The organism is Saccharopolyspora sp. NPDC050389 (assembly GCF_040655595.1).
Classification (GTDB): Bacteria; Actinomycetota; Actinomycetes; order Mycobacteriales; family Pseudonocardiaceae; genus Saccharopolyspora.
The window spans coordinates 1-44,726 of the sequence record NZ_JBFAKG010000084.1 but is presented as its reverse complement, the minus strand read 5'-3'; the positions used below and the strand labels follow the sequence as shown (position 1 = coordinate 44,726).

The 44,726-nt window shown below is 69.6% G+C and carries 39 protein-coding genes; 23 read left to right on the top strand and 16 right to left on the bottom strand.

The window, feature by feature from the left end:
* Positions 1-310: 310 nt before the first annotated feature.
* Positions 311-1,063, top strand: a complete 753-nt coding sequence (locus tag AB0I53_RS38200; protein ID WP_358613921.1) for an SDR family oxidoreductase — start codon at positions 311-313, stop codon at positions 1,061-1,063.
* A 56-nt stretch (positions 1,064-1,119) separates the two neighbouring features.
* Here AB0I53_RS38200 and AB0I53_RS38195 read toward each other — a convergent pair whose 3' ends face one another.
* Together AB0I53_RS38195 and AB0I53_RS38190 are read right to left on the bottom strand one after the other, a co-directional pair.
* Positions 1,120-2,196, bottom strand: a complete 1,077-nt coding sequence (locus AB0I53_RS38195; protein WP_358613920.1) for a MerR family transcriptional regulator — start codon at positions 2,194-2,196, stop codon at positions 1,120-1,122.
* Positions 2,197-2,287: 91 nt separating this feature from the next.
* Positions 2,288-2,752: an NUDIX domain-containing protein gene (locus tag AB0I53_RS38190; RefSeq protein ID WP_358613919.1), complete on the bottom strand. Its 465-nt coding sequence runs from the start codon at positions 2,750-2,752 to the stop codon at positions 2,288-2,290.
* Positions 2,753-3,139: 387 nt separating this feature from the next.
* On the opposite strand from AB0I53_RS38190, the gene AB0I53_RS38185 reads away from it, so the two are divergent.
* Positions 3,140-4,138: a DUF418 domain-containing protein gene (locus AB0I53_RS38185; RefSeq protein ID WP_358613918.1), complete on the top strand. Its 999-nt coding sequence runs from the start codon at positions 3,140-3,142 to the stop codon at positions 4,136-4,138.
* Between the two features lie 205 nt (positions 4,139-4,343).
* On the opposite strand, the gene AB0I53_RS38180 is transcribed toward AB0I53_RS38185, so the two are convergent.
* Positions 4,344-5,573: a phosphodiester glycosidase family protein gene (locus AB0I53_RS38180; RefSeq protein WP_358613917.1), complete on the bottom strand. Its 1,230-nt coding sequence runs from the start codon at positions 5,571-5,573 to the stop codon at positions 4,344-4,346.
* Between the two features lie 349 nt (positions 5,574-5,922).
* On the opposite strand from AB0I53_RS38180, the gene AB0I53_RS38175 reads away from it, so the two are divergent.
* The 6 genes from AB0I53_RS38175 to AB0I53_RS38150 all read left to right on the top strand — a co-directional run bounded on the left by AB0I53_RS38175 (position 5,923) and on the right by AB0I53_RS38150 (position 11,630).
* The gene (locus AB0I53_RS38175) at positions 5,923-6,771 is read left to right on the top strand and encodes a TIGR04222 domain-containing membrane protein (RefSeq protein WP_358613916.1); all 849 of its coding nucleotides are present in this window, start codon (positions 5,923-5,925) and stop codon (positions 6,769-6,771) included.
* 309 nt (positions 6,772-7,080) lie between these two features.
* A complete protein-coding gene (locus AB0I53_RS38170) occupies positions 7,081-7,863 on the top strand; it encodes an MHYT domain-containing protein (RefSeq protein ID WP_358613915.1) in 783 nt (260 codons plus the stop codon).
* 94 nt (positions 7,864-7,957) lie between these two features.
* A complete protein-coding gene (locus AB0I53_RS38165; RefSeq protein WP_358613914.1) occupies positions 7,958-10,222 on the top strand; it encodes a nitrate- and nitrite sensing domain-containing protein in 2,265 nt (754 codons plus the stop codon).
* A gap of 14 nt (positions 10,223-10,236) precedes the next feature.
* Entirely contained in the window at positions 10,237-10,659 is a 423-nt protein-coding gene (locus AB0I53_RS38160) for a roadblock/LC7 domain-containing protein (RefSeq protein ID WP_358613913.1), read from the top strand.
* A gap of 28 nt (positions 10,660-10,687) precedes the next feature.
* Entirely contained in the window at positions 10,688-11,062 is a 375-nt protein-coding gene (locus tag AB0I53_RS38155; protein ID WP_358613912.1) for a DUF742 domain-containing protein, read from the top strand.
* The gene (locus tag AB0I53_RS38150; RefSeq protein ID WP_358613911.1) at positions 11,043-11,630 is read left to right on the top strand and encodes an ATP/GTP-binding protein; all 588 of its coding nucleotides are present in this window, start codon (positions 11,043-11,045) and stop codon (positions 11,628-11,630) included. Before AB0I53_RS38155 ends, AB0I53_RS38150 begins: the two co-directional genes overlap by 20 nt.
* 52 nt (positions 11,631-11,682) lie before the next feature.
* Here the strand turns inward: AB0I53_RS38150 and AB0I53_RS38145 are convergent, their stop codons facing one another.
* Entirely contained in the window at positions 11,683-12,288 is a 606-nt protein-coding gene (locus tag AB0I53_RS38145; protein WP_358613910.1) for a helix-turn-helix domain-containing protein, read from the bottom strand.
* 295 nt (positions 12,289-12,583) lie between these two features.
* On the opposite strand from AB0I53_RS38145, the gene AB0I53_RS38140 reads away from it, so the two are divergent.
* Together AB0I53_RS38140 and AB0I53_RS38135 are read left to right on the top strand one after the other, a co-directional pair.
* Positions 12,584-13,633 carry a TauD/TfdA family dioxygenase gene (locus tag AB0I53_RS38140; protein ID WP_358613909.1) on the top strand — a complete coding sequence of 350 codons (1,050 nt, stop codon included), beginning with the start codon at positions 12,584-12,586 and terminating at the stop codon, positions 13,631-13,633.
* Between the two features lie 152 nt (positions 13,634-13,785).
* Positions 13,786-15,210 carry an MFS transporter gene (locus AB0I53_RS38135; RefSeq protein ID WP_358613908.1) on the top strand — a complete coding sequence of 475 codons (1,425 nt, stop codon included), beginning with the start codon at positions 13,786-13,788 and terminating at the stop codon, positions 15,208-15,210.
* An 87-nt stretch (positions 15,211-15,297) separates the two neighbouring features.
* On the opposite strand, the gene AB0I53_RS38130 is transcribed toward AB0I53_RS38135, so the two are convergent.
* The 6 genes from AB0I53_RS38130 to tnpA form a co-directional block, all read right to left on the bottom strand.
* A complete protein-coding gene (locus AB0I53_RS38130) occupies positions 15,298-16,248 on the bottom strand; it encodes an asparaginase (protein ID WP_358613907.1) in 951 nt (316 codons plus the stop codon).
* Positions 16,245-17,681, bottom strand: coding sequence for an amino acid permease (locus AB0I53_RS38125; RefSeq protein ID WP_358613906.1), 1,437 nt, complete (start codon positions 17,679-17,681; stop codon positions 16,245-16,247). Before AB0I53_RS38125 ends, AB0I53_RS38130 begins: the two co-directional genes overlap by 4 nt.
* 4 nt (positions 17,682-17,685) lie before the next feature.
* On the bottom strand, positions 17,686-18,360 hold the full coding sequence (locus tag AB0I53_RS38120) for a FadR/GntR family transcriptional regulator (protein WP_358613923.1): 675 nt from the start codon (positions 18,358-18,360) through the stop codon (positions 17,686-17,688).
* A 324-nt stretch (positions 18,361-18,684) separates the two neighbouring features.
* Positions 18,685-18,972 carry a hypothetical protein gene (locus AB0I53_RS38115; RefSeq protein WP_358613905.1) on the bottom strand — a complete coding sequence of 96 codons (288 nt, stop codon included), beginning with the start codon at positions 18,970-18,972 and terminating at the stop codon, positions 18,685-18,687.
* Positions 18,951-19,082, bottom strand: a complete 132-nt coding sequence (locus AB0I53_RS38110; protein WP_358613904.1) for a hypothetical protein — start codon at positions 19,080-19,082, stop codon at positions 18,951-18,953. The genes AB0I53_RS38115 and AB0I53_RS38110 overlap by 22 nt, the downstream gene beginning before the upstream one ends.
* 76 nt (positions 19,083-19,158) lie before the next feature.
* A complete protein-coding gene (gene tnpA / locus AB0I53_RS38105) occupies positions 19,159-19,578 on the bottom strand; it encodes an IS200/IS605 family transposase (RefSeq protein WP_358613903.1) in 420 nt (139 codons plus the stop codon).
* A 24-nt stretch (positions 19,579-19,602) separates the two neighbouring features.
* On the opposite strand from tnpA, the gene AB0I53_RS38100 reads away from it, so the two are divergent.
* The 3 genes from AB0I53_RS38100 (at position 19,603) to AB0I53_RS38090 (ending at position 23,619) form a co-directional block, all read left to right on the top strand.
* Complete coding sequence (locus AB0I53_RS38100; protein ID WP_358613902.1) at positions 19,603-20,805, top strand: transposase; 1,203 nt, start codon at positions 19,603-19,605, stop codon at positions 20,803-20,805.
* A gap of 533 nt (positions 20,806-21,338) precedes the next feature.
* Entirely contained in the window at positions 21,339-21,800 is a 462-nt protein-coding gene (locus tag AB0I53_RS38095; protein WP_358613922.1) for a YcxB family protein, read from the top strand.
* A gap of 103 nt (positions 21,801-21,903) precedes the next feature.
* Positions 21,904-23,619, top strand: a complete 1,716-nt coding sequence (locus AB0I53_RS38090; protein ID WP_358613901.1) for an NB-ARC domain-containing protein — start codon at positions 21,904-21,906, stop codon at positions 23,617-23,619.
* 2 nt (positions 23,620-23,621) lie between these two features.
* On the opposite strand, the gene AB0I53_RS38085 is transcribed toward AB0I53_RS38090, so the two are convergent.
* Positions 23,622-27,143, bottom strand: coding sequence for an NACHT domain-containing protein (locus tag AB0I53_RS38085; RefSeq protein ID WP_358613900.1), 3,522 nt, complete (start codon positions 27,141-27,143; stop codon positions 23,622-23,624).
* Positions 27,144-27,347: 204 nt separating this feature from the next.
* Between AB0I53_RS38085 and AB0I53_RS38080 the strand changes: the two genes are divergently transcribed.
* The 3 genes from AB0I53_RS38080 (at position 27,348) to AB0I53_RS38070 (ending at position 31,759) form a co-directional block, all read left to right on the top strand.
* On the top strand, positions 27,348-28,337 hold the full coding sequence (locus AB0I53_RS38080) for an aldo/keto reductase (protein ID WP_358613899.1): 990 nt from the start codon (positions 27,348-27,350) through the stop codon (positions 28,335-28,337).
* Positions 28,338-28,431: 94 nt separating this feature from the next.
* Entirely contained in the window at positions 28,432-31,089 is a 2,658-nt protein-coding gene (locus tag AB0I53_RS38075; protein WP_358613898.1) for a sugar-binding protein, read from the top strand.
* Positions 31,090-31,171: 82 nt separating this feature from the next.
* Positions 31,172-31,759: a hypothetical protein gene (locus AB0I53_RS38070; RefSeq protein ID WP_358613897.1), complete on the top strand. Its 588-nt coding sequence runs from the start codon at positions 31,172-31,174 to the stop codon at positions 31,757-31,759.
* A gap of 44 nt (positions 31,760-31,803) precedes the next feature.
* Here the strand turns inward: AB0I53_RS38070 and AB0I53_RS38065 are convergent, their stop codons facing one another.
* Positions 31,804-32,751: a hypothetical protein gene (locus AB0I53_RS38065; RefSeq protein WP_358613896.1), complete on the bottom strand. Its 948-nt coding sequence runs from the start codon at positions 32,749-32,751 to the stop codon at positions 31,804-31,806.
* A gap of 192 nt (positions 32,752-32,943) precedes the next feature.
* Between AB0I53_RS38065 and AB0I53_RS38060 the strand changes: the two genes are divergently transcribed.
* Entirely contained in the window at positions 32,944-34,119 is a 1,176-nt protein-coding gene (locus AB0I53_RS38060; protein WP_358613895.1) for a damage-control phosphatase ARMT1 family protein, read from the top strand.
* A 338-nt stretch (positions 34,120-34,457) separates the two neighbouring features.
* Here AB0I53_RS38060 and AB0I53_RS38055 read toward each other — a convergent pair whose 3' ends face one another.
* Together AB0I53_RS38055 and lhgO are read right to left on the bottom strand one after the other, a co-directional pair.
* Positions 34,458-35,774: an MFS transporter gene (locus tag AB0I53_RS38055; protein ID WP_358613894.1), complete on the bottom strand. Its 1,317-nt coding sequence runs from the start codon at positions 35,772-35,774 to the stop codon at positions 34,458-34,460.
* Positions 35,775-35,852: 78 nt separating this feature from the next.
* A complete protein-coding gene (gene lhgO / locus AB0I53_RS38050) occupies positions 35,853-37,100 on the bottom strand; it encodes an L-2-hydroxyglutarate oxidase (RefSeq protein WP_358613893.1) in 1,248 nt (415 codons plus the stop codon).
* Between the two features lie 78 nt (positions 37,101-37,178).
* Between lhgO and AB0I53_RS38045 the strand changes: the two genes are divergently transcribed.
* Together AB0I53_RS38045 and AB0I53_RS38040 are read left to right on the top strand one after the other, a co-directional pair.
* Complete coding sequence (locus AB0I53_RS38045) at positions 37,179-37,829, top strand: GntR family transcriptional regulator (RefSeq protein ID WP_358613892.1); 651 nt, start codon at positions 37,179-37,181, stop codon at positions 37,827-37,829.
* 150 nt (positions 37,830-37,979) lie between these two features.
* Positions 37,980-39,137: a helix-turn-helix domain-containing protein gene (locus AB0I53_RS38040; RefSeq protein WP_358613891.1), complete on the top strand. Its 1,158-nt coding sequence runs from the start codon at positions 37,980-37,982 to the stop codon at positions 39,135-39,137.
* An 87-nt stretch (positions 39,138-39,224) separates the two neighbouring features.
* On the opposite strand, the gene AB0I53_RS38035 is transcribed toward AB0I53_RS38040, so the two are convergent.
* Both AB0I53_RS38035 and AB0I53_RS38030 read right to left on the bottom strand, forming a co-directional pair.
* Entirely contained in the window at positions 39,225-40,427 is a 1,203-nt protein-coding gene (locus AB0I53_RS38035; protein ID WP_358613890.1) for an amidohydrolase family protein, read from the bottom strand.
* On the bottom strand, positions 40,424-41,410 hold the full coding sequence (locus AB0I53_RS38030; RefSeq protein WP_358613889.1) for an adenosine deaminase: 987 nt from the start codon (positions 41,408-41,410) through the stop codon (positions 40,424-40,426). Before AB0I53_RS38030 ends, AB0I53_RS38035 begins: the two co-directional genes overlap by 4 nt.
* Before the next feature lie 204 nt (positions 41,411-41,614).
* On the opposite strand from AB0I53_RS38030, the gene AB0I53_RS38025 reads away from it, so the two are divergent.
* From AB0I53_RS38025 to AB0I53_RS38010, 4 genes are all read left to right on the top strand, one after another.
* Positions 41,615-42,670: an ABC transporter substrate-binding protein gene (locus AB0I53_RS38025; RefSeq protein ID WP_358613888.1), complete on the top strand. Its 1,056-nt coding sequence runs from the start codon at positions 41,615-41,617 to the stop codon at positions 42,668-42,670.
* Complete coding sequence (locus AB0I53_RS38020; protein ID WP_358613887.1) at positions 42,667-43,437, top strand: ABC transporter ATP-binding protein; 771 nt, start codon at positions 42,667-42,669, stop codon at positions 43,435-43,437. Before AB0I53_RS38025 ends, AB0I53_RS38020 begins: the two co-directional genes overlap by 4 nt.
* Positions 43,434-44,186, top strand: a complete 753-nt coding sequence (locus AB0I53_RS38015; RefSeq protein ID WP_358613886.1) for an ABC transporter permease subunit — start codon at positions 43,434-43,436, stop codon at positions 44,184-44,186. Before AB0I53_RS38020 ends, AB0I53_RS38015 begins: the two co-directional genes overlap by 4 nt.
* The coding region (locus tag AB0I53_RS38010) for an ABC transporter permease subunit (protein ID WP_358613885.1) at positions 44,183-44,726 on the top strand (544 nt) is incomplete at its 3' end. The genes AB0I53_RS38015 and AB0I53_RS38010, both read left to right, overlap by 4 nt.

Below are 44,726 nucleotides of genomic sequence, written 5' to 3'. Positions count from 1 at the left end.
GTGAGTCTTTTGGGTTGCCATAGCAGCCCAAAAGACTCACGGCCCCGGATGCGGTCTGGTGCGATCGGTGCTTCTTGCTGGGATCTGACGTTGCCCAGATGATCGCGCGAACTTCGGCGCGCCGCGTCTGCGGATGGTTGCGGCGGCTGCATGGCCGAACTATGGTCCGAAGATCATACGAAGTCAACCGGATTCCGGGCCCTGCGAATGCCGTCCGCGCGCATCGGTGTCCGATGTGGACGCGTCGGCGGCGCCGGGATTCCCGCCGGGCTAGATGATCATCGCCTCAGCCACGTCCCGGGAGGGGAACTTGAGCGATCTCTTCGCACTCAACGGCAGGAACGCGATCGTCACCGGCGGCGCCCAGGGCATCGGCGAGGCCATCGTGCTCGGCCTGCGCGATGCCGGAGCCCGGGTGTTCATCTGCGACATCAACCCCGAGGTCGGCAACGCCACCGCCGAGCGGCACGGCGTCGAGTTCGTGGCCGCGGACGTCACCGACTCCGCCAGCGTGGAGGCCGCGTTCGAGCACGTGCTGACCACGGCCGGGTCGCTCGACGTTGCGGTCAACAACGCCGGGATCGTGCACAACCATCCCAGCGAAGACCTCTCGGACGAGGACTGGCGCCGGGTGCTGTCGGTGAACCTCGACGGTGTCTTCTACAGCTGCCGAGCGGCAGGGAAGCGAATGCTTGAGCAGGGTTCGGGAAGCATCATCAACACCGGCAGCATGAGCGGCCACATCTCCAACCACCCGCAGCCGCAATCCGCCTACAACACCGCGAAAGCCGGCGTCATCCACCTCACGAAATCGCTGGCCGGTGAATGGGCCGACCGCGGTGTGCGGGTCAACTCCGTCTCGCCCGGCTACGTCGGCACCGAGATGACCAAACGCGGGATGAGCAACGAGGAGTGGCGCCGGGTCTGGATCGGCGACACCCCGATGAAGCGGGTCGCCGAGCCCCGGGAGATCGCCCCGGCGGTCGTGTTCCTCGCGTCCGACGCCAGCAGCTACTGCACCGGCACGGACCTCGTCGTCGACGGCGGCTACACCGTCTGGTGACATTGCCTGCGGACGGCCCGTTCCCGACCGGTTGGCGGGGACGGACCGTCAGTTGGCTACGCGCGTGCGAACGCGTCGATGACTACGAAGGCGAAGTTGTCCGGTGCACCTGTGTCGCAGATGAGTCCGGTGAAGCGATCCACCGCTTCCTCGGGATCGCCTGCCGCATTCAAGGTGTCGAGTAGTTGCTGTTCGGGCACTACGGCGTGGAGCCCGTCGGAGCAGAGCAGATAACGGTCGCCGCTGTGCGCTTCGCGCAAGTGGAGGTCCGGTTCCACGGTCCCGCCGCGTTGCAGGGCGCGGAGCAGCCTTGCCCGGTTCGGGTGCGTCGCCGCCTCCTCCGGGGTCAACTTGCCCTCGTCGACCAGCGACTGCACGAAGGTGTGGTCGTGGGTGATCTGGGTGAGCTCCCCGTCGCGCAGGAGGTACGCCCTGGTGTCCCCGACGTGCGCCAAGGCGAACTGGGCGCCCGACCACAGCATCGCGGTCAGCGTCGTACCGACGTTCTCGTGTGCCGGGTGGGCTGCGAAGTCGTGGACGGCCTGCCGCGCGCCGTTCGCGGCCTCGCCGAGAGTCTTCAGCAGGTTCCCGGCGGGCACCTCGGCGTCGAGAGGCCCGAGCGCGTCGACCGCCGCGACGCTTGCCGTGCGGTCCATGCCCTGCGCGCCGAATCCGTCGGCGACGGCGAACAGGTTCCTGCCCTCGTACACCGCGTCTTGATTCTCATCCCGTTCGAACCCGCGGTCATCTCGAGCAGCAGAGCGCAGTTCCCATTCCGCTGGCACATCAACCATTTCGGTTTTCCTCCTCGACAGGTGGTCGACGAGGAAAGCTGCCAACTCCCTCCGGGCCGCGGTGTCGGCCTCGACCTGGCGCCAGTACGAGCCGACCTCGGCTGCCGCGGCGAGCGGGGGAAGGTCGCAGACCACCCTGATGCGGGTCAACGGCATGCCGAGCCCGCGCAACCACGCGACCAGCCGGGCGTGTTCGAGCTGGGACCGGTCGTAGGAGCGGTAACCCGAATGCGGATCGACGCCGGCCGGTGGCAGCAGCCCCAGCTCGTCGTAGAGCCGCAACGCCTTCGGAGTCAGCCCCGTTGCCTGCGCGAACTCGCCGATGCTCAGCCTGGACATGGCTCCCTCCTCGTCCCGGGCGCCTCGCCCGGTGACCCGACCCTGCGGGTTGCCCCTGGGTGAAGGTCAAACTCCCGTCGAGGGCGGGCGGTCAGAAGCCGAAGGTCGTGACCTGGGGGAGGGTGCCGGCGCGCAGGTGCCGGAGGATGTACTGCTCGTGGGGCACGGCCGGACTCGGCGGCGTGTCCAGTGGAAACCACTGCAGGTCGGCGGTCTTCTCGGGCTCGGCCCGCCTGGGCTGACCGGTCCAGTGGCGGCATTCGAAGAAGAAGTCCACCCGTTCGTTGATCGCCCGGTGGTCGCCCTGCGTTCGGTGCATGACCGACAGCGGCACGAGGTCTTCGGCGGAGATGTCGATGCCGAGTTCTTCGGCGGCTTCCCGGCGCGCGGCGTCGATGACGGATTCACCGGATTCGACGTGGCCCGCTGCGGCCATCGCCCAATGCCCGTCCATGTACCCGGTGTTGCGGCGCAGCTGCAGCAGCACCTCCTCCTGGGCGTCCGACCTGCGAAGCGCGATGTAGACGGAAGGAACGACCTGAAACCGATCAACCATGGAACCGACCCTAGCCCCAGGATTTCCCGGGCTGGTGGGAGATGCCGGCCTCCCCTGGAACAGGCGGGATCGGAGACGGTCGTCGCGCAGGCGTTCCCCGGTCTTCCCGGCCGAATGGCTTGTTTTTTGTTGGCCGATCGGCTGACCGGTGTGGGCCGGACTCGGCCTTGCGGATGATCCGCGATGTCGGTAGCCGCGGCGATCCTGTTAGCGATCACACCCGGCGATGGGCCCGGGTGGGTTGCGATGTCAGGAGGAACTCGTGTCAAGTTCAGCGGCCGGTGCTGGGGCAACGAAGCCCTGGCCGGTGACCGTGGTTCTGCTGCGCCGGCAAGTGGTTCGGTGCGCGGACGGGCTCGCGTCGTGCGGATCGCGGGGGTGTGGTCGATGACGACTGCCGTGGCGGCACAACCGGTGCGGCGGCGCATCGGTGATCTCGACTCGCTGCGCGGGTTCGCGCTGTGCGGGATCCTGTTCGTCAACATCCCGGACATCGTGCACATGGGCTGGGGGCCTGCGATCGGGGTGGCCGATCCGGTCCGCTCGGCGCTGAACATGTTCGTGCAGCAGCGGTTCCACCCGATCTTCGCGTTCCTGTTCGGCGTGGGTTTCGCGCTGTTCCTGGACCGCGCGACCGGGCGAGCGGCCCGGCCCCGGGTGCTGTTGCTGCGGAGGTTGCTGGCGCTGCTGGCCATCGGGATCGGGCACCAGTTCCTGCTGCCGGGCGAGCCGCTGCTGATCTACGCGGTCGTCGGTCTGATCGTGCTGCTGCCGACGTCGGTGCTGCCGCGGTGGGTCGCGCTCTGGGGCGGTGTCGGGCTGCTCGCGGTGGGGTTGTTCGGGCTGAGCGGCGGAGTCAGCCTGGTACCTGGCCTTTTCTTGCTCGGCGCGGCCACCGTCCGGTACGACGTGATCAACACGCTCGACCGCCGGACGGGGCAGCTCGCGATCATCTTCGGGCTCTCCGCCGTGCTGGCCGGTTTCGGTCTCTGGTTGCAGGTCAACAGCAAGAGTTCGTCGTGGTTCTTCGCGATCTGGGCGGCGGCGGGGCTGCTCGGTGGGCTCGCCTATGCGTCGGGTTTCCTGCTGCTGTGCAGGACCCGCGCCGGTGGCGCGCTTTCCGCGGCGTTCACGCCGCTGGGGCGGATGGCGCTGACGAACTTCATCACGGCCACCCTGCTGACCTTGGTGGTCGCACCGGTGATCGGCCTGGAGCAGGACTCCATCCGGTACGACCTGATGCTGCTGCTGGCCGTCGGGATTCTGTTGGTGCAGTGGGTTTTCTCGCGCTGGTGGCTGAGCAGATTCGCATACGGGCCGTTGGAGTGGGCCTGGCGCTGTGTGACGTGGTGGAACCGGATTCCGCTGCGCGGACAGGTCGTCTGAAGCCGGCGCCACCCGGGATTGTTCCATCGGCTTTCAGCCTGGCACGGCTAGGAATTCCTTGCGCGACGCCGAAGTGCTCCCAGAGCGTCAGGTTGGGCATCAAAGGGCGGAGGCGTTGAGCGGTGACCAGCTGAGCAGGTGTCTGTGCCGTGCCGGGACGCGCCGGTCGCCGACTCACCGGCGGTCCCGGAATCCAACAGGTTCGTCAGCTGGCGGCGGAGAAGACGCCGATCCCGTTCGCCACTGCGCGGGGAACGCCGTCGGAGGGAACGTTCTTCACCACGGCCAGGGGTTGACCGGGATCGCGCACGGCCATCGTCGACGAGCCGCCGCCGTCGAGGTTGACGGCATCGGCGGCCCCGAACGACCGGATCAGATCGGCCAGCTCGCGGACGCTCAGCCCGGTGCTGGCGGCGGTGCGCCCGTCCACGGCCAGCAGGTACACGGTCCGCCCGTCCGAGCTGACGCCCGCAGCGGTGCGCGGTGCCAACGTCCCGGTCTCCAGGCCGGGCAACGGCTTTCCGGCGCGGAGGATCGGGAATCCGCCGACGGCGAACTCCAGCGGCGGCGCGTCGGCAGCCACCAGCCGGGACTCGACCACGACCCGGTCGCCGGGGTTGAGCTTCTCCAGCTCTGCGGCGCCTTCCTCTCGCCCGACGAGGACGACGGTGTCACCGGGGATGGCGCCGGCGCCGGGCTCGTCGTGCTCGTCGTTGACAACGCCGTTGCGGACGATCACTTCCTCGGTGTCGGTGGTGCACGGTGCGGAGCGATCCGTGTCGGTTCCGCACACCGCCCGCGCCCTGGAAACCTCGCCCCATGCCGAGGTGTAGAGCCCGATGCCGTTGACCGGCACCGCGTACTGGTTCAGCCCCGTGAGGTCGGCGGTCGTCTCGCTGCTGCGCACCACGCCGGTCAACGCCACGCTGGAGATCCGCGCGCGCCGGTCGGTGCCCAGGCCGAACACGTCCTTGGTGGAGGTGCCCTCCGGCAATCCGGGCCCGAAGCGCTGCCCGTTGGGAACCGCGGCTTTCAGGTCCACGCCGTCGGCGATCTCCGGCCCGACCGAGGAACCGGTCGCCGCGACGCCCTCGTGCGTCTCGCTCAGGTGGAAGAAGTCGCCGTTGACGCCCGCGACCGCCCGCTGCGCGTTGGTCATGTCGTCGATCTCGTCCCGGGCCGTCACCGCGGGCGGGTGCAGCAGATCCAGCTCGACTTCGGGCTCGCGCAGGTCCGCGGTGAGCAGGTACCCGACGACCGGCCCGTGCTCGGTGGAAAGCTCGAAGGACCGGTAGGCCACGCCCGGTGCGACCTCCGCCACGGCCGCGCGGGTCGGCTGACCGGCCGACGCGGGCACCGCCGGTGGCAGCAGTGCGCCGAGGACGATGGCGGCACCGAGCGCAGCCAACCGACGTGGGAATGCCGCAGAAGTCATCGCCGTCCGCCTCTCCGCAAGATCGAACCGGCGGCAGCGTAGCGCCGGGGCGGCGGCCTGGAGATTCTCTGGCGATGAATTGCCGGTGAGGCGCGGGCGAATTCCTCGCTCCCGGGGCGGGGGGGAACAACGCCAAAAACAGCCGGCTTTCGAGGGATTCGGGTTCGCCGGGCGGCCGTACGGGTAGGCTCGACGCTCCTGTTCCAGCACCGATTGACATTCGGTTCAGAGGGGGATTCCCCTCTGGCGAACGCATCTGCCGCACGCGAAACCCGTCGGTGGCAGAGCCAGAGTCAACCTCGGCGGGTGTGAGGCGTCTACCGGGGAGCGGATCGATGGAGGAGGGCACGTGGACGTCGCCTGGGGGATGACCAACTCCGAGTTCGGCTTCCTGCTCTTCTTCCTGGCGATCTTGTTGCGCGGCGGCATCGCCCTGTTCAACCTGCTGGCCTGGGCCGGGCGGCGGGCCGGTTACTTTGAGCCTGACCAGTACCAGCTCGCCTACCTCAGCGGCGGCGTCGACAGGGTGACCGACAGCGTCGTGGCCGAGCTCGTCGCGGCCGGGGCGCTGCGCATCGACGCCGGCGGAAAGCTGTGCGCCACCGCCATTCGCGTGCACCACGAGTACCAGCAGCGGGTGCTGGAATGGGCCGGCGGCGGCATCACGATGGCGGAGCTGCGGCGCACCTTCCGCCGGTCCGGGATCACTCGCGCGCTGCTGGCGTGGCTGCGCGCTCGCGGCCTGATCAGCGGGTCCGGCCGGGTGCGGACCCTGCGCGTGCTGGTCGGGCTGCTCGGCGCCGTCGCAGCGGTCGGGCTGATTCGGATCGTCGATTCGGCGGTCCGCGGCTACTTCTCGCCGGAGTGCCTCGTCGTGCCGCTCGTCGTGGTCATTTGGGTGGGAACGATCCAACTCGGGTGGGAACCGCATCGCACGTTCAACGGCACCCGAGTGGTGCACCGGGCCAGGGCGACCTCGGAGGTGCCGGCCGGGGCGTGGCACGCTCCCCGGGCTTTCAGCAATCCGGTGGAGGTGGCCACGGCGGTGGCGATTCACGGGATGGAGCAGTACCCGGACGAGCGGGTGGTCGCGCACCTGAACATCCCGTTGCCGTGGTGGAAGCGGGCTCTCCTCGGCGGCCGCAGCGGCGGCGGCGATGGGGGAGACGGAGATGGCGGCGACGGTGGCGGGGAGTGACGCGGCGGTCCGTCGTTCCGGCGGTTACAGAAGATGATCATCCTATTCGGACTTCCTCGGCCCCGGCTCGCGCGCGGTCGTCGCGGCGCGGGAGCCGTTACTTAAGGGGGAATTAACTGCGTCGTATGGGGCCGAGAATCACGCACCGCGCATAGTCCGTCACTCGAAAATCTACTGTGGAGAGTGGTTGTGATCGGCGCGTGATCTGAGTATGGTCATTCGACGTGACCGGCCAGTCGGGGCAATGAGGGTCGCTTCTTGACAGGTGCCGCCTACACGCTTTAGGGAATAATGGGTCAGATAGGCTCGATGACGGAGTTCGGTTTCGGCTGGCTGACACCGGTCCTGTCGTACGTGATGGCTTGCGTCGGTGCGGCGCTCGGCTTGCGCTGCATGGTGCGCGCGCTCGCGACGACCGGCCGCGCTCGGCGCAATTGGTTGATCAACGGTGCCGTCGCGATCGGCACCGGCATCTGGACGATGCACTTCATCGCGATGCTCGGCTTCCACGTCACAGGCAGCGACGTGCGCTACGACGTTCCGCTGACCGTGCTGAGCCTGGTGGTCGCCATCGTGGTGGTCGGCATCGGCGTCTTCGCGGTCGGCTACAGCCGTTCCAAGGTGCTGGCGGTGCTCGTCGGCGGCCTGGTCGCGGGCGTCGGCGTGGCCGCCATGCACTACGTCGGGATGGCGGCGATGCGGCTTTCCGGCATGGTCAGCTACGCCCCGGAGATCGTCGCGTTGTCGGTGCTCATCGCCGTGGTCGCGGCGACCGCCGCGCTGTGGGCCACGCTGAACATTCGCGGCCCGTTGGCCGCGTTCGGCGCCTCGCTGGTGATGGGCGTGGCGGTCAGCGCGATGCACTACACGGGCATGGCCGCCGTGAGCGTCCACCTGCACGAGATGGATGCGCCCGTGGTCGGCGCCTCCCCGATGCAGTTCATCTTCCCGCTCACCGTCCTGCTGGGGTCGTACCTGTTCCTCACCTCGGCGTTCGTCGCGATTTCGCCGAGCGCGCCGCGGAAGTCCGATTCGGCCGATGCCGGGGGAGCGTCGGAGAATCCCGCGGAGCCGGCGGCCGGAAGAATTTGATCAACGGAATTTCCGTCGCGGAAATCGCGTGAATTAATCGGTCGCCCGGCGCGTCCGCAACAGTCGTTTCTCGAAAATCCGGGATGGATGGTTCATGCCCGAAAGAAGCCGGAATTCCGGCATTGGATTCCCTCGCCTGCAGCCGAAATCGGTGCGCGCGAAGACCGTTGCGCTGCTCGCGGTTCCGGTGGTTTCGCTCATGGCGCTGTGGTCGATGGCCACGGTTTCGGCGGTGCAGAACGCGTGGACGCTGCACCAGGTCGAGCAGCTCAACGAGAAGCTGGCCGGTCCGGTCCGGAACCTGGTCGGCAGCCTGCAGGACGAACGGGCTGCTGCCGTGCGGTACCTCGCCGCGCCGCAGGCAGCGGCGGAGCAGGCCTTCGCCGCCGAGCGAGCGCGCACCGCGCAGGCCACCGCCGCGCTGCTCGACGGTGTGACCGTGGCCAGGGCCGACATCGCGAGCCTCACCCCGGACGTGAACCAGCGCGTCAACGCGCTCGTCCAGGACCTCGACCGGTTCCAGAACGCTCGGCCGGCGGACTGGACCGGCGCCTACGACGAGTATTCCGCCGCGATCGAGCATGCGTTCGCGGTGGAGGAAGTGCTGACGACGGTGCAGGACGGGCAGCCCGCCGCGGCCGCGCGGGTCGTCCTCCAGCACAGTCGCGTGGCCGAGATGATCGCCCGGCAGGACGCGATCGCGACCTCGGCGCCGGCGGGCGGGCGGATGACGCCCGAGCAGCACCGGGCGTTCGCCGCCGCGCTCGGCGGTCAGGACGTGCTGGCCGGCGGCTTGCTGCCCGAACTCCCGGCGGCCGACCAGGATGCGTACCGGCGGCTCGTGGACAGCGATGCCTACCGCTTCCTGCGTGCGATGCAGAACGACATGCTCGACGCGGGCACCGCCGCGTTCGCCCCGGATCAGTGGCGCGGCGCGGTGCAGGTCCTGACGCAGGCGGTGGACACCAGCCAGGCCAATGCGCGTGCCGCGGGCGCTGCGCAGGCGGAATCGGCGAGCCGCTCGGTGACGACCGAGGCGGCGCTGACGGTGCTCCTCGGCCTGCTCGCCGTGCTGCTCGCGCTGGCGGTCTCCGTCCGGATCGGCCGCGGCATGGTGATCGAACTGGTCGGCCTGCGCGATTCGGCGCTGGAACTGGCGAACCGGCGGCTCCCGCAGGCGATGCGCAGGCTGCGGGCCGGAGAGAAGATCGACATCGATGCGGACGTCCCGGTGGTCGCGCCCGGCGAAGGCGAGATCGGCCAGGTCGGCGATGCGCTCAACGCGGTGCAGCGCTCGGCGCTGCAGGCCGCGGCCGAACGAGCCGAACTGCTCACGGGAGTTTCCGGGGTGTTCGTCAACCTCGCCCGGCGCAGCCAGTCCCTGGTGCACCGCCAGCTCGGCATCCTGGACGGCATGGAACGCCGGACGGAAGACCTGGCCGCGCTGGAAGACTTGTTCCGGGTCGACCACCTGGCGACGCGGATGCGCCGACACGCCGAGGGGCTGATCATCATGTCCGGTGCCGCACCCGGCCGAGCCTGGCGCCAGCCGGTGCCGCTGATGGACCTGGTCCGCTCGGCGGTTTCCGAGGTCGAGGATTACGCGCGCGTCGAGATCCGCCGGATGCCCGGGCTGTCCGTGCTCGGCTCGTCGGTTTCCGACGTCACGCACCTGTTCGCCGAACTCGTGGAGAACGCCACGACGTTCTCGCCGCCCGACAGCACCGTGCTGGTGCACGGCGAGCCGGTGGGCACCGGATTCGTGGTGGAGATCGAGGACCGCGGCCTGGGCATGAGCGCGGAGCGGCTGGACGAGGCCAACCGGCTGATCACCGAGGCCCACCGGCTGGAGCTGTTCGAGAGCGACCGGCTGGGGCTGTACCTGGTGAGCCGCCTGGCGAACCGGCAGGGCATCACCGTGTCGCTGCGCCGTTCTCCCTACGGCGGTACCACGGCCGTGGTGCTGTTGCCGATGTCGATCCTCGCGTCGGAACCGGCCGCGGAACCGCGCGATCGGCCGTCCGAACCGGACGAACCCGTGCGGCCGCCGAAGAAGGCGATCGCGACGCGGTTGCCGGTCCGGACCCCGGTGCCGGCGCGGCAGCAGGTCTGGGTGGAGCCGGTGACGGTCGACGAGCCCGCGCCGGAACCGGACACCGAACCGGACACCGGGGGTCTGCCGCGCCGGACCCGGCAGGCGAGCCTCGCCGCCGGACTGCAAGCGGACACCCGCAGCAAGCGAGCCGACGCGGCCGCGGCCCCGGTGTCGCCGGAGCAGGCGCGAAGCATGATGTCCGCGCTCCAGCAGGGATTCGCCCGCGGGCGCGGCGCGCCGACCGACGACTCCGCCGACGCCTGAGACGAGGAGCATCCATGTTTGGCACGACCGAACAATCCGGGGAGCTGAGCTGGCTCCTGGACGAGCTGGTCCACAACGTGCCGCGAGTCAGGCTCGCGCTGCTGCTGTCCAACGACGGCCTGGCCATGGCCGTCTCGTCGGGAGTCCGCGACGAGGACGGCGAACACCTCGCCGCGGTCGCGTCGGCGCTGCACAGCCTCGCGAAAGGCACCGGCCGGCACTTCGACGCAGGCTCCGTCCGGCAGACGATGATCGAGCTGGACGGCGGTTTCCTGTTCGTCGTGGCCGCCGGCGGCGGCACCTGCCTCACGGTGTTCGCCGACGCGGGCGCCGACATCGGTTTCGTCGCCTACGAAATGGCTCGCCTGATCAACCAGGTCGGCGAGCACATGTACGCCGCGGACCGCTCGCTCGGCGAAGCCGGTGGTGACCGATGACGGACCGGGGCGCGCCGGGGGGCGGGTCGTGAGCGGGTCCCGCCAGAACTGGTACGACGACGATGCGGGCCCGATGGTGCGGCTGTACGCGATGACCGGGGGCCGCGCCCAGCCGGGCCGCGGCACGCTGGACATCATCACGCTCGTGGTGGCCGCCACCGCTCCCGAGTACGACCTGACGCTCACCCCGGAACAGGCCGGAATCCTCCGGCTCTGCCGGGGCAGGCGGGTGTCGGTGGCGGAGATCGCGGCCCGCTCGGACCTGCCGCTGAGCGTCGTCCGGGTGCTGCTCGCCGATCTGCTCGACGCCGGTCACGTCCGCATCGAACGCCCCACACCGCCGCGCGAACTGCCGAGCGAAGACGTACTGAGGGAAGTGATCAATGGCCTCCGCGCGCTCTGACAACCGGATCGGCGGGCCCGTCACCGCGCTGAAGATCCTGATCGCCGGCGGGTTCGGCGTCGGCAAGACGACGATGGTGGGCGCGGTCAGCGAGATCCGGCCGCTGCACACCGAGGAGCGTCTCACCGAGGCCGGCCGCGGCGTGGATTCCACAGCTGGGGTGGAGCAGAAGACCACCACAACTGTGGCGATGGACTTCGGCCGCATCACGTTGCGCGACGAGTTCGCGCTGTACCTGTTCGGCACGCCTGGGCAGGACCGCTTCTGGTTCTTCTGGGACGACATCGCGCAAGGCGCGCTCGGCGCGGTCGTGCTCGCGGACACCCGCCGCCTGCCGGACTGCTTCGCGTCGGTGGACTACTTCGAGCGCCGCGACATCCCGTTCATCGTGGCGGTCAACCACTTCACGGGATCGCGGCACTTCGGCGAGGAGGAGGTCGCCGCGGCGCTCGACCTCGACCCGGGCACGCCGGTCGTCCTCTGCGACGCCCGGGATCGCGCCTCGGCGAAGGAAGTCCTGATCGCCCTGGTGGAACACGCCAGCCGCGTCTACGCCGAACGCCGCTGACCGGCCGCGGCTGCTGGATGTGAGCTCGGTGGCGCACCGCACCAGGTAGCCCTCACCGGGAGGGGGCGTCCTTGGGGGCCAGACCGCTCAGCATCTGCTGGATGATGGCCTCGATCCGGCGGTCCAGGTCTTCTGCCGGCGTGGAAACCTCGGCGGCGAAGTGGTCGCGGTACACCAAGTATCCGTTGATCATCGCCATCAGGGCGAGATGCAGCGCTTCGACGTCGTCGACGTCGAGCCGGCCTTGCTCGACGTCGGCCGTGAGGTGCCGGACGGCGCTCTCCCGCAGCGGCATCGTGACGATGTCCTTGTCCTCGTCGAGGACCAGCAGGGTTTTCATCCGGACCTCTTGCCGGTAGCCGAGGATGACCCGGAAGTACCGGGTGAAACGCCGGACCAGGGGCAGTTTGGACCCGGTCAGGATCTGCTCGGTCCGCTCGCGGATGTTGCGCCGCAGCGCGAGGCGCAGCAATTGGCGCCGCGAGCGGAAGTGGTGGTAGACCAGCGCCCGGCTGACTTGAGCCTCTTCGGCGACCTCCCGCAGGTTCAGGCCGGCGAGGATGCCGTCCCGCTCCAGGAGGCGGAGCGCGGCTTCTTGCAGGGTGGCCTCGGTGGCTTCCTTCTCCGCTTGTCGCGTCCGCGCCGAACGATCGCCCACGTGTCACCTCGCGTCTTGGCTGTTCCCAAGCCTAGATGACCGACATATCGTCAGCAAAAGGTCACCGTCGGCGGGCGTCAGGCCTGCCTGGGTCGCCTCGCAGCCGCACATGCCAAACGGCCAGCTCATGCTCCTGTTGGAGAACATTCTTCGCGTGCAGTGCGAGCCGCGTGTCGTGGTCCACTGTCTGGAGTCGGGTGCCCACGCGGCGTTGACGTTCCAAGTTTCGCTGACGTAACGTCAGCGAAGTCGTACTTCGGAGACGTCGATTTCGACGCGACGAGGAGGTCACGCCATGACTACGACCCATCGCGAGGTCCTGCGCACGCCGTACCGAGCGGCAGCCGCGTGGAAGGGCCACGACATGTCCCGCTCGGCGGAATGGATCTGCCAGCTCGACGATGAGCAGGTCGGCGAGCTGGAGTCCGCGTTGCAGCGCTTGCGAACCGCGGACGTGCCCTTGCTCCGCGTGACTCGTGACGACTTCCCGTTGCCATCTCTGGGCGGCGTGCTCCGAGAGCTCGCCGACGAGCTGGAGAACGGACGCGGCTTCGTGCTGATCAAGGGCCTGCCGGTCGACAGGTACACCGAATCCGAAGCTGCTCTGATCTACTGGGGAATCGGGCAGCACCTGGGGATTCCGGTGTCGCAGAACGCCGCGGGGCACCTGCTGGGCCACGTCCGCGACACCGGCCGGACGGTGACCGACACGGCGGTGCGGGGCTACCAGACCAATGCGCGACTTCCGTACCACACCGACGGATCCGACGTGGTCGGGCTGCTCTGCCTGCGCCCGGCGCGCTCCGGTGGCTTGAGCACGATCGTGAGCTCCGCGGCGATCTACAACGAGATCCTCGAACGCCGTCCGGACTTGATCGAGCGCCTGTACCGGCCGTACTGCTTCGATCGGCGGGAAGAGGAGCAGCCGGGCGAGAAGCCGTACTACGCGGTCCCGTTGGCCGCCTGGCACGACGGGAAGCTGAGCATGCGCTACATCCGAAGGTACGTCGAGTCCGCCCAGCGCTTCGACGAGGTGCCCCGACTGCAGCCCGAGGACGTCGAGCTGTTCGACCTGATCGACGAGCTCGCCAACTCCGACGAGTTCCGCCTCGACATGGACTTCGAGGTCGGTGACATGCAGTTCCTCAACAACTACGCCATGTTCCATTCGCGCACCGGGTACGAGGACTTCGACGAGCCGGAGCGCAAGCGGCACCTGCTGCGGCTGTGGCTGACCATGCGCGACGGGCGGAGGCTGCCGTCCGGTTATCTGCGGAGCATGACCCACCAGGACGGGGATTCCGGCCGGGGTGGCATCTCTCCTCGCGACGTCATCACCGGCTGACCTGGCCGGTATCGGGATTCTCCGCACCCGGCCGGTGCCGTGCTCAGGCCCGGCCGGGTCGGTCGTCACCTGAATTCATGCCGTTAGCCGACCGCGACGGTGCACCGCACCGCTTGTTCGCGCCGTCGCGCATCAATCCAGGAGCCGCCTGCATGACGCCGATCGACTCTCGTCCTTCCCGCATATCCGTGGCCGCCCGTCTGGAACGGCTGCCACCCTGCCGCTGGCACAAGACGATCCTCGCGCTGCTCATCAGCGCATTCATCTTCGAGTTCATCGACCTCTACACCTTCGCGTTCACCGCTCCCGCGCTCATCCAGCACGAAGGGTTCACGGTCGGCGACATCGCACTGGTCACCAGCGCTACCGGGGTCGGAACGTTCCTCGGTGCGTTCGGCGGTGGGTGGGTCGCGGACCGGATCGGCCGAAGACCGACCCTGCTCGTCCTCATAGTCGGCTACTCGCTGCTGTCCATCGTCAACTCCGCGGTTTCGACACCCGAGTCCTTCGTGGCGCTGCGCTTCCTGACCGCGATCGGCTTCCAGGGCATGAACGTCGTCGGGGTGGTGCTGCTCGTCGAGCTCATGCCCGCCTCCTACCGCGGACGTGCCCAGGCGTGGGTGATCGCCTGCGGTGGTTTGGGGCCGGCCGTCCTGGCCTGGCTCGCCTACGCGCTGGTGCCGACCTTCGAATGGGGATGGCGGGTGCTGTACCTCATCGGTGGGCTGGGGATCGTCTTCGTGGTCTTCCTGGCCCGCCGGCTGCCCGAATCGCCACGCTGGCAGGAAGCAGCGGGGAAGACCGCGCAGACCGACGAGACCATGACCGGGATCGAGCAGGCCGTGCTCCGCCACGTTTCGGAGCTTCCCCCGCCGACCGGCGAAATGCCCGCTAGCAGTGGCGGCACCGGTGGGTTGCGGGAGCTGTTCCGGCACGGCTACGGCAAGCGGTTCGTCGTCGTGTGCGTGATGTGGATCCTCGGGGTCGTCGGCTACTTCGGCTTCAACTACTGGGTTTCCACCATCCTGAAGCTGCAGGGTTTCAGCCTCCAGACGACCGCGATGTTCACCGCCATCATCACGACCGTCGGCGTCGCGGGTCCCGCCATCGCTGTTGCCGTCGCCGATCGCTGGCACCGCAAGTACCTGCTGGCCGCCGTCGGCGTCGTGCAAGGGCTGCTCTGCCTGCTGTTCACAACCGCCGGCTCCACCACGGCGATCGTCGTCTTCGCGTGCCTGCTGTCGTTGCTGTTCCAGCTGTCCGTCCCGCTGACGCTGACGTACTCGCCGGAAGTGTTCCCCACCCGCTTCCGTTCGATCGGATCCGGTTGGGCGAACTCCTCGTCCCGCATCGCCAACATCTTCGCCCCGCAGGTCATCGCGGCGTTGCTGCTCGGCTTCGGCATCTCCGCCGTCTTCTACTTCGTAGCCGCGGTCATGTTCGCCTTCGCGCTCGTCATGGGCATCTTCGGTGAGCGCACCACGAACGTGCCGCTGGAGAAGGTCAACGAGAACCGCCGCGCATCGGCCGATCAGGCGGCCAAGGTACTCGATCCGAGCAGGAGGGAGCGCACGTGAACCCGTTCGACGCGCCTCGGACCACTGCGCACTGAAAAAGGGGTGTGAGCGCCGAAGGCTTCGGCGCTCACACCCCTTGCTGCCGTGTCAGTTCTTCAGAACGTCGGTGACGGTCAGGTTGTCGCTGGCGAACCGGGTGAGCAGGTCCGGGTCGACGCCCGCGATCTCCAGCGCCGCGACGGTCGCCGGGAGGCGGGCCCGGTCGGAGCCGTCGGCGATCTTGAGCGCGATCGCGGTGCCGTCGGGCAGCGCGGCGATCTGCACCGCCTCGAAGCCGTCCTTGGTGATCAGGCCCGGCACCGCTGCCATCAGCGCCGTGGTGTCCCGGCGGGAACCGGCCACCATTTCCGGGTGCGTCCGGAACGCTTGCACGACAGCGCCTTCCGGGCTGTCGGCCGGCGCGCCGGCGATGCGCCCCGCCGCGGTGGCCAGGCCGCGCAGCGAGACGGCGAACAACGGCGCGCCGCAACCGTCGACGGCCACGTTGGCGATCCGCTGCCCGGTCAGTTCCTCGACCGTGGAAGCGATCTCGCGCTGCAACGGGTGCCCGGGATCCAGGTAGTCCGATGTGGACCAGCCCTGCCGCCGGCTGACGTGCAGCATCGACGCGTGCTTGCCCGAGCAGTTGTGCGCCAGCTTGCGCGCCGGGCGGGCCGCCACGATCCAGGCCTCCCGCTCGGCCGGGTCGTAGGGGAGGTCGGCCGGGTTGCCCAGATCGGCCTCGGTGGACCCGCCCAAGTCCAGCACGCGCTGCGCGCCGGCGAGGTGGACCTGCTCGCCGGAGTGGCTGGCGGCGGTGAGCGCCAGCAGGTCCGGCGGCAGCGACAGGCCGAGCCGGACCATGGCGACCGCCTGCATCGGCTTGGCCGCTGAACGCGGGTAGGAGGCCGTCTCGCCGTCGCCGGCCTGGAACAGGATCGAACCGTCGGGAGCGACCACCACGACCGAGCCGTGGTGGACGCTCTCGACGAGGCCGTCCCGCAGCACGTGCACCAGCGGCACGTGCGCGGGAACGCCGACCGGGGGAGTGCGGGTCATGCGTCGGCCTTTTCCAGCACCGAGGTGTCGATCTGCTTGCGGACCCGGAACCAGCCGATGACCAGGGCGATGATGATCACCGGCAGGGCCATCAGCGTGATCCGGCCGATCTCGTCGAAGGCCATCAGGACCACCACCGACGCGAGGAACGCGAGCGTGACGATCTCGGTGTAGGGCGAGAACGGCAGCCGGAAGCTCGGCCGGGTCACCTCACCGCGCTGCGCCTTGCGGACGAACAGCAGGTGGCAGAGCACGATGATGGCCCAGGTGGCGAGGATGCCGACGGAGGCGAAGTTCAGCACGATCTCGAACGCCTCGGCGGGCACCAGGTAGTTCAGCCCGACGCCGACGACGCAGACGGCGGCGGTCAGCAGGATGCCGCCGTAGGGCACCTGGTTCTTGTTCATAACGGCGGTGAACTTCGGCGCCGAACCGGCCATCGACATCGACCGCAGGATGCGGCCGGTGGAGTACAGGCCCGAGTTCAGGCTGGACATCGCGGCGGTGAGGACCACCAGGTTCATCACGTCGCCCGCGTAGGGGACGCCGATGTGGGAGAGCACGGTGACGAACGGGCTTTCGCTCTTGCTGTAGGCGTCCCACGGCATGAGCATCGCCAGCAGCACGACCGAGCCGACGTAGAACACGCCGATCCGCCACATGATCGAGTTGATCGCCTTCGGCATGATCTTCTCGGGGTTCTCGGTCTCGCCGGCGGCGACACCGACGAGCTCGACGGAGGCGTAGGCGAAGACCACGCCCTGCATGAGCAGGACCAGCGGGATCACGCCGGCCGGGAAGATCCCGCCGTGCTCGGTGATCAGCTGCGGGCCCGGCAGGTTGCCGTCGATCGGGTGCTGGGTGACCAGCAGGAAGATCCCGACGAACATGAACAGCACCAGCGCGGCGACCTTGATGATGGCGAACCAGAACTCCAGCTCGCCGAACAGCTTGACCGAGACCAGGTTCAGGGTCAGCACGATCGCCAGCGCGATGAGCGCCAGCACCCACTGCGGGATCGGGGTGAACGCGGACCAGTAGTGCACGTACAGCGCGATCGCCGTGATGTCGGCGATGCCCGTGGTGGACCAGTTCAGGAAGTGCATCCAGCCCGCGGTGTAGGCGCCCTTCTCGCCCATGAACTCGCGGGCGTAGGAGACGAAGGAGCCGGAGGAGGGCCGGTGCAGGATCAGCTCGCCGAGCGAGCGCACGACGAAGAACGCGAACAACCCGCACACCGCGTAGGCGATCGCCAACGACGGGCCGGCCTGCGCGAGCCGGCCACCGGCGCCGAGGAACAGCCCGGTGCCGATCGCGCCGCCGATGGCGATCATGTTGATGTGCCGCGCCTTCAGCGACTTGTTGTAGCCGGCGTCACCGGCATCGGCGGGCTTGTCGCCACGCTGTGACGACTGCAGGGTTTGGTCGGTCATGGATTCAGCTATCCCCGTTCTCATTCGCCGCGGGCGTCTTTGACCCGACGATGTTGCTGAGCGTGCTTTCGACGTGCGTCAGGTGGTGGGTCATCGCCTCGGCCGCGGCGAGCTCGTCGCGGCCGCCGATCGCCTCCAGGAGCGACCGGTGCTCGACGTTCGACGCCGCGCGCCGGTCGCCGAGCTGGTTCAGCAGGGTCGACTGCCTGGCCAGCGCATCCCGGATCTCCTCGATGACCTTCCCGAAGACCGGGTTGCCCGATGCCTGGGCGATGGTGATGTGGAACAGCGAGTCCAGCGCCACCCAGGCGGTGTTGTCGGTCTCGTGCTCCATCCGCTCCACCAGCTCGGTGAGCGAGTCCAGGTGGTCCGTGGTGTGCCGCCGCGCGGCGTAGCCGGCGGCCGGGACCTCGACGTGCCGGCGCGCTTCGAGGAGGTCGCGCGCCGAGTAGTGGCCGAACACGGGGTTTTCGACCGGCCGGTTCGAGATCACGAACGTGCCTTTGCCGGTCTTCGACGCCGTGAGCCCGAGGGCCTGCAGGGCGCGCAGCGCCTCCCGCACGACCGACCGGCTGACCTCGAACTCCTTCCCGAGGCCGGACTCGGCGGGCAGCTTGTCGCCGACCGCGTACTCGCCTCGCTCGATGGCTTCGCGGAGGTTGGCGAGGACCGCCTCCATCGCACCGACTCGCCGGATGCCATGTCCGGCTGCCCGGCTGTCGGACAGGTTCATGGCACGAAAGAGTGAAGGCGAACACGTTCTGTTGTCAAGCCTTCGTGGCGTTACGCCCGAAAAGGTGAAACATGACCGTTTGGTGCCGATGTGACGCTTATGTCTGATGTGGCCACTGTCCGGCCGAAATTCGGGGGACGTCCCGTGAACCGAGCTCATCTCGACCGATACCATCCCGCCGCTGAGGTGCAGGCCGCCTGTGCGAACCGCAACGTACGGTAACCGGTCGTCGGCGCCCCGCAGCGATGGCCCCGGGGCGCCGATGCGGCGTCAACCGCGCCGGGCGAACACGCCGATCGCGTCGTAGGCGATCCAGGAGCCCTCGTCCTTGTGCAGTTCGAGGACGTGCTCCCCGGCGCGGAAGAGCTCCGCAGGCAGCGGCCTTTCCAGGTAGGACGGCTTCAGCGGCGATCCTGCGGCGGTGCTGTCGCCCAGCGTCGAGCCCTTCGTCGCGCCGCCCGCGAAGACCAGCCGGTCGACGGTGGTCCCGTTGATGCCGAGCACCGCGGAGCCGGGGCTCGTCGCGTGGCTGTCGATCAGCCACAGCGCCAGGTCCACGCCGGTGGTGGGCGCGGCGGTGAGGTCGGGACGATCTTGAACTCGGACACGAGCTCCTCCGGCGTCATCCGGCAGTGCACGTACCCGCGGCGGCCGTCGTAGAGCTTCACGGAAGAAACTTAGTGCGGGTGCCCCGTCTTTTAGGGCGGGGCGCAAGCGCATCAACTCTGTGCTTGAGCCGACCACTCAGACAGTGGGATGGGCTTGCCGTTCGATGTACTGGCGCACCACGGAAATCGGTGCGCCACCGACCGACCCGGCAAAGTACGAGCCCGACCACAACCGGACACCTCTCCAGTAAGCGAACCGGAGGTCTTCGTACTCCTTGCGCAACAGCCGGGAGGATACTCCCTTGAGGGAGTTGACCAGTTTCGACACCGCGACCTTGGGCGGGAAACTGACCAGCAGATGCACGTGGTTGGCTTCGCCGTTGAACTCTTCCAGCTCGGTTTCGAAGTCGCCGCACACCTCCCGCATGATTTCTTCCATGCGGGTCAGGTGTGCGTCGGTGAACACGGGGTGCCGGTACTTCGTGACGAAAACCAAGTGAGCATGCATGAGGAAAACTACGTGTCTGCCTGTACGGAATTCGCTGTCGATAGCCATAAACCAAATGCTACGGTGATCCACATGACAGCGACAGTGAAGACCGAGGAGGCCGGGCACGCTCGGTACACCTATCGGCTTCGCTTATCGCCGACCTCCCGGGATGCGCTGCTGGCCGAGTGGGATCGGTGCCGGTGGGCATGGAACCAGTGTGTGGCCACCTCCCGTCAGGCGCACCGTGCGGGCGGGAAATGCGGTCCCGCGCACCTGGACAAGCTGCTGACTGGATGGCGGAGGGAACACGACTGGCTGGGTGCTGGCGGTTCGGTTCCGCAGCAGCAGATCATCCGTGACTTCGCCAAGTCCCGCGCCAAGGCGTTGAAGGACGTCAAGGCCCGGTTGCCGATGCGGCAGCGGGCGGGGATGCCGAAGTTCAAGAAAAGGGCGCTGGCGCGTCCGAGCTTGAACTACACGCTGCGCGGGTTCCGGATCAAGGACGGTCGCCTGCACTTGGCGGGTGGCATCGTGTGCACGGTGGTGTGGTCTCGCGAGCTTCCTTCCACACCGTCGTCGGTGCGTGTGTACCAGGACGCCCAAGGGCACTGGTATTGCTCGTTCGTGGTCGCGACCGAGGTACGGTCGTTGCCGGAAACCGGTCAGGTGATCGGCATCGACTGGGGTGTGACCGAGACCGCTACGACCACATCCGAAGCCCACGATCTTCCGCATGTCGAGTACGGCAAGCGCGCGGCGGTGAAGCTGGCCCGCTACCAGCGGATGATGGGCCGGCGTCGGCCGGCGAAGGGCAAGCCCGCTTCAAAGGGATACCGCAAAGCCCAACGCCAGGCCGCGAAAGCGCACGCGAAGGTCGCCCGCCAGCGTCAGGACACGGCCCGTAAATGGGCCATGCGTGTGGTGACCGACCACGATGCGATCGCGGTGGAGGACTTCCGCCCGAAATTTCTCGCGAAGACCACTATGGCCAGGAAAGCGGCTGATGCCGCGATCTCGGCCACGAAAAACGAACTGATCATGATGGGACGCAAGCACGGCCGCCTGGTGGTGCTTGTCGATCCGAAGCACACGACGATGGACTGCGGACAGTGCGGGGCGAGAACCAAGCACGCGCTGCCGCTGTCGGAACGAACCTATACCTGTACCGCGTGCGGACACGTCTGTCCGAGAGACAAGAACTCCGCGCGTGTGATGCTGGTCCGGGCTGGGCTGTACCCGGCTGGTGTTGAGGGCGGAAGACCTCCCGAGGCGCTGCCTCGGGAGGCTGCCTGAGCCAGGAATCCCCACTACGCCTGGAGACGAGGGACGAAGAATCCCCCGCCTTCAGACGGGGGGGAGCAGTCAAGTAGGGGTGCTGCAACCAGTCCCCGACGGTGCGCGAGCCAAGGGCGGCGAAGTCGGCCTTGAGTTCGGCGGCGACGTGCTTGTGGATGTCGCCGGTGAGCACCGCCGGGTTGCTGGTGCGCTGCATCGCCTCGATCAGCCGGCGCTGTGCGGCGGGGAAGCCGTCCCGCTGGTCGGTGCGGTCGTCGGTGATCGCCGCGACCGTGACACCAGGAACCGGTAGAAGTACTCCCGGCCGGGTGAAGACCGGATGACGGCTCGGCGGCCGAGACCCGTCCGGCGAGAGCGGTTGCGGCCCGGTTCTGTTCGCGGCGAGGACATTGTGGACGGTGCAGGTGGATTGGTCATACCCAAGTCGGGGATCCCGGGGTGAGAAGGCGACGGCAATTCCCGCAGGGGGCCGCTACCCGCGCCGCCACGCAAGCCGATCCTGAAATCATCTCTAAGATGCGTCGGTGCAGATGTCCCTTGAGGTTCCCCACGACGTGCACCGCCTGCGGTGCACGATCCGGTTCCTGTCCCGTCCTTACGTGCTCCTCACCCGCATCCTGGGCGGGGTGCTCGCCTTCCTCGGCGTGGTCCTCGTCGTGCTGGACACCTCCTCGGCGGTCGGGTACGCGGCCGTCGTCGGCGGGCTGGCGGTGGTGTTCGCGATCGAGCCGATCATGGTGGCGGTGGGGATGCGCGCCCAGGCCGCCGCCATCCAGCACGGGTATCACCTGACGCTGGACGACGAGTGGCTGCACATCGCCTACCCGCTGGCCGAGTCTCGGTGCCGGTGGGCCGGGCTCGATCGCGTGGTGGAGACCCCCGAGGTCCGGTACGTGATGTTCGGCAAGGCGCAGGCCATGGTCGTCCCCAAGGACGTGATGACTCCGGAGCAGCAGGCCGAGTTCGCGGCCTTCGTCGCGGCTCGCCGCTGATCCGCCCCGAGCGGAACCGGCAAGCCGCACTCGGGTCGTCGCAGCGGCGCTAAGATCGTCGGCGGAACGTCGCATTGGGCCTGGTGGGATGGGGGGGTGGCTCGTGGGCGATGAGGGCGAGACCAACAACGAGCAGAGCGGCACGGTCAACGGGCCGGTCGCGCAGGTCGGCAACGTTTACGGCGGCGTTCACTTCGGTGGGCGGCAACAGGATCCGGTGGTGCCCCGGCAGCTGCCGCCGGCCGTCGCGTCGTTCGCGGGGCAGGCGGACGAGACCGCGGCGTTGAACGCGGTGCTGGCGGATTCCGCCCGCGTGGTGGTGATCTCGGCGGTCGAGGCGACGGCGGGCATCGGCAAGACCGCGTTGGCGGTGCACTGGGCGAATCAGGTTGCCGAGCGGTTCCCCGACGGCCAGTTGTACGCGAACATGCGGGGTTCCGACGCTTCCGGTTGGCCGGTGCGGCCGGGCGATGTGCTCCGGAGCTTCCTGGAAGCGCTTGGGGACGACAAGATCCCGTCGGACGCGGCGGCGCAGGCAGCCCGGTACCGCACGCTGCTGGCGGACCGGCGGGTGCTGGTGGTGCTGGACGACGTCCGTGACGCCGAGCAGGTGCGTCCGCTGCTGCCCGGCGGTTCCGCCGCGTTCGTCGTGGTGACCAGCCGAAACCAGTTGACCGGCCTGATCGCCGAAGGCGCCCGCTCGCTCACCCTGGACGCGCTCGGCGGTGACGAGGCGCGCGAGCTGCTGGCGCGCCGGCTGGGCGACGACCGGTTGGCGGCCGAGCGGCAGGCTGCCGACGAGCTGATCGAGCTGTGCGGGCGGCTGCCGCACGCGCTGAGCGTCGTCGCCGCCAGCGCGGCTAGCGCCTCGTTGTCCGCGCTGGCGGCGGAATTGCGGAATTCGGTCAGCCCGCCGGGCGTCGGCAACCTCGCGGCCAGGATGGTGGCGGTGCTCGAATGGTCCCGGGCGCGCAGCGCGCCACCGCCGGTCGAGGGCGACTGGCGGAGCCGGGTCCGGGCTCCCGGCTGGGTCCGCAGCTCGAAGGTCCTCTTCGCGGCCGCCGCGGCCGTCACGGCGACCACGTTGTTCGTGTCCACCGGCATGATCGCCGCCTCGAGCTTCCTTGGGCTCGGGTACTTCCTGATCCGGTTCGCGCTGCTCTTCGCCGGGCTCGTGCTCATGGAGCGCCCCGGCGGGCGGGGCGTGATCGGCGCGGGGCTGGTCGTCGCGAACGCGGTCTACTGCCTCGTGGACGTGCTCGCCTCGATCCACGCGGAGGCCGATGTCTGGGTGTGGCTGGAGTTCTTCGCGGTTATCGCCTTCACCGTCCTGCTGGTCATGCGGTGGGCCCCGTTCGGCGCGGTGCCGCGACGAGCGCGCTTCGTGCCGCCCAGCCGGCGCCCGCTCGCCTACGTCGTGGTCGGGGCGGCCGCCGCGCAGTTCGTCATGCTCTTCGCCGGGATCCCGCACGAATACGGCAGCATGACCGTGATGGCCGGTGTCGGCGCGCTGGCGGCGCTGCTGCCGGTGGTGGCCATCGGCGGCCTGTGCGCGGTCACCGCGCTGACGGAGCCCGGAGACGAAGCGCAGCGGACGTTCGTCGCCGCGACGGCCGCGGCGTACCTCGGCCCGGAACTGCTGCTCCTGCTCGGTTCGCTGCTCCTCGGGCCGCAATTCACCTACCTCGGCGGCGCGTTCTGGTCGGACGGCCAACTCGTCGGTTCCTGGGGCGTTTTCGCGTTCGCGCAGGCCGTCGTGGCGGCGGCGCTGCTGGCGTCGACACTGGTGCTGCTGCGGCGCAGCGGCGCGCGGAACTGACCTCAGCGGTCCAGGCGTTCGGCGGCCTTGGTGGCCTTTTCCCTGGTCGAGCGGCTGACCCGTTGGTCCGATTCGAGGTCTCGCAGCGCCGCCAGCCCTCTGTTGCGGTTGACGCGGGAGAGCGCGCGTGCCGCGTCGAAGCGCGTCTCGTCGCTTTTTGCGCCAGCCGCCAGTCCGGCCAGCAGCCGCTCCGAGGTCTTCCGGTCGCCGACCTTCTGGGCCGCGTGGAGCCGGATGGCTTCGGCGACCGCCGTGTCTTCGGCCAGGTGCGCCAACGCTTTCCGGACTGCCCCCGCCCTTTCCGAGTGCGCCTTCTCCAGCGCCTTCATCCGGAGCGCGCCCGGCAGGCTCCTGTCCTCGCCGATCACCACCAGGGCGTCGACGCCCTTCACCCCGTCGTGGCTAAACAGGGCCAACGCGGCCTCGTGCCGGTCCTCCGGCTGGGCTTCGGAATCCTCTGCGATCCCGGCGAGCAAAGCCGCACCCGTGGTGTCGTGCTTCGCCAAGGCAGCGCGGGCCGCCTGCACGCGCAACGCGCTGTCCACATCGGACGATTTGGCAAGCTCGCCGTAGAGATCCGCGGCGGCGGGGCCGGATGATTTGGCCGCGATCTCGGCGGCGCGGAAACGATCGGGATCGGTCTGACCGCGGGTGCGCACGAAATCGCGGAGGCCGGGGAACGCGGCGGCACCGTCGAGACCCGCCAGGTACTCCAGCGCTTCCAGGCGATACGAGTCGGTTGCGGAGCAGCTGTCCACGATGTCCAGGACGAGCGCGACGACAGCCTTGCGGTTGCCGCCCCTGGCCATCCTCGCGGCCTCCAGGCGGAGTTCGCGGTCGAGCTTCCGGCTTTCCGCTATCTCCAGGACGAGTTCGACGTCCCGCCCGTGCTCCTTGACCAAGAGGCTCGCGGCGTCGAACCGGCGGGCGATCGGTGCCTTCTCGGATTCGACGAGGGCCGTGAGCTCGGTTTCGGCGCGCCCCGGATCGTGGCCTTCGATCAGGCGTACTGCCCGGCGGCGGACCCCTGGCTTCACGGCCGAACGCACCAGTCCGGAAAGCGCGCTCAGCCCGCGGTCGACGTCGTGTGCGAGCAGGATCTCGCCCGCGTCCAGCTGCGCATCGTCGTCGAGTCCGCGGTCGCCGGCTAATCGGGACAGGACGGTGAGGTCCTGCCCCAGGACCGAGACGAGGATCTCCGCAGCCTCGACCCGTAGCGCGCCGTTGTCGCTGTCCGCCGCGACATCGGCGAACAGCGCATGCGCCTGCTCAACGCCCAGGTCGCGCAAGTGGCGGGCCAACGCGGTCCTGGGCGTCTTCTTGATCGCGGTGTCGTTGATGAACTGCCGGATGCTCGGGATCGCCCGCTCGCTGTCGAGCGAGGCGAGTTCGCGGACGGCCTCGTAGCGCCGGTGCTCGGCGGCCGTACCGGCCAGCACCTCCAGTTCGGTGACCGCCCGGTCCTCGTCCAGATCCGCGAGCCAGGTCAGGCAGTCCTGCCATTCGCGGCTGGCGCTCTTGGGGTTCGCGACGACCTTGCACAGGATTCGCACGGCCCGGTCGACGAGATCGCGATCCAGGACCACGCCGTGCCGCGCCAGCTCGGCCAGGAAGCCGACGTTGTTCCGCCAGCGGCCCCAGCGCAGCAGCTTCCGGAGCATGCGCGTCAGATCGATGCCCTCCTCCGCCCACCGCGCGGCCAGGAACGTCTTGACCTCCAGGTGCGACCAGGGCCAACGCGGCTGCGGCGCGAGCAGCCGCCGGCCGGACCAGGTGCGCGGATCGCTGCGGGCGACGAGGTGGCAGGCCGCGAGGTACTCCTCGACGGTCTGGTGCAGGAACTGGAATTCGCTGCCCGGCTGGATGACCAGGCCGCTGACCCGGAGGACGTCGGCGAGGACGTCTGCCCACTCCTCGGGCGACATCGCCGCCGGGCGTTCGACGCCGGTCCAGGCGAGCGCGTGCTCGAACAGCGGCAGGTCGCGCTGCTCGGCACCGAGCTTCTGCCGCCCGAAGGCGATTTCCTGCAGCAGCGGCTCGATGTTCTCGACCAGCTCGTCCACCGCGCGCTCGGCCGTCGGGCCGTGCTTGAAAACACGGTTGCGCATCAGCGTCCGGGCGTCGAGCTCGCTGAGCTTGGTCTTCAGCCACGACACGAACCGGCCGTACAGCTGGGACTGGTTGTCGGGCAGCTCGTCGTTCGGGTTCTCCGCGTACAGCAGGCACAACATCGTGGAGATCAGCGGGACGTGGGCGAGCGTGCGGAGCTTCGTCCGGTGCACCCGCGCCAGGAAATCCGCGGCGGCGGCCTCCGGCCCCGGGTGCTGCCGCTCGCGCAGCACGCGGGCGGCGAAGTCGCGGAGCTCGTCGTCGGTGAACGGCTCGATGCTGAAGGTCGGGTACCGGGTCTGGTCGATCCGGCCGAGGAAGCCGCGCCGGTCCAGCGGCCGGCTGGTGATGAGCACCCAGTACTCCGGCTGTTCGCGCAGCTCACCGATCTTGCGGAGCACGTCGAGGCGCGCGGCCGGATCGAGGACCTCGTCCAGGCCGTCCACCAGCACGAGCCAGCGAACGCCGGGCAGCGGCTCGGCGCCGAAGAGCTCGACCAGCTGCGACCGGTCCAGCTGGTGGCTGAAGCCGTGCACGACGCCGTCGGCCAGCGCGTCGGGCAGCGTCGCCGTCCTGGTCAGCGCCTCGGCCGGGATCAGCACCGGCACGAACTCGCCGTCTCCCTCGGCCAGCCACTGCCGGGCGGATTCGGCGGCCAGCCGCCGGACCAGGCTGGACTTGCCCATTCCCGGGTAACCCAGCACCTGAACGCCCGGATGGTGCTCCAGCAGGCGGTCCGCCTGCAGCCGTTCCAAGAGCTCCGGCGGCTCGGCGGCGTCGGCCAGCCGCGTGGCCTGGCGGGCTAGGTAGATCTTCGAAAGCGGCGGGGCTTGGCGGCTCACCAGCGAATACGCGTGCTCGTGATCCGCGCGGCCGACCGTGGTGAGGTAGCGGCGCAGGCGCGGCCCGACGTGCTGCCACCCGCCCGCGCGGAGCTGCTCGGCGCTGAGCCGATCGAGCCAGTCGTGGTTGAGTCGCGCCGCCGCCAGCTCCGGAACCGCAGGGACGGCAACGAGATCGCCGGCGTCGTCCAGCACTCCGCACACGCCGCCGGTGCGCCAGTCCAGCACCGGAGCCCCGGTTTCTGAGCCGACCACGACGCGCTCGTCATCGGCAGGCGTTCCCACGGTGGCACAGGCATAGGGCTGGTCGTCGGGCTCGGTCCGGATCAGCGCGAGGCCGCCGCCCAGCGACTCCGCTTCCAGGCCGGTGAGCGAGGCATGGGTCAGCACGACTCCGGGTGCGAGGCGAACGCCGCTGCCGGAACCGACCGCAACGGTCGCCTCGCGCAGCGCGTCGCGCAGCCGGCGACGCGCTTCCGACGGCTCCGATCGGTGCACGTGAATACCGCCCTGGATGCAGTTCGCTTGCACCACATGGCCGTGTACCGGTCCGTTGACCTCGTTCTTGTGCACCCGGAGACGTTAAACCGCAACGCCGTTGGCATGGCACCGATTGGAAAGATCGATCCGGAACGCGCAGGGTGGCCCTGGCAGGGCGTCCCTGCGGCGGCGGGCCTGCCGCATGCTTACCGGCATGCGTGTTCTCATCCCCGTTGGTTTCGAGCACTTCCGTGGCCGGCCCGGCCCTGCGACGGTCGGCGTGGTGGCGGTGTGACGATGCGATACCGGCTTTTCGGCCGAACCGGCCTGCGCGTTTCCGAACTCGTCCTCGGCACCATGGTCATCGACGATGCGCGCGAGTGCCGGCGCATCATCGACGCCTACGCCGATGCGGGCGGCAACGTCCTCGACACCGCCTCTGCCTACGGCGAGAGCGAGAGCATCCTCGGCACCGTCGTCGACCGGCGCGACCGCTTCGTCATCGGCACGAAGTACACGTTGTCGCGGGATGCCGCCGATCCCAACGCCTCCGGCAACCACCGCAAGAACCTCGCGCTGTCGCTGGAGCAGAGCCTCCGCCGGCTGCGCACCGACTACATCGACATCTACTGGGTGCACATCTGGGACCGCCACACGCCGGTGGAGGAGACGATGCGCGCCCTGGACGACGCCGTGCGGGCGGGAAAGATCCTCCACGTCGGGGTGTCCGACGCGCCGGCATGGGTCGTCAGCCGCGCGAACACGCTCGCGCAGTGGCGGGACTGGACGCCGTTCGCGGGCCTGCAGGTGCCCTACAACCTGCTGAAGCGGGACATCGAACGAGAACTCCTGCCGATGGCGGAGGCGTTCGGGATGAGCGTGACGACGTGGGCACCGCTCGCGGCCGGCGTGCTCTCCGGCGCGGTCGGCAGGCGGGTCGATCCCGCCGCGCTCACCGAGCGGGACCGCGCCGCGGCCGACGCCGTCCGCGAGGTCGCCGACGAACTGGGCGTCCGGCCGGCCCAGGTGGCGATCGCCTGGACCCGCAGCAAATCCCCGGCGGTGCTGCCCATCGTCGGGGCCAGCAGCGTCGCGCAGATCATCGAGAACGTCGGCGCGGTCGACGTCGTCCTGCCCGACGAGGCGATCGAACGGCTCGACTCCGCAGTGGAGTTCCGGCTCGGCTTCCCCGGCGACTTCATCGCCGAGTGCGAGACGAACCCGTTCGTCTTCGGTGACAACGCTACGAAGGTTGACGCCTGGCCGGTGGGCCGTCCTGAAGCGTGAGACGCGTTGTGCGACGGCGTGTTTTCGGGTGCACGGGAAGGGCATCCGTGTCATCCTCGGCGTCGCGTGATCATCTCACCGGAGGAGTGGATCGGTGCCATCGGTTCGTGCTGGTTCGGTTGTCGTGCTCGCGGCTGCGCTGAGTGCCGGGGTTCTGGCGCCGACCGGCTCCGCGCAGCCGGATTCCGCCCAGGACCTGGAGGTCCTCTTCGTCGGCGCGCACCCGGACGACGAGGCATCGCTGCTGTCGACGTTCGGCCGGTGGCGCCACGACCACCAGGTGCGCACCGACGTCGTGACCATCACCCGAGGCGAAGGCGGCGGCAACGCGGTCGGGCCGGAGGAGGGACCGGCGCTGGGCCTGCTGCGCGAAGGTGAGGAACGGCGCGCGGTCGGCGCCCTCGGCCTCACGGACGTGTACAACCTGGACAAGCCCGATCTCTACTACACGGTGAGCGCCCCGCTGACCGATCAGGCCTGGCACCACGACGACGTGCTGGCGAAGCTCGTCCGCGTCGTGCGGCAGACCAGGCCCGAGGTCGTCGTCACCATGGATCCCGCGCCCACGCCGGGAAACCACGGCAATCACCAGTACGCCGCGCGGCTCGCGCTCGAGGCGTACCGCCAAGCGGCCGATCCCGCGGCGTTCCCCGAGCAGATCAACTACGAGGGCCTGGCGCCCTGGTCGGTGCGCCGGGTGCTGTCGAACGCGGCCGGAGCGGAGGAGGAAGTCCAGGGGCCGGACTGCGAGAAGCGCACCACTCTGGCGGATTCGCCCGGGCCCGAGTACTACGTGCACGGGATCGCCGGCCACATCAACTGGGAGCAGCGGGAACGCGTCGCCGAACGCGAGTACAAGAGCCAGGGCTGGGCCGGCCGGCCGGACATCCCGGCCGATCCCGCGCAGGTCGGCTGCGAGCACCTCACCGAGATCGCCAACCGCGCGCCGCACGCGCCAGCGGCACAAGGCGCGGACGCGCCCCTGCTCGGCGCGGTGCTGCCGATTCCCGGTGGCCTCCCGGTCGGCACCGGGCTGACCGCGACCGCGCAGCGCCAGCGGATCACTCCCGGCGAGCGCACGCAGGTCCGCGTCGAGGTGACCGCACCGGCGGAAACGACGTTGCAAGCGGGCCGGGTCGAACTGGATCTGCCGCCGGGATGGGAAGTCCAGGGCGACGGCGCGTTCGGGACTCTCGAACCGGGAACGACCGCGCGAGTCGACTTCGTCGTGACCGTGCCGGGCCACCACGCATCCGCGCGCGTGCCGGCGCCGGTGCGGATCGAATCCCCGCAGGGACGCGGGGAGAGCGAGCTGCGGTTCGACGTCGTGCCACCGGTCGTGGCCGAGCAGGCGCCGCTCCCGGGCGTCGCGGAGTTCCAGCGGTGGACGGCGGAAGCGCAATTTCCCCTGCTGCAGAACAAGGTCGCGCCGGTTCAGACCGTTCCGGCGCTCGGCGAGCGCGATGTTCAGGTGGTCGTGCGCAACTACAGCGCGCAACCCCGTTCCGGCGCGGTTCGGTTCGCGCCGCCGCAGGGATTCGAAGTGCCGAACGCCGAGCAGCGGTTCCAGGAAGTCGGTCCTGGGGAAACCACGCTGCTCACCTACGCCGTGCGCAGCACCGATCCCGGGATGCCCACCGGGATGCAGGGCGGCGACCACTCCTACACCTTGACCACCCGCACCGATGACGCCGCGACGAGCGAGAGCACGGCAGCCCTGGAACTGGTGACTACGGCGACGATCCCGCAGGCCGCTGCGGAGCCGGTGGTGGACGGCGAAGCCGGACCGCAGGAGTATCCGGGCGCTCCGCTCGACGTGTCCGCGCGGTGGGAGGGCGACCAGTGCGAGGCGCCGGATTGCGCAGCCACGGCAAGGCTTTCCTGGCGCGGCGAGAAGCTGTACGCGCTGGTCGACGTCGTGGACAACGAGCGAGGTGCGCTGCTTGCGCCGGAGGACTGCAAGCGGCACTGGCGCACCGACGCGGTCGAGATCACCATCGACCCGAAGGCGGATTCGGAGAACACGTCGAGCACGTTCAAGGTGGCGGTCCTGCCGGCCACCCGCGGAGCCGGAACGCCGTGCCACGCAAGGGATGCGGACAACCACCAGGGTCCTGGCGAGGAGACCGCGCCGGGCGTGGAGCTCGCGTCGAAGCCCCGCGCGGACGGTTACGCGGTCGAGGTGGCGATTCCGCTGCAGGACCTGCCGGGCTCGGTCGATCCCCGGCGGCTGGGCCTGAACGTCCTGGTGTACGACTCGGACACGCAGGACCTGACCGGCCAGTCCCGGCTCGGCTGGTCGACCTGGGGCGGCGTGCAAGGCGACCCGTACCGCTGGGGCCACGCGCTCCTCCAAGACCGGCCAGCGGGCGAACCGACCCCACCGCCGGCTCCGGTGCTCCCACTGGATTCGCTGTCCTCTGTGGACTCACCGCAGTCCATCGAGCAAGCCGTGCGGCTGAACACCTCGCTGGGTGGTGCCCCGCCGGCGGGTGACTCGGCAGCACGGCTCACGAGTGCACGAGTGGAGCAAGGCGAGATCCAGGCTCTCCTGGACGTGAACGGCACGGGAAAGATCCACCTGTTCGCGGTGGACGCCAACGGTGCCGTCCTGGCAGACCAGGAGATCGACGTCGAAGGCCAAGGAGAGCGACGCACGACGATCGCGGTCCCCAACGGCACGCCGACGCGGGTGCTGGCGGGATTCACCACTCCGAACGGCGCCACGGCGGCAGCGGCCGACGTCCGGTAGGCAGCGGGCCGAATCGCCATCCCCGGGTCTGTTCGGGGAAAGCCCTGATGTCCAAGAGGCCGGCCCGGACCAGGGTCGGTTCATGAAGTTCTCACGTGCATGTCTGATCGCGGCGCCGCTGTGCTTCGCCGGGTACGGGGTCGTCCGCCTCGTCGGCAGGATGGACGGGCAGTACGGCCCGGGCCTCGACTGGCAGGTCGCCCACCTCGTGAACCTCGTCGGACTCGCATTGTTCGGTCCCGCTGTTCTGGGGCTGCGACGGGAGTTGTCGGGGCGCGGCCGGACCTTCTGGACCGTTGTCACGCTAGTCGGCGTGGGCACCTCGACCGTCCAGTTCGTGATCGACGTCGTGGCCGGGCTGGTGGCGTCCGACAAGGCCGGGATGAGAGAGATCAGCGCCCAGGTCAGCGCCATCCCGGGTGCGCGCGTCGCCTTCTACGTGGTCGGCCCGCCGCTGCTGTATGTCGGGCTGCTCGCCTTGACGATCATGCTGGCCAGGGCGAAGGCTGTCGCGTGGTGGAGCCCGGCGCTCATCCTGGTCGGGGCGAGCCTGCCCATCGTGTCGCTCGACCTTGTTCCGATCGGCGCACTGTGCGCCCTCGCGGCGCTGGCCCCGCTAGCGAGTGGGCAACTCGGCACGCGGCGCACGGCGGCCGCGGCGGGAACGTGACGGGGCCGCGCCCGGTGTGGCGCGGCCCCGTTCGTGCCGGTCGGTCAGAAGCCGGTGCTGGTCAGCTTCGAGATCTTCGCCTGGTGGAGCTTCTTGATCGGGTTGGTCGCCTTGTGCTCGTAGACCTGCGCGCCGGATTCGAAGAGCAGGTAGGCGTTGTCGCCGTAGGTGGTCATGCCTTCGCTCATGCTCGGCGCCCGGAAGCACTTGGCCGACGGTTCGAGCTGGTGATCGGCCCGGTTGGAGATGTAGAGGTTGCTGCGGTTCTTGGTGGTGGCCGAGGTGCTGAAGACGAACTTGTCCTCGGTGACCAGCAGGCCCTGGGCCTTCTTCGGCACCTCGAACTTGCCCGCCTCCTGCGGCGTGCCGTCCGGGCCGATCCGGTAGGAGTGCATCACGTCCCGGTCGGTGCGGTTGAACTTGCCCGCGTACAGCACGTCGCCGTAGCTGCCGAGGAACGACGCGGCGTAGACGCCCGTCTTGCCCACCGGTTCCATGGACGAAACGCCCGGCTCGCGCAGTTGCTTCAAGACTTCCTCCGCCCGGTACCAGGCGAGATTGCTGCTCTTGGCCGAGACGTAAAGCCACGGGCCGACGACGGCCGCGCCGCCCATGTGGGACGGGGCCACCTCGACCGGATCCAGCGCCTTGCCGGTCTTCAGGTCGATGCCGTAGATCCGGCCGTTCACCTGCTCGCCGCCGACCTCCTTGTAGGAGGTGACCAGCATGACGTCCTGGATCCGGGTCAGGCCCTGCGGGACGTAGCCGTCCGCCAGACCGGGGATCGACCAGGCTTCCTTGTCGAACTTGTCGTCGTAGACCTTCGACGCCGACGGCCCGGGGTAGAAGTCGTCGCTGCCGCGCTCGGTCGAGCACTTGATGGCCCGGTCGCCGTCCTCGTCCACAGGCGCGGCACCGCCGGTCGTGGCCGCGCCCAGCAGCAGCGCGCCCCCAGTGATCGCGATCAGGGTGGTCCTCGTCGATGTGCGCATTTTTCCCCAGTTCTACGGCGTGCGGATCGTTGCGCGTGACAACGCGAGTAGGAGTATTTGGCGGCGGCACGGGCGCTGTCAGCGGGAACCCGCAGGTTGCCCCGAACGTGCGACCACGGACGTCTGATGTGGACACTCGCGCCGCATGCGTAGGCTTCGGCGCGGGTGTAGCGGCACGAGACGGGAGCAGTGGTGGGATCGGAAGCGCCGTTGATCACGATCGGGGTGCCGGGCTCGTTCGCCTGGAAGGTGTTCCACGAACGCCACCCGGCGATGATCGAGCAGCTGTGCGCCGCGTTCCCCTACGGGACCGCCGTGCGCGGCAGGCTGGCGGAACTGCTGCGCGAGACGACCGGGGGAGTGGTCGAGCCGCTCGGCGACGACGCGCCCGACCACGACGTTTGGGCGGCCTGGGCGGCGGACCGGCTGGGCAGGCCGTGGGCGGACTGCTCGTTCCTGTGGGCGGAGAGCTACTTCTTCCGCAAGCTGCTCGCGGCCGTCGGCTACTTCGCGCCCGGGCAGTGGCGCGGGATCGATCCGTTCGCTCCGATGAAGGACGCCGAGCTCCGCAGCGCCGGCACCGCCGAGACGCTGGCGGCGCTCGACGCGTTGCCGCGGCTTAACGAGGTCGATCGCGATGACACCGTGGTCCGGGCGGCGGTGTGGGGGAACCAGGCTGATCTCGCGTTCCGGATGTCGGCGGGCTCCGAGGGCGCTGCGGCCGGGTTGGTGACCGGCGACAGCGGACTGTTCTGGTCGCTGTTCGGCGAACCCGGCCCGGTCCACCTCGTCGCCGACAACTCGGCCGGTGAGCTGGCCGCCGACCTGGTGCTGATCGACCACCTGCTGACGACCGGCCGCGCGGACCGCGTCGTCCTGCACGTCAAGCCGACGCCGTACTACGTCTCCGACGCCACGCCCGCCGATGTCGTCGGCGTCCTGCGCCACCTGGTCGGCCTCGCCGGGGAGGCGGGCGAGGTCGGGCGGCGGGTCTGGGACGGCCTGCGGGCCGGGCGGATCGAGGTGCGTGCCCATCCGTTCTTCTGCGCACCGCTGGACTACCGCGCCATGCCCGCTGATCTGCGAGCCGAGTTCGAGTCCGCGTCGGTCACCATCATGAAGGGCGACCTGAACTACCGGCGCCTCGTCGGCGACCGGTACTGGCCCGCCACCACGCCGTTCGCCGACGTCGTCGCCTACTTCCCGTCCCCGGTGGCCGCGTTGCGGGTCCTGAAATCGGAGGTCGTGGTGGGGCTCGACGACGCGACCGTCGCGACGCTGGACGGCACCGGCGAAGCCTGGCGGACCGGCGGTTCCCACGCGCTCATCCAGGCGGCGGTTCTCGGTGATGCAGCGGTCACACGTTGACCCGGAAAGCGGCGACGATGGAGTGCGCCGGGCCGCCGATCCGGCTCCACGCCGTAGCGTCCCCGCCGTAGCGGAAACACCACCTCCGACGGGGTTCGTGCTCAGCCCGAAGATCGTCTCGGAGCTGACCGCGAACGACGCGCCTGGGCCACCGAGGTGGCTCCACACGCCGGGAGACACCTCCGGGTCGTCCTCGGGGGAGACGAACTGGAACCCCAATGGGAATCGGGCTCTGAAAGACGATCTGGTGACCGAATTCGCAGTCGTGGGCACGAGAACGACAACGCCCTCGGCGCGATACCGAGGGCGTTGTCCCGACGTCGACAGGAGAACGCGGATCAGCGTTCGGCGTGCCGCTTCGCCTGGTCCAGGAGGGCCGCCAGGACGACCAGAGCGGCGCTGGCGATCAGGATCAACGACACGCCCCAGGTGGCGTGGCTTTCGCTGGCGCCGACGATCGCCAACGCCAGCATCGGTGCCAGCCCTCCGGAGATGGCGCCGCCGAACTCCCGCCCGACGCCGACCCCGCTGACGCGCACGGAAGCCGGGAACTGCTTGGACAGGAACGCTCCCTGCGGCGCGAACATGGCCGGTGCCAGTACCCCGGTGGCGATCACCAGGCACAACCAGATCGCGGTGGTGTCCCTGGTGTCGAGCAGCACGAAGAACGGGAAGGCGAACAGGGCCGACGCGACACCGCCGGCCAGGACTACGCGGCGGCTGCCGAAGCGGTCGCTCGCCCAGCCGAACACCGGCGCCATGACGATCGCGGCAGCGCTGGCCAGTGCGATGCCGAATGCGCCCACATTCGCCGCGACACCTTGGAATTCCGACAGGTAGGCGAGGGAGAAGGTCTTGAAGATGTAGCTGAGGGCGTTGTATCCGAGCGCAATCCCCATCACGACGAGCAGGCCGCGCCAATCCTGCTTCAGCAGCGTGACGAGCGGGATCTGCGCCTTCGCCGGCTTTTCGGCGCCCTGCTCGAATGCAGGGGACTCCGGAATCCGGCGTCGTACCCAGATTCCCACGCCCACCAACGCGAAGCTCGCGATGAACGGGATGCGCCAGCCGCCGGACCGCACGAACTCCTCGCTCACGCTGGTCAGCGCTCCGACCGTCAGCGACGACAGGAGCAGACCGACGTTGAGTCCGAGCGCGGGCCAAGCTCCCTGCCTGCCGCGCCGGTCCGAGCTGGCGTGTTCGTAGGCGACCACCGCCGCGCTGCTGTACTCGGCGCCGGAACCCAGGCCCTGGAGGACTCGCAGGACGACGAGGGCGATCGGCGCGAGCACGCCGATGGTCTCGTAGGTGGGGAGCAGGCCGATCAGCCCGGTCGCGGCCCCCATCAGCACGAACGTCATCATCAGGACGTTCCGGCGGCCGATGCGGTCGCCGAGGTGGCCGAACAGCAGCCCGCCGATCGGCCTGGCCAGGAAGCCCACCGCGAAGGTGGCGAAGGCGGCCAGCGTGCCGGCCGAGCCGTCGGTCTTCGGGAAGAAGAGGCCGCCGAAGACCAGCGCCGCCATCGAGGCGTAGAGGTAGAAGTCGTACCACTCCAAGGCGGAACCCACGATCGTCGCGGTCGCCACCCGTCGGCGGGTCGAGCTTTCGTGCAAGCCGGAACCGGGCTCGGGTTTGGAGAGCAGGTCGGTCATGAAGCGATCCTCGATCGTCGTTGAAGGAGAACTGGCGGCCGGGCGCAGCACGTGGCTGCGCCGCAAGGGATTCGTGGGTCAGATGCCGGTCGGGGACTCGCGCACGGTCCGGGCGATGTCGGCCAGCCCGAGCTGGTCGAAGGCCTCGGCGGCGATGTGGCTGCCGATGAGCAGGCTCGAAGTCGCCGCCGGCGACGGGGCGTTGAGCACGTGGATCGCGCGCGGCGTGTGGCTGATGACGAAGTCGTCGACCAGCTCGCCGGTGGCCTTGACGGCCTGCGCCCGCACGCCGCTGCCGTGCCGGCGCAGGTCCTCGCCGTTGATCTCCGGGATCATCCGGCGGACTTCGCGCACGAACAGCGGCCAGATCAGCGATCGGCCGATTTCCGCGAGGCCGTAACGCCAATAGCGCCGGGCGAGCCCGCGCAGGGCGGGATCGAGCAGCAGTTCGCCCAGCATGCGCGGGTCGACGTCGCGCCACCGGTAGCCCTGGCGCGCCAGGGCGGGCACCGCGTTGGGGCCCACGTGCACGGTGCCGTCGAGCATCGGCGTCACGTGCACGCCGAGGAACGGGAGATCCGGGTCGGGCACCGGGTAGACCGGGTTGTTGATCAAGCCGCGGCGGGCCGGGCGGATCTCGGCGTACTCGCCGCGGAAGGGCATGATCCGCACCGGCGGGTGGTGCCCGGCGGCCTCGGCGATCTTGTCGCTGTGCAGGCCGGCGCAGTTGACGATGATCCGCGCCCGCACCTCGCCGGTGGGGGTGTGGACGACGGTCCGGTCGCGGGCGATGGTGAACGACCGCGCCGGCGAGTTCGTGCGCAGGTCGGCGCCGAGCTCGGTGAGCTCGGCCGCGAAGGCGCGGCACACCTGGCCGAAGTCGGTCATCGCGGTGTCGGCGACCGCCAGCGCGCCGACACCGGCGACGTGGGGTTCCCGCTCGGCGATCTCGCCGCGGCTCAACCGCTGCACCGTGACGCCGTTCTCCCGGCCCCGAGCTTCGAGCGCGTCCATCCGCGGCAGCTGCTCCTCAGCCGTGGCGACCACGATCTTCCCGGTGCGCTTGACCGGTACTCCGTGCTCGTCGCAGTAGCGGATCATCGCTTCTCCGCCGGCGCGGGCCAGCCGCGCCTTGAGGCTGCCCGGCGCGTAGTACAGGCCACTGTGGATCACGTTGCTGTTGTGCCCGGACTGGTGCGCGCCCCACCGCGATTCCTTCTCCAGGACAGCGACGGAGGCATCCGGATGCGCGCGCAACACCGCCCTCGCCGTTGCCAGCCCGAGCAATCCACCGCCGATGATTGCGACGTCGACGTCACCGGACATCCGGAAACCTTCCCTTCGAGTTGATTCGCAGCGAATGTATACAGTCGCTGCGGATTGGACAAGGGGTATCCTGGCGCAGTGACTCGTGCAGCCCGGACCAGCAACAGCGCCGAGGTGATCGCCGCGCGGCTGCGGAAATCCATCCGGGGTGGCGAGCTCCTCCCCGGCACCCGCCTCGTCCAGGAGCAGCTGGCCGGCGAGATGGAGGTCAGCCGCATCCCGCTGCGCGAGGCGCTGCACGCCCTCGCCGCCGAAGGCCTCATCGAGGTGCAACCGCAGCGCGGCATGATCGTCGCCGAGCTCAGCCACGGCGACATCACCGAGCTCTTCGAGCTGCGCCTCCAGCTCGAACCGCACCTCGCCGACGAGATCGTGCGCGGCTGCCGCGAACGCGACATCGACGAACTGCAGGCCATGGCCGATCAGATGCGCGAGAAGGGCGCGGACGCGGCGGGCCGCGCGTCCCTCAACTACCAGTTCCACCGCCGGATCTACGACCTGTCCGAGCGGCGGCTCGCGTTGCGCTTCATCGACCAGCTGCTGCACCTCGTCGAGCCCTACAGCCGCCGCTGGGTCCGCTCCGGGCGCGACCTGAAACGCATCGACGACGAACACCAGGCGATGGTCGACGCCCTCCGGGCCCGCGATGCGCGAGCGCTGCGCCGCGTGATCACGACCCACGTCGAGGGCGCCCGGGATCACGTCCTCGCCGCTCACGACGAGACCTGAGCATCGCGTGGCGTGCCGGGCCCGTCACCGGCTGTTCAACACCGTCCACAACGGACTCGCGGATGCCCGCCCCGCCGACCCGCCCTTGGCGTGGACCAAGGGCTCCATGATGTGCTACCTCGACGACTGGCCGGAGTTGAGGAGAGACCGATGAGGCTGCGCGAGCTGGTGCACGAGTTCGACCTGGGGTTGTCCGTCGTGGAAGCGGGCGCGGCCGGGCTCGCCGGCGAGGTGCGCCGCGCCTACGTGACGGACCTGCCGGATCCGAGCCGGTTCCTGCTCCCCGGCGACCTCGTGCTCACCAGCTGCCTCTGGTATCGCGAGCCGGCCGACAGCCGACCGTTCGCCGCAGCGTTGGCGCGCAGCCGGGCGGCCGGGCTGGTTGTCGGGCTGCTGGTCACCAGGGCGATGCCGGCGGGACTGGTGGCCGCGTGCGCCGAGCTCGGCCTGCCGCTGCTGGTGATCGCCGAAGACCGGTCGTTCACCCCGGTCTGCGAGACCGTGCTGGCGGAGAAGCAGCGGCTTTCCCTGCAACAGGGGCAGATCGCCGACCTCGTCGGCGTGCTCGGCTCGGACACCGCGGCGCCCGGCGAGGTGTCGGCGCACCTGCGGATGCTCGGAGCTGACCCGCACCTGCCTACGGTCGTGATCGCGGCCGGCGACGCCCGCCCCGGCGACGACCTGGCGGAGACCCTCGCCGACCTGCTGGCGGCTCCTGGTCGCCGCCTCCTCGTGCACGCCGATGACGACCAGGCCGTGCTGCTGGTCAACGGCGAGGCCGAGCGCCTCGACGGCGTGGCCGCCGAGCTGTCGGCCGTCGAACTGCCCGGACGGAACCGGCTGCTGGCAGGGGTGAGCGAGCCGACCGCGAGCGTCAGCGACCTGGGCTCGGCGCTGGAGGTCGCCCGCCGACGGCTGCGTTCCGCCCGGGGCCACGGGCCCGGGCGGGCGGCGGTGGTGGTGTCCGGGTCGAAGGTCGATTCGCACGCCGTCCTGCTGTCGGCGTTACCGGCGCGGCTGCGCCGCTCGTTCCGGCACCACATGCTCACGCCACTGGCCGACTACGACGCGGTGCACGGCTCGGACCTGATCGGCACCCTCACGTCGTTCCTCGAATCCTGCGGCTCGTGGCAGCGCTCCGCCGAAGAACTCCACGTGCACGTGAACACGCTCCGGTACCGGATCCAGCGCATCGAGCAACTGACCGGCCGCAGCCTGTCCTCGATGCGCGACCGCGTCGACCTCTACCTCGCGCTCACCTGCCTGGACGTCGCCGAAACCAACCACCAGGCAACGGGCACGGCCTAGCAACACGAGTTCGCCGGGGCGGTGACGCGATGTTCGTGAGTGCTTGTTCCGGTAAGAACCGGCTTCAGCGCTCACGAGCCCTTGCGGTCAGGCCGGGAGTTGCCCGGCGACGAGGACGCCGCGGCAGACGACCGCGACGATGTTGTCCGGCGTCAGGTCCGCCGCCCGCTCCCAGGGCCTGCCGCGCAGGACGATGAAGTCCGCGCCCAGGCCCGGCGCGATCCGCCCCGTGACGTTCCCCAGGCCCATCGAGGCGGCGGCGTCGGACGTGGCCGCGCGCAGCGCGGTTTCCGGGTCGACGCCGAGGACCTCGGTCATCCGGACCACCTCGGTCATCTGGTCGCCGAACTCGACGAAGTAGCCGCTGGCGTCGGTGGCGAGCACGAACCGCACCCCGGCGCGCGCCGCGGCCCGGAACAGCTCGTCGCGGCGGGCGACCAGCTCGGCGGCCTTGTCCCGGGCCTCCGCGCTCGCGGCCGCCTTGCCCTGCGCGATGATCTCGTTGATCAGCAGCGTCGGCCCGACCGGCGTCCCGCGCGCGGCCAGCAGCTCCGCCTGCTCCGCGGTGAGCTCGGTGCCGTGCTCGATGGAGTCGGCGCCTTCCTCCAAGGCGATCTGGATGCCGATCTCCGAGTGCGCGTGCGCGGACACGAGCATGCCGAGCGCGTGCGCCTCGTCGACGGTCGCCTTCAGCTCATCGCGGGTGTGGTTGCGCCAGCCGACCTTGTCGCCGATCGACAGCACCCCGCCGCTGGTGAAGATCTTGATCCCGGTGAGCCCGGCGCGCGCCCAGGTGCGCACCAGCTTGCGGCACTCGTCGGGACTGTCGGCCAGCGGCGCGCGCTCCTTGACCGCGGGCGGGACGAAAAGGTCACCGTGGCCCGCGGTCATCCCGACCGGGCCGCTGACGAGCACCCGCGGCCCCGGCATGATGCCGAGGTCGAACGCCCGCCGCACCGCGGCCTGCGCCTGGTCGCCGGCGAGGTCCCGCAGCGTCGTGACGCCCCGGCGCATCGCCTTCTGCGCGTTCGCGGCCGCGTGCAGCGTCTGCTCCTCGCGCGTGGTGACCAGCGGGAAGGTGAACGTGTCGGTGCCGCCGTCGCCCTCACCCGCGAAGCCGAGCAGGTGGACGTGCGTGTCCACCAGGCCCGGCAGCACGCACAACTCCGGCCACCGCTGCTCGGCGGCGGGGCTGACCTCCTCGATGCCCTCCGGCGTCCACGCCAGGTCGCTGACCCCGACGTCTCGCGTGCCGTCCCAGACCCTGATGCCCTCCAGCCGATGCGTCATGCGGTCACCTCCGCCTTCCAGCGAGCCTTCTGCTCCGCCGGGGCGAAGCAGGCGTCGAACGAGTTGCGGGCAAGCGTTGCGAGCTGCTGGTCGTCCAGGCCGAGTTCGCTGCGCAGCGCTGCGAAGTTGTCGTCGACGTAGCCGCCGAAGTAGGCGGGATCGTCGCTGTTGACGCAGACGAGCAGGCCCTCGTCGAGCATCGCGGGCAGGACGTGATCGGCCAGCTCGCCCACCACCCGGAGGGCCACATTGGACAGCGGGCAGACGGTGAGCGGCACCTGCTCCTCGCGCAGCCGCCGCACCAGCTTCGCGTCCTCCATCGCGCGGATGCCGTGGTCGATTCGCTCCACGCCGAGCACGTCGAGCGCCTCCCACACGTAGTCGGGCCCGCCCTCCTCACCGGCGTGCGCGACGCGGTGCAGCCCCTCGGCCGCCGCCATCCGGTACACCTCGCGGAACAGCGACGGCGGGTGGCCGACCTCGGCGGAGTCCAGGCCGACTCCGATGAACCGGTCGCGGAACGGCAACGCGGCCCGGAACGTCTCCTCCGCGGCCTCCGCGCCGAGGTCCCGCAGGAAGCACAGGATCAGGTCGGTCGAGATGTCGCGCGCGTCGTCCAACGCGCCGGAGAGACCCGCGAACACCGCCTCCAGCGGCACGCCGTTTCGCAGGTGGGTCTGCGGGTCGAAGAAGATCTCGGCGCGCCGCACGCCGGCCTGCGCCGCGCGCGTCAGGTATGCGCTGGTGAGGTCGTAGAAGTCCTGTTCGGTGCGCAGCACCGGCAGGTTCGCGTAGTACAGGTCGAGGAACGACTGCAGGTCGGTGAACCGGTACCGGGCGCGTAGCTCGTCGATGTCCGTGGTCGGCAGCTTCACCCCGTTGCGCGCCGCCAGGCGGACCAGCATCTCGGGCTCCAAGGTGCCCTCGATGTGAATGTGCAATTCCGCCGTCGGCAGCATGAACGCCTCTCCTCCCACCGTCATCGCCTCACAGCCAACCGGAACCGCCCGCGCGCCGCTTCAGCGGATCGCCCAAGGTTTTCCCCGCGCGCCCCGGTCCGGCCTGCAACTTCGACACAGCACCGTAACGTCCTTGTAGGACCCTCCAACAATCGCGGCCGGACCGGGCCGGATCTTTCGTCGGCGCGCACATGGATCGCGCCTGCGCCGTTTGTTTGACTGCCACGCATGATTAACCTCCGGTCCGCCGGCCGGCCCCTCGACCGGCGTCGATTCCTCCGTCTGTCCGGGCTGGCGCTGGGCGGCTCGGCGCTGCTGTCGGCCTGCGGCGGCAACGCGTCGAGCGGTTCGTCCGGCGGCTCGGTGTCCATGCAGCTGTCCTGGGTGAAGAACGTCGAGTTCGCCGGCCAGTACTTCGCCGACAGCCGCGGCTACTTCACGCAGGCGGGCTTCGAGCGGGTCGAGCTGCTCGCCGGCGGCGCCGCCGGAACCTCCGCGGAAGCGGCGATCGCCACCGGCCGGGCGTGGATCGGCGTGTCCGCGCCGCTGATCACCGCGCCGGCGATCAAGCAGGGCGCGCCGCTGAAGATCGTCGCCGCGACCTACCAGAAGAACCCGTTCGCGGTCGTGTCGCTGGAGAAGAACCCGATTCCCGATGCCAAGTCGATGATCGGCAAGCGGATCGGCGTGCAGGACGGCAACGACCTCGCCTTCACCGCGCTGCTGAAGGCCAACGGCATCGACCCGGGCCAGATCACCCGGGTGCCGTTCCAGTTCGACCCGACGCCGATCACCACCGGCCAGATCGACGGCTACCTTGGGTTCTCCACCAGCGGTGCGGCGACGCTCGCGCGCCGCGGCGTCCCGGCGACCCAGTTCCTGTTCGCCGACAACGGGTTGCCGCTGGTCGGCGAGACGCTGATCGTGGCGCAGCAGACGATCGACGAGGAACGCGACAGGCTCAAGTCGTTCCTGAAGGCGATGGTGCGCGGCTGGAAGGACGCCATCGCCGATCCGGGCGGCGCCGCGCGCCTCGCGGTCGACAACTACGGCAAGGACCAGAACCTCAAGGTCGCCGAGCAGGAGGAGATGATGCAGCGGCAGGCCGAGCTGATCGTCTCCGACGACACCAGGGCGAACGGGCTGCTGACCGTCTCCGACGAGCTCATCAAGGCCAACGTCGACTCGCTGAAGTTCGCCGGGATCGACATCGCCGCCGACGACCTGTTCGACTTCGCCCCGCTGCGCGAGGTCTACCAGGAGAACCCGGACCTGCTGCGGTGACCGAGGGAATTTCGCTGTCGGGCTTGGGAAAGCGCTTCGCGCTGCGCAAGAACCCGGTCACCGCGCTGGAGAACGTCGACCTGCACACCGAGAAGGGTGCGTTCCTGTCGCTGCTCGGGCCCTCCGGCTGCGGAAAGTCAACGGTGCTGCGCATCCTGGCCGGGCTCGACGAGCCCACGACCGGCACCGCGCTCGTGCACGGGGAGACGCCGCTCGAACTGCGCAAGCACCACCACCTCGGGATCGCGTTCCAGGATTCGGCGCTGCTGCCGTGGCGCAGTGTCGCGACCAACATCCGGCTGCCGCTGGAGGTCGCGGGCCTCAAGCCGGAGCCCGGCCTGATCGACGAGCTGATCCAGTTGGTCGGGCTCGGCGGCTTCGAGAAGGCGAAGCCCGCGCAGCTCTCCGGCGGGATGCGCCAACGCGTTTCGATCGCCCGTGCCCTCGTGGTCCAGCCCCGCGTGCTGCTGCTCGACGAGCCGTTCGGGGCGCTGGACGACATGACCAGGCAGCGGCTCAACCTGGAACTGCTGCGGATCTGGACCGAACGCCCGGCCACCACGCTCATGGTGACCCACGGCATCTCCGAGGCGATCTTCCTGTCCGACGTCGTCGCGGTGCTCAGCCCGCGGCCCGGACACGTCCTCGAGGTCGTCGAGATCGACCTGCCCCGCCCGCGCACTCCGGAGATGATGCGCACGCCCGAGTTCCACGCGCTGCACGACCACATCTCCGAGCTGCTGTTCACCGCGCGGACCGCCTCATGACCCGCTGGCTGGGCGGAGCCGCTGGGATCGCGGCGCTGGTGGCGCTGTGGTGGGTGCTGGCGGCGACGGTGTTCGCCGGCGGCGGCGCGGTGCCGACGCCGCTCGCCGTCGTGCAGCAGTTCGCCGAGGACGGCTGGAAGTTCTACTGGGACAACGCGAGCATCACCCTCAGCGGAGCCGGAATGGGTTACCTGTGGGGAAATCTCGTCGCGCTGGCCATCGCGATGATCGTGCTGCTGTTCCCGGTCACCGAGGGCGTGGCCACCCAGCTCGCGGTGGTCAGCTACTGCATGCCGCTGACCGCGATCGGCCCGATCATCCTGGTGGTGTTCGGCGGCCGGACGCCCACGATCTTCCTCGCGGCGCTGTCGGTCTTCTTCACCACGCTGGTCGGTGCGCTGCTCGGCCTGCGTGCGGCCGACAAGGCGAGCCTCGACGTCGTGACCGCCTACGGAGGCAACCGCTGGCACCGGTTGGTCAAGGTGCAGCTCATCGCGGCGCTTCCGGCAGTGCTCAACGCGCTGAAGATCGCGGTGCCTGCAGCGCTGCTCGGCGCGATCATCGGCGAATACCTCGGTGGTGTCGACAGTGGACTCGGCGTGGTGCTGACGGTGGCCCAGCAGCAGTACGTCGTGCCGCGCACGTGGGCGCTGGCTGTGGTGTGCGGGCTGCTCGCCGGCGTCGGCTACGCGCTGCTCGCCGTGCTCGGACGGCTGATCACGCCGTGGGCCAAGGGGGAGCAGGAATGAGCACGTTCGCCCGATCCGCGATCCGCCTGCTGATCCCGATGGTGGCCTCGGCCGTCGTCGTGGTGCTGCTGTGGATCGCGTTCCTGGAGCTCTTCGACATCAACTCGATGGTCGGCAAACCGCCGTCGGCGGTGTGGGAGTACCTGTTCACCGACGACGACGCGGCCGCCAACCGCGCGACCGTCTTCGGCAACCTGGCGATCACGTTGCGCGACGCGAGCCTCGGCTTCACCGCCGGCCTGGTCGCGGCGATCGTGCTCGCGGTGGCGTTCTTCCTGGCGCGCGGCATCGAGCAGGCCGTCATGCCGGTGGCGATGCTGCTGCGCTCGGTGCCGCTGGTGGCGATGACGCCGCTGATCATGCTGATCTTCGGCCGCGACGCCTTCGGCATCGCCGTGATCGGCGGGATCGTGGTGTTCTTCCCGGCCCTGGTGAACCTGGTGTTCGGCCTGCGCTCCGCGCCGCGCCCGACGATCGACCTGGTCACGGCCTACGGCGGCGGCAAGGTGACGGTGCTCCGGAAAGTGGCGGTACCGGCGG

Bases quoted from the DNA above. Each gene is read 5' to 3' on its own strand.
- AB0I53_RS38025 (WP_358613888.1), top strand. From the start codon at position 41,615: ATGATTAACCTCCGGTCCGCCGGCCGGCCCCTCGACCGGCGTCGATTC.
- AB0I53_RS38140 (WP_358613909.1), top strand. From the start codon at position 12,584: ATGACTACGACCCATCGCGAGGTCCTGCGCACGCCGTACCGAGCGGCA.
- lhgO (WP_358613893.1), bottom strand. From the start codon at position 37,100: ATGTCCGGTGACGTCGACGTCGCAATCATCGGCGGTGGATTGCTCGGG.
- AB0I53_RS38095 (WP_358613922.1), top strand. From the start codon at position 21,339: ATGTCCCTTGAGGTTCCCCACGACGTGCACCGCCTGCGGTGCACGATC.
- AB0I53_RS38135 (WP_358613908.1), top strand. From the start codon at position 13,786: ATGACGCCGATCGACTCTCGTCCTTCCCGCATATCCGTGGCCGCCCGT.
- AB0I53_RS38190 (WP_358613919.1), bottom strand. From the start codon at position 2,752: ATGGTTGATCGGTTTCAGGTCGTTCCTTCCGTCTACATCGCGCTTCGC.
- AB0I53_RS38055 (WP_358613894.1), bottom strand. From the start codon at position 35,774: ATGACCGACCTGCTCTCCAAACCCGAGCCCGGTTCCGGCTTGCACGAA.
- AB0I53_RS38100 (WP_358613902.1), top strand. From the start codon at position 19,603: ATGACAGCGACAGTGAAGACCGAGGAGGCCGGGCACGCTCGGTACACC.
- AB0I53_RS38065 (WP_358613896.1), bottom strand. From the start codon at position 32,751: ATGCGCACATCGACGAGGACCACCCTGATCGCGATCACTGGGGGCGCG.
- AB0I53_RS38150 (WP_358613911.1), top strand. From the start codon at position 11,043: ATGGCCTCCGCGCGCTCTGACAACCGGATCGGCGGGCCCGTCACCGCG.
- AB0I53_RS38015 (WP_358613886.1), top strand. From the start codon at position 43,434: ATGACCCGCTGGCTGGGCGGAGCCGCTGGGATCGCGGCGCTGGTGGCG.
- AB0I53_RS38180 (WP_358613917.1), bottom strand. From the start codon at position 5,573: ATGACTTCTGCGGCATTCCCACGTCGGTTGGCTGCGCTCGGTGCCGCC.
- AB0I53_RS38185 (WP_358613918.1), top strand. From the start codon at position 3,140: ATGACGACTGCCGTGGCGGCACAACCGGTGCGGCGGCGCATCGGTGAT.
- AB0I53_RS38195 (WP_358613920.1), bottom strand. From the start codon at position 2,196: ATGTCCAGGCTGAGCATCGGCGAGTTCGCGCAGGCAACGGGGCTGACT.
- AB0I53_RS38130 (WP_358613907.1), bottom strand. From the start codon at position 16,248: ATGACCCGCACTCCCCCGGTCGGCGTTCCCGCGCACGTGCCGCTGGTG.
- AB0I53_RS38170 (WP_358613915.1), top strand. From the start codon at position 7,081: ATGACGGAGTTCGGTTTCGGCTGGCTGACACCGGTCCTGTCGTACGTG.
- AB0I53_RS38030 (WP_358613889.1), bottom strand. From the start codon at position 41,410: ATGACGGTGGGAGGAGAGGCGTTCATGCTGCCGACGGCGGAATTGCAC.
- AB0I53_RS38070 (WP_358613897.1), top strand. From the start codon at position 31,172: ATGAAGTTCTCACGTGCATGTCTGATCGCGGCGCCGCTGTGCTTCGCC.
- AB0I53_RS38035 (WP_358613890.1), bottom strand. From the start codon at position 40,427: ATGACGCATCGGCTGGAGGGCATCAGGGTCTGGGACGGCACGCGAGAC.
- AB0I53_RS38080 (WP_358613899.1), top strand. From the start codon at position 27,348: ATGCGATACCGGCTTTTCGGCCGAACCGGCCTGCGCGTTTCCGAACTC.
- AB0I53_RS38040 (WP_358613891.1), top strand. From the start codon at position 37,980: ATGAGGCTGCGCGAGCTGGTGCACGAGTTCGACCTGGGGTTGTCCGTC.
- tnpA (WP_358613903.1), bottom strand. From the start codon at position 19,578: ATGGCTATCGACAGCGAATTCCGTACAGGCAGACACGTAGTTTTCCTC.
- AB0I53_RS38120 (WP_358613923.1), bottom strand. From the start codon at position 18,360: ATGGAGGCGGTCCTCGCCAACCTCCGCGAAGCCATCGAGCGAGGCGAG.
- AB0I53_RS38160 (WP_358613913.1), top strand. From the start codon at position 10,237: ATGTTTGGCACGACCGAACAATCCGGGGAGCTGAGCTGGCTCCTGGAC.
- AB0I53_RS38125 (WP_358613906.1), bottom strand. From the start codon at position 17,681: ATGACCGACCAAACCCTGCAGTCGTCACAGCGTGGCGACAAGCCCGCC.
- AB0I53_RS38165 (WP_358613914.1), top strand. From the start codon at position 7,958: ATGCCCGAAAGAAGCCGGAATTCCGGCATTGGATTCCCTCGCCTGCAG.